54 protein-coding genes, 1 tRNA gene and 1 pseudogene (2 of these 56 running past the window's edge) are annotated in these 57312 nt (G+C 64.7%); 30 read left to right on the forward strand and 26 right to left on the reverse strand.

The features are described 5' to 3' along the window. Positions 1 to 136 carry the start of a thiolase family protein gene (locus ABD683_RS02540; RefSeq protein WP_344767022.1) on the reverse strand. 1046 nt of this gene lie to the left of the window's left edge, so 136 of the gene's 1182 nt are visible here — the first part of the coding sequence; its start codon is at positions 134 to 136; the stop codon falls past the left edge of the window. Positions 137 to 256: 120 nt separating this feature from the next. On the opposite strand from ABD683_RS02540, the gene ABD683_RS02545 reads away from it, so the two are divergent. The 6 genes from ABD683_RS02545 to ABD683_RS02570 all read left to right on the forward strand — a co-directional run bounded on the left by ABD683_RS02545 (position 257) and on the right by ABD683_RS02570 (position 7274). After that, complete coding sequence (locus ABD683_RS02545) at positions 257 to 1216, forward strand: DUF7064 domain-containing protein (protein ID WP_344767023.1); 960 nt, start codon at positions 257 to 259, stop codon at positions 1214 to 1216. Positions 1217 to 1248: 32 nt separating this feature from the next. Further along, complete coding sequence (locus ABD683_RS02550; RefSeq protein WP_344767025.1) at positions 1249 to 1707, forward strand: nuclear transport factor 2 family protein; 459 nt, start codon at positions 1249 to 1251, stop codon at positions 1705 to 1707. A 271-nt stretch (positions 1708 to 1978) separates the two neighbouring features. Beyond that, complete coding sequence (locus ABD683_RS02555) at positions 1979 to 3193, forward strand: ABC transporter substrate-binding protein (protein WP_344767026.1); 1215 nt, start codon at positions 1979 to 1981, stop codon at positions 3191 to 3193. A 33-nt stretch (positions 3194 to 3226) separates the two neighbouring features. Then, on the forward strand, positions 3227 to 5911 hold the full coding sequence (locus ABD683_RS02560; protein ID WP_344767028.1) for an ABC transporter permease subunit: 2685 nt from the start codon (positions 3227 to 3229) through the stop codon (positions 5909 to 5911). Then, entirely contained in the window at positions 5908 to 6588 is a 681-nt protein-coding gene (locus tag ABD683_RS02565; RefSeq protein ID WP_344767029.1) for an ABC transporter ATP-binding protein, read from the forward strand. The genes ABD683_RS02560 and ABD683_RS02565 overlap by 4 nt, the downstream gene beginning before the upstream one ends. Beyond that, positions 6585 to 7274 carry an RraA family protein gene (locus tag ABD683_RS02570; RefSeq protein WP_344767030.1) on the forward strand — a complete coding sequence of 230 codons (690 nt, stop codon included), beginning with the start codon at positions 6585 to 6587 and terminating at the stop codon, positions 7272 to 7274. The genes ABD683_RS02565 and ABD683_RS02570 overlap by 4 nt, the downstream gene beginning before the upstream one ends. On the opposite strand, the gene ABD683_RS02575 is transcribed toward ABD683_RS02570, so the two are convergent. From ABD683_RS02575 to ABD683_RS02590, 4 genes and pseudogenes are all read right to left on the reverse strand, one after another. Next, positions 7275 to 8105 carry an SDR family NAD(P)-dependent oxidoreductase gene (locus tag ABD683_RS02575; protein WP_344767032.1) on the reverse strand — a complete coding sequence of 277 codons (831 nt, stop codon included), beginning with the start codon at positions 8103 to 8105 and terminating at the stop codon, positions 7275 to 7277. A 29-nt stretch (positions 8106 to 8134) separates the two neighbouring features. Further along, positions 8135 to 9832: an acyl-CoA dehydrogenase family protein gene (locus tag ABD683_RS02580; RefSeq protein WP_344767034.1), complete on the reverse strand. Its 1698-nt coding sequence runs from the start codon at positions 9830 to 9832 to the stop codon at positions 8135 to 8137. A gap of 162 nt (positions 9833 to 9994) precedes the next feature. Then, positions 9995 to 10312 (reverse strand): annotated as a pseudogene (locus ABD683_RS18530) (acyl-CoA dehydrogenase family protein); the annotation flags it as partial. Further along, positions 10260 to 11738 carry an AMP-binding protein gene (locus ABD683_RS02590; protein WP_344767037.1) on the reverse strand — a complete coding sequence of 493 codons (1479 nt, stop codon included), beginning with the start codon at positions 11736 to 11738 and terminating at the stop codon, positions 10260 to 10262. The pseudogene ABD683_RS18530 and the gene ABD683_RS02590, both read right to left, overlap by 53 nt. Positions 11739 to 11823: 85 nt before the next feature. Here ABD683_RS02590 and ABD683_RS02595 point away from each other — a divergent pair, with 85 nt between their 5' ends. The 4 genes from ABD683_RS02595 (at position 11824) to ABD683_RS02610 (ending at position 15331) form a co-directional block, all read left to right on the forward strand. Then, entirely contained in the window at positions 11824 to 12741 is a 918-nt protein-coding gene (locus ABD683_RS02595) for a TIGR03560 family F420-dependent LLM class oxidoreductase (protein ID WP_344767039.1), read from the forward strand. A 99-nt stretch (positions 12742 to 12840) separates the two neighbouring features. Further along, positions 12841 to 13818, forward strand: a complete 978-nt coding sequence (locus ABD683_RS02600) for an LLM class flavin-dependent oxidoreductase (protein ID WP_344767041.1) — start codon at positions 12841 to 12843, stop codon at positions 13816 to 13818. Next, positions 13815 to 15002, forward strand: coding sequence for an acyl-CoA dehydrogenase family protein (locus tag ABD683_RS02605; protein ID WP_344767043.1), 1188 nt, complete (start codon positions 13815 to 13817; stop codon positions 15000 to 15002). Before ABD683_RS02600 ends, ABD683_RS02605 begins: the two co-directional genes overlap by 4 nt. A gap of 8 nt (positions 15003 to 15010) precedes the next feature. Further along, entirely contained in the window at positions 15011 to 15331 is a 321-nt protein-coding gene (locus ABD683_RS02610; protein ID WP_344767045.1) for a putative quinol monooxygenase, read from the forward strand. A 3-nt stretch (positions 15332 to 15334) separates the two neighbouring features. On the opposite strand, the gene ABD683_RS02615 is transcribed toward ABD683_RS02610, so the two are convergent. Together ABD683_RS02615 and ABD683_RS02620 are read right to left on the reverse strand one after the other, a co-directional pair. Then, positions 15335 to 16432, reverse strand: coding sequence for an acyl-CoA dehydrogenase family protein (locus tag ABD683_RS02615; protein ID WP_344767047.1), 1098 nt, complete (start codon positions 16430 to 16432; stop codon positions 15335 to 15337). After that, a complete protein-coding gene (locus ABD683_RS02620) occupies positions 16429 to 17196 on the reverse strand; it encodes an enoyl-CoA hydratase/isomerase family protein (RefSeq protein WP_344767049.1) in 768 nt (255 codons plus the stop codon). Before ABD683_RS02620 ends, ABD683_RS02615 begins: the two co-directional genes overlap by 4 nt. A 401-nt stretch (positions 17197 to 17597) precedes the next feature. On the opposite strand from ABD683_RS02620, the gene ABD683_RS02625 reads away from it, so the two are divergent. The 8 genes from ABD683_RS02625 (at position 17598) to ABD683_RS02660 (ending at position 27269) form a co-directional block, all read left to right on the forward strand. Further along, complete coding sequence (locus tag ABD683_RS02625) at positions 17598 to 20075, forward strand: helix-turn-helix transcriptional regulator (RefSeq protein ID WP_344767050.1); 2478 nt, start codon at positions 17598 to 17600, stop codon at positions 20073 to 20075. 71 nt (positions 20076 to 20146) lie between these two features. Next, complete coding sequence (locus ABD683_RS02630; protein ID WP_344767052.1) at positions 20147 to 21301, forward strand: acyl-CoA dehydrogenase family protein; 1155 nt, start codon at positions 20147 to 20149, stop codon at positions 21299 to 21301. Beyond that, positions 21301 to 22248 (forward strand): acyl-CoA dehydrogenase family protein, encoded by a 948-nt coding sequence (locus tag ABD683_RS02635; RefSeq protein WP_344767054.1) that lies wholly within the window; start codon positions 21301 to 21303, stop codon positions 22246 to 22248. The genes ABD683_RS02630 and ABD683_RS02635 overlap by 1 nt, the downstream gene beginning before the upstream one ends. Positions 22249 to 22301: 53 nt before the next feature. After that, positions 22302 to 22829 (forward strand): nuclear transport factor 2 family protein, encoded by a 528-nt coding sequence (locus ABD683_RS02640; RefSeq protein WP_344767056.1) that lies wholly within the window; start codon positions 22302 to 22304, stop codon positions 22827 to 22829. Next, positions 22826 to 24361 (forward strand): class I adenylate-forming enzyme family protein, encoded by a 1536-nt coding sequence (locus tag ABD683_RS02645; RefSeq protein WP_344767057.1) that lies wholly within the window; start codon positions 22826 to 22828, stop codon positions 24359 to 24361. The genes ABD683_RS02640 and ABD683_RS02645 overlap by 4 nt, the downstream gene beginning before the upstream one ends. Beyond that, the gene (locus ABD683_RS02650) at positions 24358 to 25143 is read left to right on the forward strand and encodes an enoyl-CoA hydratase/isomerase family protein (RefSeq protein ID WP_344767059.1); all 786 of its coding nucleotides are present in this window, start codon (positions 24358 to 24360) and stop codon (positions 25141 to 25143) included. Before ABD683_RS02645 ends, ABD683_RS02650 begins: the two co-directional genes overlap by 4 nt. A gap of 24 nt (positions 25144 to 25167) precedes the next feature. Further along, positions 25168 to 26079 carry an amidohydrolase family protein gene (locus ABD683_RS02655; protein ID WP_344767060.1) on the forward strand — a complete coding sequence of 304 codons (912 nt, stop codon included), beginning with the start codon at positions 25168 to 25170 and terminating at the stop codon, positions 26077 to 26079. 5 nt (positions 26080 to 26084) lie between these two features. Then, the gene (locus ABD683_RS02660) at positions 26085 to 27269 is read left to right on the forward strand and encodes an acyl-CoA dehydrogenase family protein (RefSeq protein WP_344767061.1); all 1185 of its coding nucleotides are present in this window, start codon (positions 26085 to 26087) and stop codon (positions 27267 to 27269) included. A 2-nt stretch (positions 27270 to 27271) separates the two neighbouring features. On the opposite strand, the gene ABD683_RS02665 is transcribed toward ABD683_RS02660, so the two are convergent. Further along, a complete protein-coding gene (locus ABD683_RS02665; RefSeq protein WP_344767062.1) occupies positions 27272 to 28192 on the reverse strand; it encodes a cyclase family protein in 921 nt (306 codons plus the stop codon). Positions 28193 to 28276: 84 nt separating this feature from the next. Between ABD683_RS02665 and ABD683_RS02670 the strand changes: the two genes are divergently transcribed. Beyond that, complete coding sequence (locus ABD683_RS02670; protein ID WP_344767064.1) at positions 28277 to 29095, forward strand: enoyl-CoA hydratase-related protein; 819 nt, start codon at positions 28277 to 28279, stop codon at positions 29093 to 29095. Then, positions 29082 to 29978: an enoyl-CoA hydratase gene (locus tag ABD683_RS02675; protein WP_344767065.1), complete on the forward strand. Its 897-nt coding sequence runs from the start codon at positions 29082 to 29084 to the stop codon at positions 29976 to 29978. Before ABD683_RS02670 ends, ABD683_RS02675 begins: the two co-directional genes overlap by 14 nt. A gap of 17 nt (positions 29979 to 29995) precedes the next feature. Here the strand turns inward: ABD683_RS02675 and ABD683_RS02680 are convergent, their stop codons facing one another. After that, positions 29996 to 30451 carry a hypothetical protein gene (locus ABD683_RS02680; RefSeq protein WP_344767067.1) on the reverse strand — a complete coding sequence of 152 codons (456 nt, stop codon included), beginning with the start codon at positions 30449 to 30451 and terminating at the stop codon, positions 29996 to 29998. 133 nt (positions 30452 to 30584) lie between these two features. Here ABD683_RS02680 and ABD683_RS02685 point away from each other — a divergent pair, with 133 nt between their 5' ends. Next, positions 30585 to 32243 carry an FAD-dependent monooxygenase gene (locus ABD683_RS02685; protein ID WP_344767069.1) on the forward strand — a complete coding sequence of 553 codons (1659 nt, stop codon included), beginning with the start codon at positions 30585 to 30587 and terminating at the stop codon, positions 32241 to 32243. After that, a complete protein-coding gene (locus ABD683_RS02690; protein ID WP_344767071.1) occupies positions 32240 to 32896 on the forward strand; it encodes an SDR family oxidoreductase in 657 nt (218 codons plus the stop codon). Before ABD683_RS02685 ends, ABD683_RS02690 begins: the two co-directional genes overlap by 4 nt. 325 nt (positions 32897 to 33221) lie before the next feature. On the opposite strand, the gene ABD683_RS02695 is transcribed toward ABD683_RS02690, so the two are convergent. Next, on the reverse strand, positions 33222 to 34529 hold the full coding sequence (locus ABD683_RS02695) for an acyl-CoA dehydrogenase family protein (RefSeq protein WP_344767072.1): 1308 nt from the start codon (positions 34527 to 34529) through the stop codon (positions 33222 to 33224). 111 nt (positions 34530 to 34640) lie between these two features. Further along, positions 34641 to 35534, reverse strand: coding sequence for an alpha/beta hydrolase fold domain-containing protein (locus ABD683_RS02700; RefSeq protein ID WP_344767074.1), 894 nt, complete (start codon positions 35532 to 35534; stop codon positions 34641 to 34643). Between ABD683_RS02700 and ABD683_RS02705 the strand changes: the two genes are divergently transcribed. Further along, complete coding sequence (locus ABD683_RS02705; RefSeq protein WP_344767076.1) at positions 35533 to 37437, forward strand: CocE/NonD family hydrolase; 1905 nt, start codon at positions 35533 to 35535, stop codon at positions 37435 to 37437. The genes ABD683_RS02700 and ABD683_RS02705 overlap by 2 nt on opposite strands. 4 nt (positions 37438 to 37441) lie before the next feature. Here the strand turns inward: ABD683_RS02705 and ABD683_RS02710 are convergent, their stop codons facing one another. The 3 genes from ABD683_RS02710 to ABD683_RS02720 all read right to left on the reverse strand — a co-directional run bounded on the left by ABD683_RS02710 (position 37442) and on the right by ABD683_RS02720 (position 39594). Then, complete coding sequence (locus tag ABD683_RS02710) at positions 37442 to 37714, reverse strand: cupin domain-containing protein (RefSeq protein ID WP_344767078.1); 273 nt, start codon at positions 37712 to 37714, stop codon at positions 37442 to 37444. Between the two features lie 94 nt (positions 37715 to 37808). Further along, positions 37809 to 38909: a phosphotransferase family protein gene (locus ABD683_RS02715; protein WP_344767079.1), complete on the reverse strand. Its 1101-nt coding sequence runs from the start codon at positions 38907 to 38909 to the stop codon at positions 37809 to 37811. A 10-nt stretch (positions 38910 to 38919) separates the two neighbouring features. After that, the gene (locus ABD683_RS02720; RefSeq protein ID WP_344767081.1) at positions 38920 to 39594 is read right to left on the reverse strand and encodes an NAD(P)-dependent oxidoreductase; all 675 of its coding nucleotides are present in this window, start codon (positions 39592 to 39594) and stop codon (positions 38920 to 38922) included. Positions 39595 to 39710: 116 nt separating this feature from the next. On the opposite strand from ABD683_RS02720, the gene npdG reads away from it, so the two are divergent. Next, positions 39711 to 40373: an NADPH-dependent F420 reductase gene (gene npdG / locus ABD683_RS02725; RefSeq protein WP_344767083.1), complete on the forward strand. Its 663-nt coding sequence runs from the start codon at positions 39711 to 39713 to the stop codon at positions 40371 to 40373. 355 nt (positions 40374 to 40728) lie between these two features. On the opposite strand, the gene ABD683_RS02730 is transcribed toward npdG, so the two are convergent. From ABD683_RS02730 to ABD683_RS02750, 5 genes are all read right to left on the reverse strand, one after another. Further along, positions 40729 to 40805 (reverse strand) — tRNA-Met (locus ABD683_RS02730). Positions 40806 to 40872: 67 nt separating this feature from the next. Further along, positions 40873 to 43773 (reverse strand): UPF0182 family membrane protein, encoded by a 2901-nt coding sequence (locus ABD683_RS02735; RefSeq protein WP_344767084.1) that lies wholly within the window; start codon positions 43771 to 43773, stop codon positions 40873 to 40875. A gap of 30 nt (positions 43774 to 43803) precedes the next feature. Then, on the reverse strand, positions 43804 to 44307 hold the full coding sequence (locus ABD683_RS02740; RefSeq protein ID WP_344771560.1) for a PPA1309 family protein: 504 nt from the start codon (positions 44305 to 44307) through the stop codon (positions 43804 to 43806). Next, on the reverse strand, positions 44307 to 45380 hold the full coding sequence (locus tag ABD683_RS02745; RefSeq protein WP_344767085.1) for a YlbL family protein: 1074 nt from the start codon (positions 45378 to 45380) through the stop codon (positions 44307 to 44309). Before ABD683_RS02745 ends, ABD683_RS02740 begins: the two co-directional genes overlap by 1 nt. Before the next feature lie 27 nt (positions 45381 to 45407). Next, positions 45408 to 45821, reverse strand: coding sequence for a molybdenum cofactor biosynthesis protein MoaE (locus ABD683_RS02750; RefSeq protein WP_344767086.1), 414 nt, complete (start codon positions 45819 to 45821; stop codon positions 45408 to 45410). 117 nt (positions 45822 to 45938) lie between these two features. Between ABD683_RS02750 and ABD683_RS02755 the strand changes: the two genes are divergently transcribed. Further along, complete coding sequence (locus ABD683_RS02755) at positions 45939 to 47225, forward strand: zinc-dependent metalloprotease (protein WP_344767087.1); 1287 nt, start codon at positions 45939 to 45941, stop codon at positions 47223 to 47225. After that, entirely contained in the window at positions 47222 to 47776 is a 555-nt protein-coding gene (locus ABD683_RS02760) for an NUDIX hydrolase (protein WP_344767088.1), read from the forward strand. Before ABD683_RS02755 ends, ABD683_RS02760 begins: the two co-directional genes overlap by 4 nt. Here ABD683_RS02760 and ABD683_RS02765 read toward each other — a convergent pair. Further along, on the reverse strand, positions 47736 to 48227 hold the full coding sequence (locus ABD683_RS02765; RefSeq protein ID WP_344767089.1) for a M48 metallopeptidase family protein: 492 nt from the start codon (positions 48225 to 48227) through the stop codon (positions 47736 to 47738). The two genes, ABD683_RS02760 and ABD683_RS02765, sit on opposite strands and share 41 nt — an antisense overlap. A gap of 454 nt (positions 48228 to 48681) precedes the next feature. Between ABD683_RS02765 and ABD683_RS02770 the strand changes: the two genes are divergently transcribed. The 3 genes from ABD683_RS02770 to ABD683_RS02780 all read left to right on the forward strand — a co-directional run bounded on the left by ABD683_RS02770 (position 48682) and on the right by ABD683_RS02780 (position 51226). Then, positions 48682 to 48840, forward strand: a complete 159-nt coding sequence (locus ABD683_RS02770) for a DUF5679 domain-containing protein (protein WP_309967837.1) — start codon at positions 48682 to 48684, stop codon at positions 48838 to 48840. Positions 48841 to 48960: 120 nt separating this feature from the next. Beyond that, entirely contained in the window at positions 48961 to 49848 is an 888-nt protein-coding gene (locus ABD683_RS02775) for a hypothetical protein (protein WP_344767090.1), read from the forward strand. Positions 49849 to 49891: 43 nt separating this feature from the next. Further along, positions 49892 to 51226 (forward strand): ABC1 kinase family protein, encoded by a 1335-nt coding sequence (locus ABD683_RS02780; RefSeq protein WP_344767092.1) that lies wholly within the window; start codon positions 49892 to 49894, stop codon positions 51224 to 51226. A gap of 126 nt (positions 51227 to 51352) precedes the next feature. Here the strand turns inward: ABD683_RS02780 and ABD683_RS02785 are convergent, their stop codons facing one another. Further along, positions 51353 to 53413 carry an ATP-dependent DNA helicase UvrD2 gene (locus ABD683_RS02785; protein ID WP_344767094.1) on the reverse strand — a complete coding sequence of 687 codons (2061 nt, stop codon included), beginning with the start codon at positions 53411 to 53413 and terminating at the stop codon, positions 51353 to 51355. Between the two features lie 73 nt (positions 53414 to 53486). On the opposite strand from ABD683_RS02785, the gene ABD683_RS02790 reads away from it, so the two are divergent. Beyond that, positions 53487 to 53729 (forward strand): mycoredoxin, encoded by a 243-nt coding sequence (locus ABD683_RS02790; RefSeq protein WP_344767096.1) that lies wholly within the window; start codon positions 53487 to 53489, stop codon positions 53727 to 53729. Between the two features lies 1 nt (position 53730). On the opposite strand, the gene ABD683_RS02795 is transcribed toward ABD683_RS02790, so the two are convergent. The 5 genes in view from ABD683_RS02795 to ABD683_RS02815 are tightly spaced (at most 34 nt apart) and all read right to left on the reverse strand, a layout consistent with a single transcriptional unit that may run on beyond the window. Beyond that, positions 53731 to 54501 (reverse strand): MerR family transcriptional regulator, encoded by a 771-nt coding sequence (locus tag ABD683_RS02795; protein WP_344767098.1) that lies wholly within the window; start codon positions 54499 to 54501, stop codon positions 53731 to 53733. A gap of 4 nt (positions 54502 to 54505) precedes the next feature. Further along, entirely contained in the window at positions 54506 to 55312 is an 807-nt protein-coding gene (locus ABD683_RS02800) for an ABC transporter permease (RefSeq protein WP_344767100.1), read from the reverse strand. Further along, entirely contained in the window at positions 55309 to 56274 is a 966-nt protein-coding gene (locus tag ABD683_RS02805; RefSeq protein WP_344767102.1) for an ATP-binding cassette domain-containing protein, read from the reverse strand. Before ABD683_RS02805 ends, ABD683_RS02800 begins: the two co-directional genes overlap by 4 nt. Before the next feature lie 34 nt (positions 56275 to 56308). Beyond that, entirely contained in the window at positions 56309 to 57178 is an 870-nt protein-coding gene (gene nudC, locus ABD683_RS02810) for an NAD(+) diphosphatase (RefSeq protein WP_344767104.1), read from the reverse strand. A 4-nt stretch (positions 57179 to 57182) separates the two neighbouring features. Then, a protein-coding gene (locus tag ABD683_RS02815) for an ATP-dependent helicase (protein WP_344767106.1) crosses the window boundary here: on the reverse strand, positions 57183 to 57312 show its 3' portion. 3005 nt of this gene lie beyond the right edge of the window; the window shows 130 of its 3135 coding nt (coding positions 3006–3135); its start codon lies beyond the right edge, outside the window; it ends in the stop codon at positions 57183 to 57185.

The following is a 57312-nucleotide window of genomic DNA, read 5'->3' on the forward strand; positions in this document are numbered from 1 at the left end:
CCACCCCCGTTCGCTCCATCAGGGAAGAGATGGCAAGCGCATGGAGATCGACCGGGTGAACACTCGAGAGCGCTCCCCCGACCTTGCCTCGACCCACCGGGGTCCGGACCGCGTCCACAACTACGGCTTCAATCATTTGCTCTCCTTCGTACTGCGCAAATATGACAGTCTCACGCAATTTATAGTCCATGCCTCTTGATATCGAGTGGCGAGGGGCCTAACCTCGTGGCGTAGATCACAGAAGGGATGCGACGATATGCCGGTTCAGCAGGAGGTCGAGACCTACCGCCTCGACGTACATGAGGTGGAGCCAGATGCACCCGGCATGACCTACCAAGAAAACATGTTGTTCAGCTGGTACGACCTGGACAAGGGAGTGGCAGGCAGCGCTAGCGTGCGCGCCGAGCTGAACAACTCGGTCACGATCTGGTCCGGCGTAGCAAGCGAAAACGGTCTTCGATACCGACTCAACCGTGCGGGCGTTCCAAATGAGCCCCACAACCACACCCCCGAGCGACACGGTGGAGGGCCGATCGCGTTCACCGGCGGTGACACCTTCGGCTTCGAGCACCACGACGATGACGTCGACATCGCCTTGAAGCTCCATGAGTTCTACCCACCTCTCGAGCCTTGGGGGGACGACCAGATTGACCAGGTCCAGGCCGCCGCGGGTCACCTTGAGACATCTGGTCGAGTCACCGGCACAGTTCGCGTAGGCGACGAGACGTTCGAGATCGACGGACTGGGCTATCGCGATCACAGCTGGGCTCAGGCCAACATGGCTTTGGTACGAAGCCATGCTTGGGTTGCAGGCACATTCGGACCGGACTTGTCGTTCTCAGGGATCGTCTACCAAGGCATCGGTGGCGCGTACATGCGCGGAGCATCGATCGTTCGCGACGGCGTGAAGATCCTCGCTGACAAGGTCGACATCATCATCCACCAGGAATGTGATGGCATCTCCAACCGCGGTGGAGAAATGACGCTATACCTCCCCAACGACGAGAAGATCACGATCGTCGCCGAAGCTTTTGACGGGTTCGTCTTCGAGATGGGACCCATGGCAATCGCTGAGTCAATGTGCCGTGCGCGCATCAAAGGCACTAATCGTGTCGGCCAATGCAACTTCGAAGGTGGGCCAGCTCATGAGCGAACACGAGCCATCACCGATGCCTTCAACGCTGTCGCAATTGACGGCATCAGCCGTCGACCTTGAAACCCGCCCATTCTGACGAAACGGAGAATGAAATGGCCATCAGCATCGAGGATCGCCTCGCGATCCACGACCTCTACTCAACTTGGTGCGTGACGATCGACGACGGCGATGCCGTGGCGTGGGCGGACACGTTCACCGACGATGCAACTTTCAAGCTGACGACTCACCCCGTCGAGGCCATCGGCCGAGACGCGATCCTCGAGATGGGCAAGTCGGTCTACGAGCATGACCAAGGACTCAACCGCCACCTTTGCTACAACATCCTCCTGACTGAGGATGGTGACGCGATTCGTGGGCGTGCTGACGCCATCGTGCTTGAGCTGCGAACCGGCGGCGACGTTCGGATTATCAAGACCAGCCGGTATGCCGACCGTATCGTCAAGGGACCAAAGGGTTGGGCATTCGCCGAACGCGTGATGACCTGGGACACTCCGCACATCCCGGAGCAGCCCGAGGTTGAAGGCGTCGAGCTGCTCCTTTCCAAGAACTAAGACGACAGCACAACGGCAACCGCCCCGGCCGCGAGACTCCCACCGGGGCGGTTGCCGTCATGCCCATGTGGATTCGGCGATCACAGGCCCGAAATCAACTCCAGCTTCAGAGATTCCTAAGCGAGGGGGCATCCCTACTGCTAGCCCACTCACAAGTGCGATTCCGTGAAGCAATGTTGCCTGCGTCACACCCGCTCGGGGGTGTGACAGGGCGGCCACCCCGGCCGAAACCGTCATGTGGCGGGCGGCACCCCACAGCAAGGAGAACACAGTGAACCGCAGGTGGTTGGTCACCGCGATCTGCACGATCGCAATCGCAGCAAGTGCATGTTCCAGCGACTCCGACGGCAAGGGCAATGCGGAGACAGGTGTTGAGGACTTCAAAGAGTTCTACACCCTGACGACGTTCGGCCCCTTCTCGACGGCCGGAGCCCAAGGCGCCGACGACTACGACCAGATTCGTGTCGGTGCCCTCGCCGCCGCCAAGAAGATCAACGCTGCCGGCGGCGTCAACGGCAAGGGCATCAAGATCGAGGCCTGCGACACCCGCGGAGACTCGAACAAAGCCGTGTCCTGCGCAAAGGAGGCCGTGAAGACCTCCGTCGCGACGGTCGGCACCTTCGAAGGCGCAGGCGAGTACCTCCCGATCCTCGAGGAAGGCAAGATCCCCGCGATCGGCGCCGTCGCACTCGCATCTGAGTACGGCAGCACCGCCGCCTACCCCGTATACAACGGTCTTGAGATCTACCTCGGTCTCTTCGCGTTGATGCAGCAGCAGGGAATCGACGACGTCGCGTTCCCATTCCAAAACGACACGGCTGGTTCGGAGGCCGGGCTCGCACCCATCGTGACGGCCGGAGAAGCACTCGGTCTGACCATCGAAACCATCCCGGTCGAGCCTGACCAAACGGACTACTCGCCGGTTGTGGCTCGAGCCGCCAAGCACGACGCCATCATCATCGGCCTCGTCGACAAGCAGGGCGTTCCGTTCGTCCAGGCACTGCGACAGACCGACTACGACGGTGCCGTTGGAGGCTCCCTGAGCGCCGAGGGCATCGACACACTGGGGGACCTGGCAAACGATTTGTACAGCGTCAACGCCTACCTACCGGCGTCCTACACCAAGAACGCCGCAGTCAAGGAGTACGTCGAGCTGATGGACTCGATCGACGACAAGACGCTCCTCGATGATGCGGCCGCCAATGCGTACAACAGCGTGTTGATCTTTGCCGAGGTCGCCAAAGGCCTCGATGAGGTGACGGGCGAGACACTGGCGAAAGCGCTTGTCGCCAAGCCCATCGACACTGGCCTGCGTCCACCGGTCAACTTCGCGACACCTCCGGCGTCTGCCAAGAAGAGCTTCCCTGACCTCGCCCGCATGTTCGACGTCAACGTCGTCTTCGAGCAGGTCAAGGACGGCGTCCTCACCCCGATCAGCAGCAACTTCTACGACGCCATCACGGCTGAAGAAGTCCCGTTCGGCTGATCGCCACCCACCCCTGAGTACGGAGAAGATCTCGTGACAACACTTCAGTTCGCCATCATCGGGCTCGGCGTAGGCGCAGCGTACGTCCTCGTCGCCCAAGGCATCGTTCTGATCTATCGTGGCTCTGGCCTGCTGAACTTCGCGCAGGGCACGACCGCGTTGCTCACGGCCCAGATCTTCTATCAAACTCGGGAAAACCTGCCCACAGCGGCGGCGATGGTCATAGCCCTCGCCGCCGCTGCGGGCACCGGGCTGGTCATGCAGCTCATCATGCAGTTGCTGCGCCGAGCATCGGCACTCGTACGCCTGATTGCCACGCTGGGCGTCTTCATGTTTGTCCTTGGCCTCGGGCGCATCATCTGGGGTACGTCGACAGAGATCGTCGCCGATGGGCTCCTTCCCACAGTATTCGTGTCAGTCGGCGACATCAGTGTCGGCACCGACAGGCTGATCCTGTTCGGGTTCGCAGTACTACTGACGGCACTCCTCTGGTTCGTGTACAGCCACACGTCGTTCGGCCGTTCCACCGCTGCAGTCGCCGAGAACGAACAGACGGCCCTCACCCTCGGCCTCTCCCCCAACCTTGTTGGAGCCGCCAACTGGATGGCGGGCTCACTCCTCGCAGGCGTCGCAGGCATCGCGATCGCGCCGATCTCCGGCCTGTCGGTGAGCAACATCGCCCTGCTCGTCATCCCCGGCCTCGCCGCAGCCCTCGTCGGAAACTTCTCGTCGTTCTGGTTGACCCTGGTCGGAGGCCTCTTCCTCGGCGTCCTGCAATCCGTAATCACGCTTCACGTCGACACCGCCGGCTGGTCCGTCTCGGCGCCGTTCATCCTCATCGTGCTGCTGGTCATGCTCCGCGGGCGGGCCCTTCCGCTCCGTGGCGACATGCTTGAGCGTCCGATGCGAGCGGGCACCGGGTGGATCAAGGCACGCTACGTCGTCCCAATGGTCCTCGCCGCAGTCGCCCTGGTCGCAATCTCGTCCGACGAATGGTTGTACGCCCTCAGCGGCTCGATCATCATCGCGATGGTCGGCCTCTCAGTGCTGCTCGTCACGGGCTATGCAGGTCAGCTCTCACTTGCCCAACTGACGTTGGCGGGTATCGGCGCGCTCGTCGCCGGTCAGGCCGGCGACGCCGGCTGGCCGTTCGTTCCAGCGCTCGTCGCTGGAGTCCTAGTGAGCACCGCGGTCGGCTTGCTAGTTGGTCTTCCGGCCCTGCGCGTGCGGGGCGTCAACTTGGCCGTCGCCACGATCGGCCTGAGCCTGGCGATTGAGCGACTCGTCCTTGCCAACCCGACCCTTAAGGGAGGAAGCACCGGCCTCGTCTCCGCGCCCCCGAGCATGCTGGGCATCGACCTGGACTTCCTGTCGCATCCAGTCCGGTTCACCCTCTTCCTGCTCGCAATCTTCGTGCTCTGTGCCTATCTCGTGACGAACGTGCGCCGGGGAGCGACTGGACGACGACTTCTCGCGCTACGCAACGACGAGCGCGCGGCTGCAAGTCTCGGCGTCGGCGTTTTGTCGGCCAAGCTGTACGCGTTCGGGTTGGCTTCTGCGCTCGCCGGACTCGCCGGCGCGCTCGCTGCCTACCGGTTCCGGCGAGTCAATCTGGCCGAGTACACGACCCTCGATTCGATCATGCTTGTCGTAAACGGCGTGGTCGGCGGAGTGGGTTACGTCTTCGGTGCCATCAACAGCGGCCTCTCTGCACAAGGTGGTGCAGTTGCCCACGCACTGGGCAAGCTCGATCCGGCCTGGGTCAACGGTGTTGCCGCCATCGGCGGAGCGGCTGTCCTGCTCGTCGTGCTGACGACTCCCGACGGCGTCTTCGGCGCATGGGCTCATTTGGCGCGCAGGCTGCGAACCGAGCCCGCCGCCCCACAGTTTGCCCCGAAAGCCGACAGTGCCATTGCCCACAGGGAGACTCTTGTTGCAAGCGACATCACAGTTCGATTCGGAGCGGTGACTGCGGTCGACAACGTTTCGTTCGAAGTGCGACCTGGCGAGGTTCTCGGGCTCATCGGAGCTAACGGCGCGGGAAAGACCACACTCGTTGATGCCTTGTGCGGTCTCGTGCCGGCCAGCGGCAGCATTTCGCTCGGTGATATCGAGCTGAGCCAGAATTCCGCTCGTGGCCGTGCCGCGGCCGGCTTGGGGCGCACATTCCAGTCGGTGGATCTGTTCGATGACATGACGGTGCTCGACAATCTTCGAACAGCGTCGGAGGCTGGAGAGCGGTGGCACTACGTACGTGACCCATTCCGCCCGAAGCCTGCCGAATTGCCTGCTGAGGTTGGAGAAGCCATCAACCAACTCGGACTGAGCGACGAGCTGAACGCCGCTCCTGACACCCTCCCTTCGGGTCGCCGCCGACTCGTTGGGATGGCACGCACTCTTGCCGCAAGGCCGACCTGCGTCTTCCTTGACGAGCCAGCGGCAGGCTTGTCCGACGACGAGACGGCGGAGCTCGGCCGACTCATTCGCGTGCTCGCCGAGGAATGGAACCTTCCCATCGTGCTGATCGAGCATGACGTGGCGCTGGTGGCATCGGTCAGCGATCGGATCATTGCGCTGTCGCTCGGGCAGGTCATCGCTCAGGGAACACCAGACGAAGTGCTGCGCGACCCCGCAGTCATCACCTCCTACCTCGGGACGCCTCCCGTAGAGCAGGAACAGAAACCCGAGCTCGAGCTCTCCGAACGGAGCACGTCATGACGAACTCCCTCCTCTCCGCTGAAAAGGTGCACGGCGGCTACGGCCGCATCGGCGTTTTGCGCGGTGTCGACATCGCGGTGAACCCCGGTGAAGTGGTCGCATTGTTCGGACCAAACGGCGCAGGCAAGACCACGACTCTCCTCACCCTCGCAGGGCTGCTCCCGACCACATCGGGATCGATCGCGTGGAAGGGCAGCACCAAGTCGACCGCAGCGCACAAGCGGGCTCGCCAAGGGTTGATGCTGGTACCCGAACGATCGGTCTTCCGGCAGATGACTGTCGAGTCGAACCTCCGCCTCGGCAAGGGTGACCCGGAGGCCGCGGTCGAGCACTTTCCGGAGCTCAAACCCCTCATGCGGCGGCGTGCTGGGCTCCTATCGGGTGGTGAGCAACAAATGCTTACCGTCGGCAGGGCACTGTCGACCCAGCCGTCCCTGCTGCTGATAGACGAGCTGTCACTGGGCCTTGCTCCCGTTATTGTCAACCGCTTGCTCGAAGCAGTTCGCGCCGCGGCTGACTCAGGGGTCGGCGTTCTGCTCGTCGAGCAGCAGGTGGAGCGGGCGATGACAATCATCGATCGCGGCTACGTGATGGTGCGTGGCGAGGTTGCCCTCGAAGGTACCCGCGAAGTTCTCCATCAGAACCGCCACCTTGTTCAGAGCTCCTATCTCGCATGATCAAGCGGTTTCCGCCGGATGTAGAGGCGCTGAGGTCGTACGACACTCCGACGCTCGCAAACGGACTCGACGGGTTGACGGATCGCCCGACGAACTCGGGATATACGCGTCCCCCCATCCACGCCATCACGCCAGGTATGCCGCCGATGCTCGGCCGAGCCGTCACAGCGACGATCCGATCCGAGTCGGTCTGGCCGACACGGGAAGAGCGCGATGAGTCCATGATCGGCCTGTTCAACCTGCTTGCCTCGTCGCAGGAGCCGACCGTGCTCGTCGTGCAGGACCTGGATGGGCCAGAGGGGTCCGGATGCCTGTGGGGTGAGGTCAACTGTTCGATCGCTTTGGCCCTGGGTTGCGAGGGGGTCGTAACTGATGGGCTGGTGCGCGACATCCCAGAGGTGTCGGCAACTGGCTTCGGCTACATCGCGCGCGGGGTTGGCATCTCGCACGCCTACGTACGGGTCGAGGCGGTCGGAGACGTCGTTGAGGTTGCTGGCGCGACTGTACGTCCGGGTGAGCTGATCCACGCAGACCGGCACGGTGCACTCGTTATTCCCGAGGAAGCGATCGACCGGCTCGTCGATTCCTCTGAGTCGGTAATTGCCCGCGAGCAGAAACTGATCGGCTGGGCCAGATCCCAAGAGTTCGACCCCCGCGAGCTGCGGCAACGACGGCTCGATCATTGACTAGTCGACGGTGTACTTCTGTACGCGGCTCACCAGCGGAGAGCGTGCAGAAACTCCGCCATCGACGATCAGTGTCTGACCCGTGACGAAACCCGAGTCCTCATCTGTCGCGAAGAAGAGACTGGCTCTTGCGATATCGTCTGGAATACCGAGCCTGGTCAGCTGTACGTCTAGGAACACTTCCGGCGGCCCTGCCATCCCGGGCTGGTGGGTCGCTCGCTCGTCGTCGTGTGGAACGAACCCGATGACAACGCAGTTCGTCCGAATACCGTGCGGCGCATACTCGACAGCGAACGAACGCGTCAGGCTGATGATCGCTCCCTTTGCCGCCGTGTACGTGTCGATGCCAGGGTGACCCAGGTGCGCCGCCACCGATGAGATGTTGATGATCGAGCCATGATCCTGACGCATCATGACCGGCACAACATGCTTCACCACTGCGAGCACGCCGACGAGGTTGACGTCGAGAAGCCGGCGGACGGTGTCGAGGTCGAGGTTGTGCGCGGCACCATCCTGCTTTTGCCGCATCTGATCTATTCCGGCGGCGTTGTTCACCAAGATGTCGATGCGGCCGAACTCCTCCGTCGCACGCTTCACGAGATGGGCAACGGCCGTTTCGTCGGTAACGTCGGCGGGCACGAAGACGGCTCGACCTTCACCCAGGCGCGACACCTCTTCGGCTGCAGAAGCACCAGCGGCCTCGTCCCTGCCGGTGATGACGAGGTCTGCGCCTTCAGCTGCAAAGCGAGCTGCCGTTGCGCGCCCTATGCCGTGCGTGGAGCCCGTGACAAGCGCAACACGACCACGCAGCCGTCCATCGGTCCGTGCCATGGGAAGCCCTTCTTTCGTCGGTTGGTGCGTCACCCTCGTGGCATGTGCAGAATTCGCTCCGCGATCAGGTTGCGGGTGACTTGGGAGGTCCCGCTGGCGATCGTCGCCATGCGCGCATGGAGGAAGCGTTCGTGGAGCATTTCGCCGTCACCAGTTGCAACAAGGGCGTCCCGCCCAAATAGGTCCCATGCAATGTCCGCGCGGCGTTGCACGATTTCACCCCGCAGAAGCTTGGCGACGGTGCCCTCCGATCCTGACTTTCCCCCCTCGACTGCTCGTACGGCTGCGCGCTTCGTCAGCGCAACTAGGGCAAGCTCACGACCCACCAGCTCGCCCACCACCGCTCGCATCTCCGGGCGCTCGTCAGCTCGGTTTCGGTAGACATCGAGAAGGTCAAGCTCGCCGCCGAACGCATGCTGTGTTCCCACCGTGACGCGTTCCTGTCCCAGCGTGGCCCGAGCCACCGTCCAACCGGCATTCACCTCGCCGATCACATCCCGGTCTGGCACGAACACATCGTCGAGGGTGATCTCGTTGAACATGGCGTCGCCGGTGATGTCTCGCAACGGTCGTATGGTCACGCCATCGGCGTGCATGTCAACGACCATCACAGTGATCGTCCGGTGCTTGTCCTCGAGAGGTCCGGTCCGCACCGTCGCGAAACCGAAGTCACAGTCCAACGCACGACTGGTCCAGACCTTCCGACCTCGAACCAGCCACCCCCCCTCGACCCGCCTACCACGCGTTCGAATGGATGCGGCATCTGAACCGGCGTCCGGCTCGCTAAACATCTGGCACCAAGCGAGCTCCCCCGCAAGGGTTGGTCGAAGAAGTCGTTCATGCTGGTCGGAAGTGCCGAACTCCATGAGGGACGGCACGATCCACTCGGCGATCCCGTAGTGAGGATGCGCTAGTCCGGCAAGCTCTTCGGCGATGACGAGCTGCTCTACGGGCCCTGCCCCACGTCCCCAGGGCGACGGCCAGTGCGGCGAGGCATAACCCTCCTCAATCAGTGCTGCGCGCTGCTCTGCGGGCGACAGCTCAAGATGCCGCGCGCGGAACGCCGCAAGATCCGGCCTCATTTCGTCTGCCTCATCGGGCAGGTCGATCGTTGGATCGGGAGCGATGCCGGCGAGCCCGAGGGTCACAACGTCGCGTGCAGAATCGGCAGTGCCAACGAATGCCTTGAGCGTCGCCGCACGTCGAAGATAGAGGTGCGCGTCGTGCTCCCACGTGTAGCCGACTCCGCCGAGTACCTGAATGTGGTCCTGCGCCGCCTTCACCGCGACTGGAAGGCACACCGCAGCCGCAGCCGCAGCTGTTAGATGGAAGGCGTGCACCCCTTGACCTGCTCGCCGGTCCAGGTGTCTTACGGCATCCCAGGCGGATGCGGAAGCAAGCTCGACAGTCCCGAACATGTCGGCACAAAGGTGCTTGACCGCCTGGAACTGACCGATTGGTTGACCAAATTGGGTACGAACTCCGGCGTACTCGACAGCAAGCTCGACACAGGCACGCCCGACGCCCACCGACTGGGCCGCCGCCAGGCTCCGCACCACAGCCCGCCCTGTCGCAGCCCCCGCCGCAACTCGGGCCGCGGGCACAGCGTCGAGACGCACCGTTGTCACTGCAAGGCTGGGATCCATGCTTTCGGCACTTTTCGTGCTGTCGAGCAACACCCCAGCGTTCACCACGAATACGTCCTGATCACCGATCAGGACGAGCACGCCACCAGCGGAACCCCCAAGCACCGTTGCGGAGCCAGCCGACAGCAATCCGTCAGCCCACAGCGCGCCTCCGCCCAGGAACCCCACACCTCCAACGGTCGACCCGTCGCAGAGTCCAGGTAGCCATTCGCGTTGTTGGTCGGCTGGTGCCGTCGCTGCGAGCAGAGCAGACGCGCACGCGGAGACGAACAGCTGACCTGGCGCCAGCGCGTGTCCAATTTCCTCTATCACGGCGAGAAGATCGAGCGCCGACCCTCCGGACCCGCCGACACTCTCGTCGACTGTGAGCCCCAAGAGACCGAGCTCCGCCACGGCCGCGTGCAATGGAGCCGAGGCGTCGTCACCGTCCAGTGACCTCCGCGTGATCTCACGGGCACTGAGATCTGCCAACACCTGTCGGATCAGAGCACGGACATCCGCGCCTTCGTCAATGCGCACGCTGACCACCGTTTGTCGCGATCTCGAGCGTTCGAATCTCACGTTCTCGGATCTCCGCCCTACGCAGCTTCCCTGCGTCGTTTCGCAGAGGTTCGTCGACAACTCGATAGGACCGCGGCACCTTCACGCGGAGAAGCCGAGCGCGCAGGAAGACCTCCAAGTCATCTGTGCTGAAATCGGCTGGTGCCTCCACCACAGCGTGGAGGCGCTGCCCCAGTTCGTCATCTGGCAGACCGACTACAGCGCAGCTTTCGACGCCAGGAAATTCAAGGATTGCGCCTTCCGTTTCTGCCGGATAGACGTTGATCCCCCCGACCAAGATCATGTCCGTCGTTCGGTCGGCAAGGTATAGGAAGCCGTCGGGGTCCAGTCGTCCTCGGTCGCCCATCGTCTGCCAGCCGTCCTCGATGACGTGTGGTTCGGCGCCGACATAGCGATACGTCCGCGGTGCCGTGATGTTGCGCATGAACACCGTGCCCGTGACATCAGCCGCAGCGTCTGCTCCGGTGTCGTCGACAATCTTGATCTCCCCCTGGAATGGACGCCCGACTGAACCCGGTCGTTCGAGCCACTCCTCTCCGCTGATCGAAGTCAGCGCAAGGCCCTCTGTGGTCCCGTAGAGCTCCATCAGCACATCCGCTCCGACCAGCTCGATCCAGCGACGCTTGAGCCACTCGGGGCAGGGGGCGGCCATGTGCCAAACCGTCTCTAGCGATGACAAGTCGAACGCCATGGGATCGGCCTCTATGGTGCGCGCCATTCGGTGCATCATCGTCGGCACGAGGCAAACCCAGCTGATTTGGTGCTTAGCGATCAACTGCAGGGCAAGCGCTGCATCGAAACGCTCCATGACGATCAGGTGCTGACCACTCAACGCACCGAACATCGCCCAGTTGAATGGCGACGCGTGATACAGCGGACCGACGACAAGCTGACGCTGGCCGGCAACCATGCGCAGTGACGACACTGCTCCGATCGTCAGTTCAGACGTTTGGGCGGGAATGATCAGTTTGGGTAGGCCGGTACTCCCCCCTGATGTAGCCATCTTCCAGAAATCCATCGCCGGCGGAACCGGCAAATCCTCGTCACTAACGTGTGTGGAAGCCTGATAGCCGGGAGCGATACGACGTACGCTCTCGCTCTCGCCGCCGCCCTCACCGACGAGCAGCACCGGGTCTATGAGCGCGATCAGTTGATCCTGCTCGATTCGAGTGAGCCGCGGAGACACTGGCACCGGCACTGCCCCCAGCTTCCAAACGGCGTGCACGACGGTGAAGAACTCGATGCCGTTCGGTAAGGCGATCGCCACACGAGACTCATGACCAACGCCCAGCTCTTGGTACTCGCGTGCCAATCGGTTGGCGGCCCGATTGAGCTCCCGCCGGGTCAACGTGATGTCTCCCGCCGTGAGCAACGGCGCGTGAGGATCCTGGGCGGCAAGGGTCGCCAGTGCTGTACCTACGTGCATCCGTACTCTCCTTTTGACATTGACTCTCTATCGTATTTGAGAGTTAATATCAATATCTACTGACATTCACCAAAGGAGACGTCGCATGGTCCAGGCAGCGGAGCGGTGTCAAGCTGCGAACACCTACGGCGCGGGCAACGAGTTCTCAATCGGTATCTCGATCGCCTCAGTGACACACCTGGCGCCCGGGGCCACCGAGTCACTGTTCGAAGCCACGGCGGAGGTCGCAACGGCGATCGATCAGGCTGGCGCCGACTTGCTCGCGGTGCCTGACCACGTCATGCAGATGAAGATCGGCGGCGGAGCCGACGCCCCTATGCTCGAGGCCTACACACTGCTTGGCGCTTTGGCCGCGACGACGTCGCGCACCCGTCTCGGTGCATTCGTAACACCCGCGTCAATGCGCAACCCTGCATTGCTCGCCAAATCCGTCACTACTGTCGACGTGGTGTCCGCCGGCCGCGCTGTGCTCGGAATCGGCGCCGGTGTCAACGCCGAGGAACATCTCGCCTACGGAATCGAGTTTCCGGCGATCGGAACCCGTATGGCTCGCCTAGAGGAGACGCTTGCGATTTGCTCGAAGATGTTCTCTCAGCGAATGACAACCTTCCAGGGCGAGCACTTCGGCGTCACCGATGCCCGAAACATCCCCACCCCGGTGCAGGTCCGACTGCCGATCCTCATCGGAGGCGGAGGCGAAAAATTCACACTGCCGCTGGTCGCCCGATTCGCTGACGTGTCGAACCTGCCACCAGCAGCCGATGACGCCGAGCTGCGGGCCAAGCTTGAAACGATTGACGCCCTGTGCGAGAAGAACGATCGTGATCCGCGCGAGATCCACCGCACGGCATTCCTGATGCAGCCCGAAAGCGTCGACGCCCTACGCAAGAGGGCTGCCGAGCTGATGGCCCTGGGATTTCAGGGAGTCATCATTGCCGCGGCAACAGCGACACCCGACCTCGTCACGTCTTGGATCGAGGCGATTCGGAGCGACTTCGGATGAGGAACCCAGCAAGTCAGAGGGGCATCCCCACTGAAGACACACGCTGCGTCTGCCTACGGTGACGAGCAACCGAATCTTCTGGCGTACCAGGAAGGCGAGATGGTGAAGCTAGGACTTGTTTTCGACCTGCGCAACCCACAGGCGTGGGCACGTCCGATGGCTCAGGTCTACGCCTCGGCGCTTGACGTCGCGGAGGAAGCCGATCGGCTAGGCATCGGCGGGCTGTGGTTCTCCGAGCATCACCGCTTCGTAGACGGCTATCTGCCTCAACCACTCACCTTCGCTGCTGCGGTAGCTGCGCGCACACGGCAGGCACGGCTGGGTACCTGCGTCATGCAACCTGCCCTCAGGATTCCCGCGCAGCTCGCGGAAGAGGCAGCAGTTGTCGACATTCTCAGCTCGGGCCGCCTAGAGCTCGGTGTTGGAGCTGGATACCGCGTCCCCGAGTTTGAGTTGTTCGGGGTGGAGGGAAATCAGCGCTACGAACGAACAGAAGCCGCAATCACAGAGATCCGCCGAATGTGGGCGGACGGCTCAGTCACTCCCCCACCCGTCCAAGGTTCACTCCCGGTGTGGGGAGGCTTTTATGGCCCGCGTGGCGCTCGGCTCGCCGGGCGTCTCGGGATGGGCCTGCTCTACATGTCAAGGGCGCGGTTCGCCGACTATTCCGCAGCCCTGGTGGCTGCCGGCCACCCCGCCGAGAGCGCCCGGGTGTCGGGACTCATGCCGATCATCCTCGCCGACGACCCGGACAGAACTCTGCACGAGATTGCGCCGCACCTCGCACACCAGCAGGACACATATGCGTTCCACGAGGCCGAAGGTACTGGCAAAGAACCTCGACCCCCCGTAGACCCGTACGAGCTGACCCGCCCCGGGCCCGACGGAGCCCCGGCAAGCTTTCAGGTCCTCACACCGCAGGACGCCGCAATCTACCTCCGCGAGCGATCCCGAGACCTACCCGTGGAACACCTCATCTTGTGGGCGAGTATCGCCGCGATGCCCGAGCACGTGGTCAATCGCCACGTCGAGCTGGTGTGTCACGACCTCACACGCGAGCTCGGTATCGCGCCATGACGCGGGGAGACAAGATCATCGGGGACGTCGAAAGCCTCATTGCAGGTCGCACTCCGCAGGCTGACGGAGCCGACAGGGACCTGTGGGCTGCCCAGTTCGACGCGGGCTTGGCCTGGGTGCATTTTCCGAATGGGCGGGGGGGACGTGGCATGCCTCGATCGACCCAACAACTGATTGACACCCGACTCGCGGAGGCGGGCTTTGCCAGTCCTTCGATTCACAACCAGATCGGAGTCGGCCTCGTCGCCGGCACATTGATCACACACGGAACGGAGGAGCAGATCGATAGGCACCTACGTCCCACCTTCACCACTGACGAGATCTGGTGCCAGCTTTTCAGTGAGCCCGGTGCCGGCTCCGACCTTGCCAACCTGTCGACGTCCGCTCGCCGCAACGGCGACAGCTGGACGGTGACGGGCGAGAAGATGTGGACCAGCTTTGCGCGTTCGGCTCGTTGGGGACTCTTGCTGGCGCGGACAGACCCGCAGGCACGGAAGCACGCTGGCATCACCTGCTTCATTGTCGACATGCATGACCCGGCGGTGACCGTCAGGCCCATACGCCAGATCAACGGCTACTCACGGGTGAGCGAAGTACACCTGGATGCAGTCCAGCTTGCCGACACGGCACGGGTTGGGGCCGTAGGCGAGGGTTGGTCCGTTGCACTGACGGCGTTGTCCAACGAACGAGTGATGCTGGGTGCGAAGACCAAGGTCGATCGACCAGAGGATCGCCACATCGACACGGCCGTAAGAGCGTGGCGCGATCACGGCCGCGATCCTGCGATTGTCGACGAACTCACTCAGGTGTGGATCCGCGCAGAACTGGTTCGACTGACGGCCGTTCGTGCCGCCGAAGCCCAGAAAGCCGGGACGGCAGGCCCAGAGGCAGCGATCGGCAAGCTGGCTGCGGCCGAGCTCGAGCAGGACATCTTCGATCTGACGATGGAGGCGCTAGGCGACGAGGCTCTTCTTTACCCGGGCTACGACGACCTCGAGGACGCGCCCTACCTCGAGCTTGAATACGCAGATCCACGCTCCGCCTACCTGTCGTCCCGCCGAACCACGATCGCCGGCGGAACCTCTGAGATCATGCGCAACGTTCTGGGCGAACGCGTCCTCGGCCTGCCCGCCGAGCCTCGGGTCGACAAGGACGTCCCCTGGATCCTGACCAAGCGAAGCTAGGAGAACCCATGCCAATCATCGTCTCCACCATCAAGGCGCTCGACCAGAAAGGCGACACCGTCGAGAAACTCATCGCCGACGCGATTCCCGAGATCCAGAAACTCTCGGGATGCGAAAAATACGCCCTGCACCGCCTGAAGGGCAGGTCACGTCGTGGGGAGTTCCGACTCATCGAGAAATGGACCACAGATGCGGACCTCGCCAACTACGGCTTGGCACCCGTGTTGATCAAGCTTCACGATGATCTCGAGTCCCTGATCCACGCCCTCGATGACTATGTCGTCGTGGAAGCCGTTGTCTACGGCGATCCTGCCGTAGGCGCCATCTGATCCTCAGTCCTTGGAGGTCCAACCAAGCTCGGCCGCGATGCGGCGACGGTGAGCCCTTGGAGTGCCGAGGACATGCTGTCCCGACATCGCTCGCTTGAGATACAGATGAGCTGGGTGCTCCCAGGTGAACCCGACCCCACCGTGGACCTGGATCGCTCCAGTCGCACATCTGTAGAAGGCCTCCGCACAGAAAGATGCCGCAGTCGCTGCGACGACTGCGGTCTCGCGATCGTCGGCGGCTATCGCGACGGCATAGCGTGCCGCGGTCCGAGCCAGCTCCACGTCAACGAGCATGTCCGCGCAGCGATGCTTGACGGCTTGGAACGACCCGATCGGTCGGCCGAACTGCATGCGGGAGGTTGCGTGTGCCACTGACATGTCGAGGACAGCCTGCGCTCCGCCAACTTGCTCAGATGCCAGTAGAATCGCTCCGGCGTCTCGCGCCTGTGCGACCGCGGACGACGCGTGAGGTGGACCGGCAACCAGCTCCGCGGACGCGCCCCTGAACTCAAGGTCGGCGAGCTTGCGGGTCTGGTCAAGCGTCCCCAGCGGTTTCGCACTCACCGACTCGTTGGCGTCTACCGCAAGAAGTATTGATCCGTCTGGGCCCTCAGCCAGTATCAGGATGGTGTCCGCCAAAGCGCCATCGAGCACGCTCTTTGCCATTCCCGAAACATTCCAGCCACCGTCAACACCCGGGGTCACTCTGCACGAGACGGACGTCGCCAGGGTCACGATTCGGCGACCTTGCGCCAGGTCTCCAAGAATTGTGCTCGCCCGGCCCGGAAACGACTCTTCGACTTCAAGCAGTGCGACAGTAGCGAGCGAGGAGGATAGGAGCGGCACGCACGCGAGAGCCTTCCCTGCTTCCTCCATCACGACGGCGAGCTCATTCATTGAGGCACCGCTGCCACCGAGACGCTGAGGCACGGTCATTCCGGTGAGGCCCAGGTCGGCCATGGTGCGCCAGAGTGCCAGGTCGAGACCGCGATCGGTTGCCATCCAGTGCCGCACATCGGTCTCGCTGGATCTCTTCGCGAAGAGGCTGACGACCATCCGTCTGAGCGCGTCGAGCTCCTCACTCTCCATGTCGGCCGTCACTGACTGACCCGGGCACGGATCCCCTCGCGAAAAGCCTCGGAAGAGAACGTCTCCGACTCTGCCGAGAATGCGAAGTCGAGCACCGGGTTGACAGCACGCGAGAGGTGGATGTTTATGGCGCGCTTGGTGTCACGCAACGCCCGCTGCGGCTGGTCCGCAAGCCTTCGGGCCATCTCGAGCGCTTGTGGCATGAGATCGTCTGGCGCCACGACCCGGTTGGCCATGCCCAGCTGCTCAGCGTGCTCGGCCGTGATCTTGTCGCCTGTGTAGAGAAACTCCTTGGCGTGGATCAGGCTGGTCAGCAACGGCCAGCACAGCGCGCCGCCATCGGCGGCGACCAGCCCGATAGACACGTGTGGGTCCGCAAAGAATGCCCGCTCGGAGGCAAAGACCAAATCGCTGAGGAACGCGACACTGCAGCCGAGCCCCACCGCCGGGCCGTTCACTGCGGCGATCACCGGGAGGGGAAACGCCATCATCTCTGTGACAATCCGGCGTGCGTGATACATGCTGTCGTACCGGTATTCCTCGTCCTCGGCGGTCTTCAGAATGAGCTCCATGTCACCGCCGGCAGAGAAGGCCTTTCCGGCGCCCGTCAACACCACGACCCGAGCATCTGCATCGCTGGCAATCTCAGACCAGACCTGGGCGAGGGCGAGGTGAAGCTCCTCGTTCACAGCATTGCGCTGATCCGGTCGGTTCATCGTCACGATCCGGACAGGACCGTCCTTCTCGACCAACAATGCACCACTCGTCCTGGACATGATGTCTCCTTCATTGGGGTGGCTCACACGCTAGGAAGCCCCTGCCGCCGCGGCGAGTGGAGACTGCCCTACGAATTGAGGTTTCCACAATTCATCTTCTTTTGACATTCACACATATACAAGAGTTACACTGAAATGGTAGTAAGACCCAGTTCGAGGTGAGAGGGGCGGCCATGAGCATTACTGCCAATCGCGAGTCCGCTCCCGCAGCCATACCCATAGCGAACGCGAGAACCGTCACGCTCGTGAGAGGTGCACGGGGCTCGGGCCGCGCGGCTCAAGTCGCCCAACGGGGGGAATCTCTTCGTGATTCCGGATTCACCTGGGTCGAGGTCCTGACTCGCAGTCGCACCGACACCGACACGACACCCGCACTCCTTGAGGCGTTGTGGCGCTCCGGCTTGGCCAAGCGACCAGCACTTGTTGACCTAGAGAGCTATCTCGGAGGCCTTCCGGGCGGAGACTGTTCCAACGAGCAGCGTGCGATCGCTCATCAGCTGGACATGTTGCGATCCGACCGATCGATCGTCGTCACGATCGACGATGCATCGCGACTCGACTCCGTGAGTCTCGAGCTGATCCCCGCCCTGTTCGGAGCGGTCGGCGGGTCGGTGCACGTGATCGCTGCGACGGAGATCGACACGACATGGGACCGGGAGTGGGCCATCTGTCTCGATCGTCTCGGCCGCCGCGCCTCGATCGTCACGACCCGCATCGCCCCAATGTCCCCGACGGCGGTACGCGAGCACGTACGGGCAAGATTCGGACGCACGTTGGAAACCGACGAAGCGGCCGTCCTCACGACCTACGTCGGCGGGAACCCCTGGCTCCTGGACCACGTGCTCTCAGCGTGCCCGGACCACGACGAGCCTCTCATCAGTCGCCTCAAGTCACGTCGAGCCTTGTTCACCCCCGCAGCGGCCGATCACACTGTCCGACATCTTGTTGGTCCCAATGACACTCATGCTGCGGTAGCGGCAGCGGTCGCGTTCATCGGCACCGCCACCACCACCCGTTTGGGTCTGGTTTCTGAGCTCGTCAACCTGCGCGAAGACGACCTCGCAGAGATCCTTGACGAACTGACGTGTCGGCAAATTCTCTCGCCTGCGCCATGGACGGTGACCTCGAGCGCCTTGGCAAGAGCGCTCGATGAGGCCTGCGGCGCCGGCCGTCGGGCGCTGTGGCACACCATCTCTGCGCGGTGGCTCAGCGCCCTCCCCTCGTCTGATCAAGCGACCTGCGAACTCGCGGCCCACCTCATCCACACAGCTGAGCCGGGCGACGAGGCCGCCACAAGATCGTTGTTGTCCGCCGCCGACATCCTGTCGTCAACATCGCCTGGCGACTCCGCAACGTACTACGCAGCTGCCTCGGCACTGCTTGGCCCCGCTGACCCCCAACGCGGAAGTGTCCAGCTGCGCCTGGCTCGCGCGCTGCTGTTCGACGGCCGGGTGAAAGAGGCTCAGGACGTCGCCGCGGCGGTAATGCCGACTCTGGTCGAGGACACCGACCGGGCCAGGGCGATGCACATCGTCAACGAGGCCTCCGGAACGCTAGGCGAAAGTGGCGTCGATCAGTCGGTCCAGGCCTGCTCCACCTCGTCACCGTCTGGCCACATTCCAGCCCTGAGGGCGCATCTGTCCGCCCGCGCAGGCGATCTTCCGGCTGCGCAGGTCGCCATCGGCGAGGTCAGGAAGTCGCTTCGAGGTGAACCCGCCCGCGGTCGGATCATCCCCGCGATTCATCTGGCGCATGCGCAAGGACTGGTCGCCGGCTACGACGACATGATCGATACGATCGACGCCATTGTCGCGGCTCTCCCCGACGAACCGGTTCCCACACAGATCGCAGCCCTGACCAACGTCGCGTTTCTGCTCGGAATGCAAGGCGACGTGCGCACGGCAGAACACATCGCCGCAGCTCACGATCTTCTTGACGGATCAGGTCTAGGCCTCATGCGTATCGAGCTTGAGACGGCCAATATCGTGCACGAGTTCCACACCGGCCAGTGGGACAGCGCCCTGACACGGATCGAAAGACTTCGCCCACAGGTCACCGAGGCAGGCTCGATCAACGGCCTGGTTCTCGCACAATCGATCGAGTGTGGGATCCAGGTGCACCGCGGGCAGTGGGCAAAAGCCCGTGGGGTCGAGCTCGATCTCCACGATGACGCAGGAGCACGCGCGCTGGCGGCGTGGAACCAGTCCGCGATCGACCTTCAGAGCGGCGAGGCCGAGACTGCTCTCAAAGTTCTCGAAGCAGCCCTGCGCGCCCCAGCCCCACCACGGTTCCGCCACCTACTTGCCGTGCGGGCCGGTGAGGCTGAGCTTGTCCTCGGCCGCCCCGCCCAGGCCGCCGCTTGTGCCCGACTCGTGCTCGATGACCGACCCGGAGCCCGCCACGTCTCGCTCACACATCTCGACGCTCAACGTCTGTTGGCTCTGGCCATCGGAGACGTCGACCTCGCCACGGCGGCGCGGGAGGCAAGTCTCGGCCGGGACGCGGCCTTCCTTCAGGCAACCACCACGTTTGCACTTGGCACATTGCGCCCGGATGGTGAGAACCTGCTGCGCGAAGCGTATGAGCGGTTCCATGCTCTCGGCGCCGATCCGTCTCGTCGCAAATGCGCAACCGAGCTGCGCAGGCGCGGCCAAAAGGTTCCACGGCATCGCGAGCCGCGGCCGACGACACTCACCGACGTCGAACTCCAGGTCGGCCGGCTGGTCCAGCTGGGGCGTCAAAATCGCGAAATCGCAGTTTCAATGTCCCTGAGCGTCAAGACCGTCGAGGCCTACCTGACTCGCATCTACGCAAAAACGGGTTGCGCCTCGCGCCTTGAGCTAGCGCGCCAGCTCGACGAGCACCCCCCGACGACCTAGCGGAAGCGACACCGTAAACATAGGGGCATTCCCAATGCGCGTTCAGATCAACCGAACGCACGATGAATCCTGTGGCAAGCACAGACACATCGGTCAGGTCGGTTTCCGACCACCGCAGGGATCTCCGGGCGTGGCTCCGAGAGCATCCCGAGCTGCCTGCGCGTCTCGAGCACGAACCCGTTGAGATCGAGCCAGCACTGGCAGAGGAACAACTGCTTCAGCGCGAACTGTGGGACGCCGGATTCGGTCGACGTGGTTGGCCGGTCGAGCAAGGCGGTCTGGGCGGCTCGGCGGTGCTGCGCGCCGTCACCTACGAGGAGCTCGTCCTTGCTGGCCATCGTGTCCCGCAGCCGAGCTACACGCTCGAGACTCTGTGTCCGGCCCTGATCAGATTTGCGCCTGACCTTGCCTCCGAAGTCCTCCCCCCTGCCCTGCGAGGCGACGAGATCTGGTGCCAAGGCTTCTCGGAAGCCGAGGCAGGAAGCGACCTGGCGTCGCTAGCCTGCCGGGCAACGCCGGTCGGCGATGACTGGGCACTGACCGGGCACAAACTGTGGTCGAGCTTCGGACACGTCTCGCAGCGTTCTGCTGTTCTTGCACGAACCGGGGAGCCCGGCCACCGCGGCATCTCGATGTTCTTGGTCGACCTCGAGGGGGCATCTGTCGAGACCCCGGCCATCAGGGCAAGTGGTGGTCGCAACGAGTTCTCAGAGATTGTGTTCGACCACCATCTCGTTGCCGGCTCCCGCCTGGTCGGCGAGCCCGGCCAGGGCTGGGCGATCGCGATGTACCTGCTGCAGTGGGAGCGGGGAATGTACGCCTGGCAGCGCCAAGCAACCCTTCGCGCCCGGCTCGCCGCCGCCTCGGAGCGAGTTACCGGGTCCGCATCGTCGCGAGCAACCAACGACCGCGTCGCACGCGCGTGGACGTTGCTATCCGCCCTGCGTCGTCGCTCGGTAAGGACAGTCCGGCTGCTCGCCGACGGTGAGAGTCCGGGTCCCGAGGTGTCGATCGACAAGATCCTGCTGTCCCAGTCCGAGCAGGCCGTGATGGACGTCGTTCGCCTCTCGCACGGAGCAGCGTTCATTGATTCGGATGATCCTGAGGATGAGCTGGTACGGAACGAGTGGTTCTACAGTCGGGCCGCAAGCATCTACGGCGGCGCCGTCGACATCCAGAAGTCGATCGTCGCCGAGCACGTCCTCGGACTTCCGAGGAGCCGATGATGACCGGGTCGAGCTGGGACTCCGAACTCGTCGCGGATGCGCGTGCATCCGCCGCACGAATGTTCGCGGCAAATGAGTTTGTAGGTGTCGAGGCATTCGCCGCCATGGGGTGGGAAGAGCTTGTCCTGGCACACCCGGCTCTCGCAATCACAGTTCTGTCGCAGGAGGCCGGTCGTCAGCTCAGCGGGTCACGAGTACTCGAACTCGCACTGCGCCATGGCTTGTCGACCGTCGACGCACCACCAGTTGAGTCCTCAGCTGTGGTCCTCCCGCATAGCCTCGCCCCGTTCCACGACGAACCCACGGTGACCGGCCTTGCCTGGGTCGACGGCCCAGATCCTATCGACTGGATCGTGCCCGTGCGCCGAGACGACGTGGTGGTCCTGCTCCACGTTGCTGGCCACCAAGGTTCGCCTCAACCGGTCGTCGGCCTGGATCCCGAGCGTGGTCTCTCACGAGTCACGATCGATCTCGCCGGCGCAACACCCCTGCCCTGCAACTGGACTGTCGGGGTGAATCATGCGCTGATGTCGCTGGCCGCAGAGCTCGTCGGGCTGGCAAGCGCAATGATCGAGGTAGCCCGCGAGCATGTCGTGACGAGGCACCAGTTCGGCGTTCCACTGGGGGCGTTTCAGGTTGTCCAGCACCGCCTCGCCGACACCCACGTCGCGGTAGAGGCAGCTCAGTCGCTACTGGAATGGGACACCGTCGACCACACCTCCACGGCGTCGGCGACCGCCGCGCTAGCCGCACACCACGCGTTTGATCTCGCCACGTCCCAGTGCAGTCAGGTTTTGGGCGCGATGGGATCGACGTGGGAGCACTCGATGCACCGATATGTGAGGCGTGGCCACGCCGTTGCGTCCTGGATCGACTTGAACGTCCTGGCCGAGATCGTCCGTGCAGGACTAGGGGCCGCTGCCGTAGAGCTGGAGGAAGTCTGGTGACAACCTCCGCATCCTGGTCGTCGACTCCCGAACCACGCCCCGAGTCAGACGCTGTGCGCACCCTGTGGGACCGACAGCAGATCAACGACGCTCTCCTTCGCTACTGCCGCGGTATCGATCGATGTGACGAAGAACTGATCCTCTCGGCTTATCACCCTGATGCTCGCGACGATCACGGAGTCTTCGTGGGTACGGCCGCAGAGTTCTCCGCCTGGGCTGTGGCCGGCCTTCTCCGAGTTGTGCAGTCGACAACCCACGAGCTGTCGAACGTAATGATCGAGGTGAACGGCGACACAGCGCGTGCCGAGTCGCTATTTGTTGGCTCACACGTCCAGGACACCGACGAGGGCATAACCGTCAATCAGTTCCACGGCCGCTATCTCGACGTTCTGACTTTCCGGAACGATCGCTGGGCCATCGAGGAGCGTCGCACGGTCTACGACTGGACCGAGTCACGCTCGACTCAGCGAACCCATCCGGCAGACGACCCGCGATTCGCACACGGCTCGCGTTCGCGCACGGATCCCGTCTACGTCGGATGGGAGCGCTGGAGCGGCGCATCGAACGGAGTAGGCCGATGACGTCAACGCTTCACGACCGACTTCGGACAGCAGCTGAACAGCGCGGAGATTCGGTAGCACTTCGATTCCTCGATGAAGAACTGACGTTTGCCCAGCTCGATCGCCGAGTCGATGGGCTGGCTCGGGCCCTGATCGACCTCGGCATCGGTCCGTCTGATCGGGTGCTGATCGCGGCGAGTCTTCGGCCGGACGTCATCGTCGCCCAATACGCAGTGTCCAGCGTGGGCGCTGCATTCGTGATGACCAACCCTGCCTGGCAGGACGACGAAGTGGCTCACGCCCTGAGGCTGACTGAGCCCTCCGCAGTCCTGGCCGACCTGCCCACGGCAGCATCGGGCAATTTCGCTTCCATCAAGCACCGAGTGTGTCTCGACGATGCCGCCCCCGGTGGTTGGCATGCAAGCGCGGACCTCGTATCGTGCGCGGCGGGGTCACCTCCCTACGAGTCGGCATCCGATCCCATGCGTGATGTCGCCCTCGTGTTCAGCTCGGGAACGACCGGCATGCCGAAGGCGGTCCGTCACTCCCACGTCTCACTTCTGGCCAACGTCGACGCCTGGACAGCAGCAGCCGCCATCGACGAGTCCGACAGATTGCAGCTGTTCCTCCCGCTCTTCCACACCTACGGGATCGTGACAGTTGCCACAGCCATTAGCGCCAGGAGCTCTCTCCGACTCATTCCGGCGTTCGACCTCGACACCGTGCTCGACAACATCGTCGATGAGCGAATCACGATCATCTTCGGCGCGACACCGGTTTTCGCCGGATTGGCCAGCCGCGTCGACCTCGGCTCCTTCGATCTGTCCAGCCTGCGCTATGCCGTTTGGGGGGCGACGCCCATCGTCGCCGCGACAGCCGCCGCTCTCTCGCAACGAACAGGGATGCGCTGGCTCGCTGCCTACGGTGCCAGCGAAGCGCCGGTGCTGTGCAGCACACCGGTTCTCTCAGGTGACGATCCGCACCTGGGTACGGCCGGGAGAGCCGTCTCCGGTGTCGAGCTGCGAATCGTGGATCTCGATACGGGCGAACTCGTCCCTCCAGGAGCATCGGGGGAAATCCAGGCTCGCGGCTCACAGGTCATGCTCGGCTACCTTCCACAGGGGGCAAACCTCGAGGCCTTTGACGACACTTGGTTGCGGACCGGAGACATCGGTTGGCAGGACGACGATGGCTGGCTCCACATCACCGATCGAGTCAAGGAGATGCTCAAGGTCAGCGCCTTCCAGGTCGCCCCGGTCGAGCTCGAGCGGGTGTTGTTCCGCCACCCCGCCGTCGCTGACTGCGCGGTCTACGGACTGCCCGATGATCGACTCGGTGAGCTGCCGAAAGCCGCCGTCGTCCTCGCCGCGGGCGCCTCACTGACCGAGGACGAAGTGATTTCGTGGTTCGAGCCCCAGCTCGCCCGTTACAAGCGACTCCGTGCCGTGGCATTCGTCGATCACATCCCACGCACTGCCTCCGGCAAGGTCCTTCGTCGCGTCCTTCGCGACGCAGACCTCGCCGCACTCGACTCCCAGACGACCACCACATGACAGCGCAGACTCCCTCACGCAAGCCCGGTGTCATCGCCCAACAGGACGGCGACACCGTGACGCTCTTCCTCAACCGGCCCGAACGTCACAACGCACTAGCCCGCTACGTGCATCACGATCTCGGTACGGCGATCGATGCGCTCCGGGACGAGCAAGGCGTGTGCTTCGTCGTGCTCCGTGGCAGCGGTGACACGTTCTCGAGCGGAGGTGATCTCGACGAGCTCAGGTCGGGCCTTCCCATTGACTACCTGCAGGACTACTGGGCACGAATGGAGGCCTCCGTGTTGGCGCTCCGTCGCCTTCCACACGTCGTCATCTCAGCGGTATCAGGCGCAGCTGTCGGTGCGGGAGCAGCACTTGCACTGGCCGCCGACATAGTCATCGCGGAGACCGATGCGCGGTGGCGCTTCAGCTTCGGCCATGTGGGATTCGTGCCTGATGCCGGCAGCACCCTATCGATCGCGCGTTCGGGTGGCGGAGCACTGGCCCGCGATCTCCTTTTGACCGGGCGCTGGATGAGCTCGGAGGAGGCACACCGTTCTGGCCTGATTGCACGCCTCGCCCTGCCTGGCGAGCTGGACCGCACGGTCGCGCAACTGCTTGACGAACTTCGCCAGTCGCCTGCGATCTCCTTGGCGATGACCAAAGACCTGATCGAGAACCTGACCAACCCGGACTTCGCTGCCAGCGTTCGTACCGAAGGTGTCTACCAGTCCTCGATCGGAACAAACGCCCACCATCGGGCACACCTGACTCAGCGCTTCGGGCGACTGGACGACTGACTCAACCCCCAACAGGAGGACATCATGTACGACGGACCCGTGATCGACGCTTTCTTCCATCCCGGATGGGCCGCGACGACACCCGACACCTTCGGAGACCGCGACTCGTGGCTTTCCGACCCCATGCGTAGTCGCGTCATGCGGACCTTCCAGCAGGGCGGCGACGAACCCAAGACTGCCGAGGCCAGCCTCGCCGACACGATCGGCGAGATGGATCGCGCGGGCGTGGAACTCGCGGTCTTCCAGGCATCGCTCTACTACTCGACCGATCGTCAAGGTCTTGAGAACCGCGTCGAGGAGCACGTCGACGCGATCAAGCAGTACCCGGACCGCTTCCGCCACGCTGGCACGATTCTGCCGCCGCGGCAGGGACCGGGCACCTACTGGGACGTGATGGAGAACCCGCGCATCCTTGAGGAGCACAAGGAGAAGTACGGCATCGAGGGAATCCACATCCTTCCCAGCCCGTGGGGCACCCCACCGAACGACAAGTGGTTCTGGCCGCTCTTCGCAAAGTGTGTGGAGCTCGACCTCTGGGTCTTTTCATATGTCGGGATGCCCGGTCCGTTGTGGCCGACGTACCCCAACTATCCGCTTCATCTCGACGACGTGTGCATCGCCTTCCCCGAACTGAAGATCGCCGCGCACCACATCGGCGATCCGTGGGTTTCGATGATGACTCATCTTGCCGCGAAGCACCCGAACCTCTACATCTGTACGTCGGCGTGGTCACCGAAGCGTTACCCCAAGGAGCTTTTGGAGTTCATGGGCGGCAAGTGGCACGGCCAAGCGGGAGCCGACAAGGTCATCTTCGGCACCGACTATCCCCTGCTGAACCTCGAGAAGTCCGTCGCTGACGCTCGCGCGCTCGACTTGCCGGACGAAGTTCTCGAGAAGTTCCTGTACGGCAACATGAAGCGCCTCCTGGAGGGCTGAACCACATGACGATCGACGCGACGCAGCCAACCGACCCTTCTCACGCGAACGACCTGCGGGACATGGTCGCATTGCTGCGTCGCGTCGGAGTCGAACGGATCGAGGATCTCGCGACCACAGTCGACCGCACGCAGGAGTTCTCCCCCGAGCTGTGGGCGCTGTTGTCCGATCTCGGCGTGCCGGCACTGGCGTTTCCCGAATCCCAAGGCGGCGTCGGCGGGTCCTATCTCACGTACGTCACCGGGATGGAGGAGATCGCACGCGCTGGCGCCTGTGCAGCGCTCTATGTCGGTCCGACTGTGCAAGTCGCCATGGCAATCGCCCGATATGGATCACCCGCGCAGTGGCGCGACTTCGGCGCAGAACTCGTACAGGGACGTGCATTGGGAGCGTGGGCCTTCACTGAACCCGGCACCGGCTCTGATCCACGGCAGATCCGTACGCGTGCGACACGAGATGGATCGGACTGGCTCCTTGAGGGCGGGAAGATGTTCATCTCGTTTGCCGACGCCGCTGACGTGGCACTCGTCTTCGCCAAGACTGGCGACGACAGCCTGAGCGCTTTTCTCGTCGACACCGACAACGACGGGTGGCAACCCCGGACTCCCATCAAGATGCTCGCGTTCGGCGGTATGGGCACCGCACCGGTCGCCATAGATGGACTGCGACTGCCAGGCGATGCGCTCCTGGGCGAGGAGGGTGCTGGTTTCGAGATCCTCATCGACACCGAGGCAGAGGCCAAGATCCGTGCAGCGGCGATCTGCGTGGGAATCGGTCGACGCGCACTTGAGGAGGCCGTGCGCTATGCAAGCCAGCGAGAGCATCGCGGACGTACGATCGGCGACCGATTCCCAACGATCCAGGCGTTGATCGGTGAGATGTCAGCGCGGGTCGACGCGGCTCGCGCTCTGGTGCATCATGCCGCCACCGCCGTTGATCAGGGGTCACCAGATGTGAAGCGCTTGGCCGCCAGCACCCGCATCGTTGCGTCACGCATGACGCGCGAGGTGTCCAGCGACGCGATGCAGATCTGCGGCGCCTACGGCTTTTCTCAGGAGATGGTGCTCGAACGCCTCTACCGCGAGGGCAAGTTCTATGAGGTCGGCCAAGGCGTGATCGAGCTGCAACGGATCATTGTGGGCAAGCACAGGCTGAGCGAGTTCTCCCGGTCGGGGTCGCTCGGCACCTGATGCTACTTGACTGCGATCGGGGTGATCGGTGAGCCGACGCTTCGTTCGACTTTCAGAGGCGTCGCGACGAAGAGAAACTCCCACACCCCGTCGCGATGGCAGTCATCCGCGAGCTGGTCTAGCACCGCCATCTCGCCGAGCGTCATCCCCATGTCCCGTATCAGCACGCAGTGCAGCGGCCACGACGTCCCGTGCCCGGGATCCGTCGGGATGTGTTCCACCCCGGTGTTGTCCATCAGGACCGCTGCGACGTCGCGATCATGCAGCCAACGCGCGCAGTCGAGCGACAAGCCCGGCTGGCCGTCCCACAGCTCGCGCACGTCGTGATCGCGCGTCCAGCGCTCGATCCACCCTGTGCGGATCAGGAGAATGTCACCAGCGCCAACCGTGACGCCCTGGGCCGCGCAGGCTGCGTCGAGGTCCTCCGGGGAGATGCGATCCCCCTGGCCGAGTGGACCATCGGCAAGATGGGCCACATCGAGTAGAACTCCTCGACCGACAACCCCTTTTGCGGCAATTTCGTGCACCGAGTGGATGGTGGAGCCCTTGCTTGTCACCGACGACGCGGGCACTCCGTTGTAGAACTGCCCGTCATAGCCGTTGTGGCCGAGACCATCCCACTGGGTCACTGCCTGCAACGGCAGCACGATCATGTCGTCCGCACCGATCATCCCCCCGGGCCAGACCTCGTCAGGCGATCGAAGCATGAGATGGACCGGATCGAATCGCGGGCTTTCTGCCCTTTGCGGCGGCGATCCCGCCCCGATCGGCAGACCGAGGTCGAAGATTCTTCCTGTCCGGACCAGTCGAGCAGCATCGCGTACGTGACTCTCTGTGATCAGGTTCAGTGTGCCGAGGCGGTCGTCGAGTCCCCACCGACCCCAGTTGCTCAGCTCCGCGCCAAGCTTCTTGAACTTCTCCACCTCAGACACCCTTGATCAAATTAAGAGTTACTATCTATTGCTAGCAACTAGCATACGCCATCAAGGGGAGAGGAGGCGGCCAGAATGGACCCAGTCGATGGACGACCGATGGTGCGCGTCGCCCTCGCACGCGGAATTGCGACTCTGACGCTCGACCGGCCTGCACAGGCAAATGCCTATTCGTATGAACTTGAACGCGCGCTGCACGACGAGTTGATTCGCGCCGACGTGTCGCCTGAAGTGGCCTGCATCGTCCTCACCGCGGCCGGCGACACGTTTTGCCCTGGCTTCGACCCGACATCTATGACTCAAGCGCTCGCCGACGGAGTCGACACCCACGCTCGCTCCCCCCATCCCTTTCACCTGGCACTGTCTCTGGCCACACCAGTGATCGGAGCAGTCAACGGAGCATGCGCAGGTGTCGGGTTGGCGCTGAGCCTCACCTGTGACATCCGGGTCTCCGCGACAGAAGCCCGCTTCTCAACGGCGTTCGCACCCCTCGGCCTTCCGGCGGAGCGTGGGACTTCTTGGTTTTTACCCAAGATCGTCGGACATGGCCGCGCCATGGAGCTCCTGATGTCAGGCCGGTCGTTCAGTGCTGCCGAGGCATTGGCGATGGGACTGGTCACATCGGTTGCGCCGCGAGACGGCCTCGTCGACCACGCTCTTGAGGTAGCCGGGCGCCTTGTCCAACGTAGTTCACCCGACTCACTCGCGACGATCAAGCGACAGGTCTATCGAGATTGGACCGTGGCCCTGCGCGAAAGCACGCGGCAAGCCGACGTCGAGCTAGAGCGTCTCGTGGGCAGCCCCGACTTCCGCCGCGCCATGCGCGACCGAAGCAACGGCATTCATACCGACTTCACACCACCTCATCTACAGGAGAGACATGACCACGTATGAGTACCTGACCTACACGCTGACTGACGACGGCCGCATAGCCCAGATCGAGATGAACAGGCCAGAGGCGCGGAACGCGCAGAATCGTGGCCTACTGGTCGAGCTTGACCACGCGTTTTTGGCTGCCGAGCGCGATGACGACGTGCGGGTCGTGATCCTCTCTGGTGCTGGCAAGCTCTTCTCCGCTGGGCATGACCTAGGTTCCAAGATCGCGCTAACTGAGAGAGACCCCGGGCCGGACCAGCACCAGTCCTGGATGGAGAACGGCGGGAGCAGGTCAGGCACCGAGAAGAGGATGCTTCAGGAATGGCATCACTTCTTCCAGAACACTCTGCGCTGGCGGAACCTGCGCAAGATCACGGTTGCGCAGGTGCATGGCCCGGTCTACGCGGCTGGGCTCATGCTCGCCTGGGCCTGTGACCTGATCGTGGCGTCCGACGACACGACGTTCGCGGACGTTGTCGGCACCCGCCTCGGGATGTGCGGGGTTGAGTACTTCGCCCACCCGTGGGAGCTGGGTGCACGCAAAGCCAAAGAGCTCCTCCTGACAGGCGACTCCATCGACGCCGAGGAGGCTCACCGCCTCGGCATGGTCAGTAAGGTGTTCTCGCGAGAAACCCTCGGCGAGGACACTTTGACGTTTGCGCGACGCCTGGCGCAGAACCCGACGATCACATCCCTGCTGATCAAAGAATCGGTCAATCAGACCATGGACAACATGGGGTTCATCAACGCCCTGAATGCCTGCTTCTCACTCCACCAAATCAACCATGCACACTGGTCGGAGGTCACAGGTGGTGCCATGGCTTCAGGGTCACCCGAGTTCGGACTCCCCGATCGCTGGTCGATGCCTCCCGTTCAGCCGGCGCGGGCTGACATTCCGTAGACGATTGACGTGCGCCACTAGGCGGAGGTGTTCAGCTCCTCCGCCTGTGGGCGACCTCGCTGCGCGAGCGAATTCCAGTGGATCTTCTCCCCGTCGGCACCCTCGTAGATGAGGTTGTACGCGCCACGAACCGTCGAGAAGAACTCGACCGTGGTGCACCCGTCGGGCCCCACGACACCCCGCCCGCAGGGCTCACCGGCTTCGAGCATCATGATGTCGCCCGGCCCGTACTCGACGCCCTCGACCTCGATGGATCCGGCCACCACGACCTCGAAGACAGTCGACTCATGTGCGTGGGAGTTGATCACATGGCCGGGCTGCATCTTCATGACGAGCGCCGACTGACCCTGCTCGGTCTCCACGTCACCCAGCACGAAGTAGGTGTGCTTCATGGAGGGGATGACGCAGTCAAGCTCAGAGAACTTTCCCGGCGACTCCCAGTACGCGGGGTCGGACATCTTGTAATGGGTCATGGCTCTCTCCAGTCACAATTACGATAGTTACTGCATGATCATTCTTAGTATCAGTTGACAGTCACTTTCAGGTTAACTAACGTCTTCTGTACGCGCAAGTAGCGCCGCGAGCATCGCAAAGCGGAATTCGATCATGAGAGACGAGAGTGACTTGACGCCTCCATCCACCGCGACAGCGGCCACCCGAACCTCCGTTGCGATTGTCGGGGGTGGCCCCGTCGGCTTGTCACTCGCACTGGTCCTGGCCCGGTTCGACATTGCATGCATCGTCCTCGAACGCGACTCATCGACCACCCAGCACCCGAAGGCTCGGGGCTGCAACCCACGCACCATGGAGCTGTTCAGGCAGTGGGGGGTCGAGGATGCGATCCGACGGAGAGGGCTCCCCGAGAACGTCGAGCCGGCGATCGTCGTCGAGTCGGTCGCTGGGCCCGAGCTCGGTCGGGTGGTCCCCGAACCCCGCAACCGCGAGGCGACGCCGTCGTGGACATGCCATGTCACGCAAGACATCGTCGAGGAGGAACTCGCTTCTGCCGTGCAGTCACTTGATCTGGTGGATCTGCGCTTCGGGCATCGCGTCACGGCTCTGAGCCAGGATGACAGAATCGTCACGCTCACGATTGCCGGTCCTGACGGCTCTGAAGCGGCCGTCGAGGCCGACTACGTCGTCGCTGCCGATGGTGCCGGGAGCGACGTACGAAAGTGGCTGGGCATCGAGATGGTCGGTCCGTCCACGCTGGGGGTGTGGGCCAACGACTTCTGGGAAGGCGACCTGAGCGACATACTCGATGGTCGCTCCACCGTGTCGTTTGTGGTTGTCCCACCTGAGACGGACTCCCCCACCTCGATGCTCTTCCCCTCCGGCAGCGACCGATACCTGACGTGGACCCAGCTGGGACCGGAAGAGGCCGAGGATCCGTCCCTGTGGACGTCCGAACGAGTGACTGCGGCCATCCGAAAGCAGATCGGCTCACACGACCCAGACATCAAGTTGCTGGGCCAAGCCGTTTGGCGAATGAGCAGCCAGATCGCACAGTCTTTCCGCAGCGGACGCGTTCTGCTAGCCGGCGACGCGGCGCATCGATTTCCGCCCACTGGTGGCCTGGGCATGAATACGGGCGTACAGGACGCACACAACCTGGCGTGGAAGCTCGCTTTCGTGCTCAACGGGATTGCTCCGGACGCTCTCCTAGACACCTACCAGGTAGAGCGCCACGCCATTGCCCAGGACAACGCGGACTGGAGCGTCGGGAACGCGACGCGCATCAACGAGCTCGTCGCAGGTGTTCGTTCGCGTGACGAGGATCGCATCGCGTTCTGGCTGCGTGACATGGAGCACCACATCCACCAAAGCGGCCGAGCACTCGGGTTCGAGTACCACGAGGGAGCTCTCGTGGGGGATGGGTCCTCCGTGACACCGCTCAACTCGCGGACTTACCAGCCTTCAGACCGACCCGGAGCACGCTTTCCCCACCTCTGGCTCGACCTTTCCCGACAGCAGTCCACGCTCGACTGGTTCGACACCGACCTCACGCTGGTTGCCGGACCCGACGGGCACGAGTGGGAGAACGCCGCGAGCAAGGCCTCAGCCAACCTCAGCATCCCAATCACCTACCGCCGGGCACCGTGGTCGGCGCCGGCCAGCCCTCTGGGCATGGGCCCGCGAGGGGCGACGCTGGTTCGCCCAGATGGCCACGTCGCATGGCGAACGAGCTGGATGGGTGACGATCCCGTCGCCATGCTGACAACCGCAGTGGAGGAAGTCCTCGGGCTCGCAAGGGGTGCTTCATGAAGCGAGTCGCTGTGATCGGTGCAACCGGCGATGTCGGACGTGGTGTTGTCCGCGAGGCGGTGTCACGAGGCTGGGAGGTGGTCGCGGTCTCGCGAGACGCTTCACGAGCGAGGGATCTGGCTTCCCTGGGTGTCCGAATCGTGACGGCAGACCTCACTGACGAGTCCGCGGCAACCGCCCTCGCCACCGAGTTGGACGCCGCCCACCTCGACGCGGTTGTGGTCGCGACGAACGTTCCCAGCAGTCGTACGTTCGTCCTCAACCACCAAAGCCGCGATCTGGTCGACTCCGTGGCAAGGACCCTGCTGTCCCACCACGTCACGATGCGGGCATTTCTCCCGCTCATGGACGCTGGCTCAGTCTTCCTCGGGGTCGGCGGTGGCATGGCCGACTTCGTCGTCAAGGGCTACGCACACGCCAGCGTGGCTCAAGCTGCTCAGCGCATGCTCTACCGAACTGTGGCGGCGGAGTGGCTCACCCACCCTGTCGTGCTTGAACTGCTCGTACAGTCGATGGTGGCTGGAGACAGCAACCGCGAGAGTGCTCCCGCTACCTGGCTCACAGACGCTCAGATCGGAGCCCGAATCTGCGACATCCTCGACGACCCGGGTTCCCACGAGGGACCGATCCTCACGATGGCTCCACCGGTATGACTGCGCTGGACCACAGGGCAACGGCCGAGCCGCAGGCAATCGAGTTCCCCACCCCCGAGGAGTGGCGCGACGCGATCCTGAGTCAGTTTGAGGACAACGACTCTCGCGTCACGTGATGGCCATAGCGCTGGCGATCTGACCCGCGGCAAGACTCACAGTGGGCGAGCCGCAGGTTCACCAACTGCCGTAGACGCACCGCTCGTTCTGAATCCGGTCTAAGTCGTGGTGCAAGTAACGCCTGCCCGCTGCGACGGTCATGTGCCGGCCAATGAGTGAGAATTGTCGGGCGGTGCGAACGCAACGGACAACCTGACGCGTCGGGAGGTCATTGACTGGCGACTTGGTGCTCGAGCAGTTCTGCATACTTTTCGCGCGCGGCCTCCCGACGAGTCGGAATGTGCGCGGTTGGCCATGGACCCTCGACCGGTGTGTAGTTCTTCAGCAGCTCACGAGCAAGCAGGATCTTGTGCACCTCGGTCGGACCATCCACGATTCCCATGACCTCTGCAATATGTGCCATCGAAGCCAGTGGGAGCTCGTCCGAGACGCCGAGCGCCCCGTGGAGGTGCATCGCACGCTGGGCGACATTGTGCAGCACAGCCGGCATAGCGACCTTCACGGCGGAGATGTCCTTGCGAACCATCTTGTAGTCCTGGTGGCGATCGATCAGCCATGCGGTACGCAGCACGAGCAGTCGGAACTGCTCGATCTCGATCCAGCTGTCGGCAATCTTCTCCTGGGTCATCTGCATCCCGCTCAACCGGCCTTGTCGAACGTCCCGTGACACGGCTCGCTCGCAGAGCATGTCGAACGCCTGTCGTGCGCGACCAATGGCTCGCATGGCGTGGTGGATCCGACCCCCACCGAGCCGTGTCTGGGCGATGGCGAATGCTCCGCCACGTTCCCCCAGCAGGTTGGCCGCCGGTACTCGAACGTCGGTGAACTTCAGGTAGCTGTGGCTGGTCCGTGCAGACCCCTCTCCTGCGACCTCCAGGTGTCGGACGAACTCGACGCCCGGAGTCTCGGCGGGGACGATGACGAGCGACATCCGCCTGTAAGGATCTTCGACGTCCGGCTCAGTCACCGCCATGACAATGAAGAAGTCCGCGTACTGCGCATTGGTCTGAAACCATTTCTCACCGTTGACGACCCATTCAGCGCCGTCGAGTATCGCCGTCGTTTTCTGCAGTGTCGGGTCGGATCCGGAGACCTGGGGCTCCGTCATGGAGTAGCACGACGAGATCTCACCGTCGAGCAGCGGTTGAAGATAGGTCGCCTTCTGCTCGTCCGTACCGAAATGCGCAAGAATCTCAGCGTTGCCAGAGTCTGGCGCTTGCGAGCCGAACACGTACGGCGCCCACTGCGAGCGACCGACGATTTCATTCATCAGGGCGAGCTTGACCTGACCGTAGCCCTGCCCACCCAGCTCTGGACCCAGATGGCAGGCCCACAGGCCCTGTGCCTTGACCTGATCCTGCAGACCGCGAATGAGGGTCGTTGTCGCCGAGCTCGACTTGTCCGCTGGGTGGAACTCACCCAACAGCTCGAGGGGTTCAATCTCGTCCCGGACGAACGCGTCGATCCAGTCGAGCTTTGCCTGGAACTCCGGCTCTGTCTCAAAATCCCAGCTCACAACTACCTCCGGTTCAGGGCGGGCGACTGAGTACACAGCCGTGACACTCAAGCCAACCGAGCGCACGCATGCCGAGGCAGTGGGGATGCCCCTGCCGGTAGTGGGTTCGCCCTACCGCACGAGGTGTTCATCCAGATGGGCGGCGAAGCGCCTAATCGCGCCGACGCTCTCAGGCAGGTCGGCAGCGTACTGCGCGAAGTTGTGAATGGCACCTTCAGAAACATGTAAAGACGCATCCACGCCGCAGGCCGTTGCCCGCTCGACAAGGAGCTGCGCATCGTCGACAAGTCGATCGGCGGATGCTGCCTCCACGTGCAGAGGAGGTAATCCCGACAGATCAGCCCTGGCAGGCGAGGCCCAAGGGTGCAGCGGATCCCCAGTTCCGAGGTACAACGCCACTGCACGCTGCACGATGTCTCGCGAGTCGATCGGCTCAGGAGAGTCGTCGGCGGTGGCGGCATCGCTACTGAGCGTGAGGTCGGCGAACGGGCAAAGCAGGATCGACGCCGCGGGCGGAGGTAGCCCGGCGTCACGTATCGCTAGAAGTGCTCCTGCAGCAACCCCGCCGCCAGCAGATGCTCCCCCGACGGCAATTTGGTCGTGGGAGATGCCTTGATTCACGAGCCAGGTGTATGCCCGCACCAGGTCATCAATTGCGGCCGGAAACTGGTGCTCGGGCGCGAGGCGGTAGTCGAGCGAAAGGACACTGACGTCGGCAAGGTTCGAGAGCTGGTGCCCGATGACGCGCAAACTTGCCGGCGTTCCCGCGATGAATGCGCCGTGGTGGGCCATCAGCAGCACCCGGTCCCGTGACGCCCCGGTCGCGCGAATCCACTCGCCGGGCACACCGCCAGCGTCTAGAGGTTCGACCTCGACGTCGCTTTCGGCAACTGAGAGGGACTCCCCGCGGAGCACCCGCTCCCGGTGGACCTCCACGCTGAACTCCTGCAAGGGCACTGCTGTCCGCATGCGTTCAACGAGCTCTCGCATCTGTTGGCTTGCCATGACGCTCCTACGGCCATTTCATAGTCTATTGCTATTGAGAGTTACTACCACTAATCTCTCCCCCACGCGAGTCCATGAGGAGGAAGAGATGAAGTGCGAGACCGAGTACGTCGTCACCAAGGACGGCACGAAGCTCGCGACGGATGTCTACATTCCCGAGGGGGCAGGTCCGTGGCCGACGATCCTCGTGCGGACCGGATACGGACGTGACTCCGAGTTCATTCATCCGAACCTGCCGCTTGTCGATCAGTATTCCTATGTCGTGGTCTCCCAGGACGTGCGCGGACTAGGGGGGTCGTCCGGACGCCACGAGCTGTTCCACCACGACGCCGCAGATGCTTCCGACACCCTGGACTGGATCACGTCCCAGCAGTGGTCCAATGGACGGGTCGGGATGATCGGTGCGTCCTACCTCGGTGCCACACAATGGCTCGCGGCGGGAACCGGCCATTCGGCCCTAGAAGTCATTGCTCCAACGATTGTTGCCGGCGTTTTCGATGGGTACGGATACCACTCACCGGGGGTGGTTCAGCTCGACATGTTGATCGCGTGGGTCATCGGCTGTGTCCTTGAGTCCGAGGCCGATCGCGCCTCGACAACCATCACAGTGCCTCAGATACGGACGGCGGCCCGGGCAGCCGCCGATGCGACAGACGCCACCTCAGAGCTGCTGAAGATCCTGCGCGAGCAGCGCATGGACGACCTCCCCGCCGCCATGCAAGGCGTTGGCGCTGCAACTGTCGCCCGCAACGACGCGTTCGAGGAGCTCTGGAAACTGCCGCTCGCCAAGATTGCCACCGAGGTTTCACGCATCGTCCCGTGGGTCGCGGAATGGATCAAACACCCAGACCCCGCAGACGGCTACTGGGATACCCGCGACCACACTCGGACGGTGCAGAGAGTCACGATTCCAGCCATTCACGTCGGCGGCTGGAACGACGTGTTCATCCGAGGAACTCTTCGGCAGTACCGCACTCTTACGGCCCGATCCGAGGACCATTCGCACCGACTTGTCATACATCCGTTTGGCCACACCGGGCCGGGTCAGATCGGTCAGGTTCCGCTCGAGGTGGCAAAGCACGCCGACCCCTACGCCTTCGGCGGATCGATCGTCACCCCGGCCGATGGACTGCTCGGTGACTTCATCGATGCCCAGCTCCGGGGTACTGGCCACAGTTCGACTGGAGCACCCGTGTCGATCTTCGTCATGGGACGAAACGAGTGGCGTGACGAGCAGGAATGGCCCCTTGCGCGCGAGATCTGGACAAAGCTACATCTGCGCAGCGATGGCGAAGCCGCCGCGAACTCCGAGTCCGGGGCGCTCTCTCCCACCGAACCAGCCGAGGAGCACAGCGACACATTTGAGTACGACCCTCGCGACCCCGTGCCGTCCCAAGGGGGGACTCACATGGGGTTCGGTCGCCAGCCCGGCTTCTTCGATCAGTCGGAGGTCGAGAGTCGAGGAGACGTGCTGACCTACACCTCCGCACCTTTGAAGTTCGACCTCGAGGTGACCGGACACCCCTATGTCGAGCTGTGGGCGGCGACGTCATGCGTCGATACCGATTTCACAGCACGGATCGTGGACGTGGATCCGGACGGATCAACCCTCGGGATTTGCGACGGCGTCACCAGACTCCGATTCCGTCCAGACCACCCTGGCCTCGTCGAGCCCGGATCGGTTCAACAGATCAGGATCGAGATCACGCCGACCAGCTATGTGTTCGCGGCTGGACATCGGATTCGACTACAGATCAGCTCGAGCAACTTCCCCCTGTTCGACCCCAACCCCAACACCGGAGGAAGCCTGCTTGTCGACGGGTCAACCGAGGTCGCTCATCAGATCGTGTATCACGACGCGGAGCGGCCTTCGGCCCTTCACCTGCCGGTGATTCCCGGCTAGCTGGTCATCTGGGCACGTACGCGAACACCGCCAGCTCGACAGGATCGCTCCCGACGCGCCAGCCGTGATCGACTCTGGGTGCCACCCGGAGGAAGTCTCCCGACTTGAGGGCAATCTCGTCGTCCTTGCCGAGGAATGCGACTGCCCCTCGCAGCACGACGATGAGCTGATCGAGCTGATCGTCTGCATGGAAAGGCACGTGGACGCCTGCGTCGTACCTGACAACAGCCCAGATCGGACCACCATCGCTCGGCTCCACGAGCTGAGCAACGCTCACGCCGGGTCCTATTGCCTTCAGGTCCGCCCAAGTGGGAGTGGACCGTCGAACCTCTCCGGACGAGTCGACCTCAACCACCGTTATTGCGTTCGGTTCAGCCATCGTGGTTGAGCCCTGCCTCGATCAATGCCCGACGGGCTGTCTCGGTCGCTCCACGCGCCTTGAAGAGCATCGTCTCCTGCCCCGCGGTCTCGCCGCCCCCGGCTCCTTGGTGATAGCGAGCAGCGACGCCGTGCAGCACGCACGCCATCCGCCACCAGGCGAACGCGTAGTAGAACGGAAGATCTGAGACGTCGCGCCCGGTCGCATTCTCATAGAGGTCGACGATGCCTGACCGATCGGCAAATCCTTCTGCGGAGGTGGGGGTGATGCGGTCTGCGGCAAGGCCGAGCAGGTCGTCATCGTCAGCCTCCGTCCAGCCAACGAGGAGGATCGCGAGATCGGCGAGCGGCTGGCCCAGCGTGCATGTCTCCCAGTCAAGGACCGCGCGAATGTCACCGTCGGTGCTGATCAAGCAATTTCCGAGCCTGAAGTCACCGTGCACGAGTGTCGCCGATGCCTCCTCCGGAATTGCCGCAGCCAACCAGCTGTGCGCACGCTCGAGGTAAGCGACGTCATCACCTACTTCTCGGTCATCCGAATCAGTGGATTTGTGGAGCTGGCCGAGCCAACGCTTGAGCTGCCGGGCGACGTAGTTGTCCCGACGGCCCAGGTCGCCCAACCCAACGGCTTCGGGATCCACCGAATGAATGCTGGCGAGCGCCTCGACCAGTGCAGTCGAGACCGCCGTCCGGGCCGGCATGTCGAGTACCGAGTCGACATCATCGAGGGTTCTGATGACGTGACCCTCGACATGACCCATCAAATAGAACGGGGCTCCTGTCACCTGCACGTCATCGCAGAGGGCTATCGGCGTCGGAACCGGGACCGGCGTGCCCGACAATGCTGAGATCACCCGATATTCACGTCCCATGTCGTGCGCGGTCGGCAGCACGGGACCCAGAGGTGGCCGACGAAGGACGAATGCGTCGCTGTTGGAGTCGCGTACGACGTACGTCAGATTCGACCGACCGTTCGCAACGATCTCGAAATTGTACGGCGGCTGGAGCCCGACCGTAATCTCAATCCAACGCGAAACGCGCTCATGGTCTATTGGCTGTGCGGCGTCCCCCACAACGACTTCTGGGCTGCTCATCCCGTCGTGGTCAGTCGAACACAGAGAGTCGGGCACGGTGGTTCCGGGGTGTCTCGATCTCGTCCACAATCGCGACCGCGAGGTCCTTGTACGACAGAGTGCCCGGCACGTCCTGGTGCTGCGGCGCCAGGGTCTCGCCCCCGAGCTGGTATCTGCCTGTACGCGGGCGCTCGGCCTGCAGGTCGCCCGGCGGAGCAAGCATGACCCAGTCGATCTCTTTCGGCGATGCGCGAAAGGCCTCAAGTCCTGCTGTGTGCGACTGGGAGAACCCACGAAGGAAGTCTGGGAACTTGTCCGGGTGGTCAGCCACCGGCGAGCCGTCGTCCGTCAGGATGTTCGAGAAGTGACCGACGAGCACCACTCGAGGGACATCGTGCTCAGTCATTGCAGCTATGAGGTTGTTGGCGGTCGTCACAAAGAACTGAGGATCCAGCAGATGGATCTGGTCAGGACCCTTGAGCGGTGTCACTGCGTGTACGACGGCGTCGTGGCCATAGACCAAGCGGGAAACGTCCGTCGCCACGGAAATGTCGCCGGACTCGACCGTGACCCCAGGGCCGGCTAGATCCGGAAAGCGTGAGGGGTCGCGAACAACTGCTGTGACGGTGTGTCCTCGATCGACGGCCTCGGCGACCACAGGATTGCCCGCTCGCCCCCCAGCACCGAACACGACGATGTTGCCCATCTTCACCACTCCATTCGTCACACCGCTACCGCGGTATATTGACATTCAGCCTCATTTGGTAGTGACTATACATAAGTAGGCCAGTGCCTAACAGCCCTTCAAGGAGAAATTCGCTCATGACCCACACCATCGCCGTCATCGGCGGGACCGGCCCGCAGGGGCGAGGGCTGGCATACCGTTTCGCACTGGCTGGCCACGACGTCACGGTTGGATCCCGAGATGTGGCCCGTGCCCGAGCGGCAGCAGACGAGATCAATGCGAAGCTCGACAGTGAACGCGTTCATGGCACTGAAAACGCGGATGCAGCCGCTGTTGCAGAACTGGTCGTACTAGCTGTTCCTTGGAAGGGCCACACCGAACTCGTCAGCCTGCTGCGCGAACAGCTTGCCGGCAAAGTCGTGATCTCCTGCGTCAATCCGTTGGGGTTCGACGAGGATGGTCCGTTCGGGCTCGTTCTGGATGAGTCCGCTGCGCAGGAGACTCAGAGACTGATTCCCACTGCCCGAGTCGTCGGGGCGTTCCATCACGTCGCTGCTCAGTCCCTCTGGGTCACACCCGAGCTGTTGCAACACGAGGACGTGTTGGTCTGCAGCGACGACGCTGAGGCGAAGGATGTCGTTTCACAGCTCGCAATCGCGGTGACTGGCAAACCCGGCGTCGACGCGGGCGGACTACGCCTTGCGCGCCAGCTAGAGCCACTGACCGCGGTGTTGATCAGCGTGAACAAGCGCTACAAGACGCGCTCGGGTGTCGCCGTCACCGGCGTCGTGCCCAGCTGACCGTGCGCAACATGATGGATTGCACATGCTCCGTGCACGGAGATGGGCACGGGTCGATGGCGTCGATGCACGATGACTGAGCGGTGGACCGTGCTTCTTCCGGTCAAGCGTGTGTATCGCCTCAGTCGACTGGTCAAACCAGAGCGAGACAGGCTGCGCTTGAGGGCCTCCGTCCGGTCCAAGAGTCACGAAGCGAGCCAATGATTGCTGGCTCAAATACTCGCGCTCCGGCTCGGTGAAGATCATCAACCACAATGCAACCTAAACCTGCCTTGAGGTCAACCCGCACGAAGGCAACGCCTCCCACACCAATCGGACATGACGAAGGCCCGGACCTGTTGGTCCGGGCCTTCCTTGGTAGCGGGGACAGGATTTGAACCTGTGACCTCTGGGTTATGAGCCCAGCGAGCTACCGAGCTGCTCCACCCCGCGTCGCTCTCGCTACTTTACGGGGCGGCGACCCGCGGATCAAATCCGGGGTCGCCGCACACCGCGAGTCCTACTTCGCCGGAGCGTCGATCGCCTTCTTCGCAGCCTCCAACGAGTCGGCCATCTGGTTGATCCGCTTCTGGTACGTCGCGAGGTCACCCTTCTTGAGGGCGTCCTGCGCCTGCTCGTAGTACGTCGACGCGTCCGCGAGCAACTGCGACGCCGACTTCGCGGTGCCGGGCGTCGTCGGGGTGGTCGGCGACTCCGTGTCGTCCGGCGTCGAGCCCTCCTCGAGACCGAGCGCGACCCGCAGCGCCTCGTCGAGCGTCGTACCGAAGCCGACGTCGCCACCGAATGACGCGATGACGAACTGCAGGACCGGGTAGGAGCCCTCGACTGCACTGCGCCGGATGTAGACCGGTTGCACGTAGAGCAGCCCATTGCCGACCGGCAGCGTGAGCAGGTTGCCATACAGGATCGATGCCGTCTTGGACTGCTGGTACTGCAGCAGCGCCTGCGAGACACCCTTGTCGGTCTGGAACGCGTTGGCGATCTGGCTCGGACCCTGGATCTGCGTCTCGCTCGGCAGCTGGAGGATCTTCATCTTGCCGAAGTTCTCGGTGTCAGTCGCCTCGGAGTTGACCGACACGAACGCCGCGAGGTTCTGCCGGCTGTTGGGCAGGTAGACGCTCGTGACCGAGAACTTCGGGGTGTCCTCACCGGGCACTGCGGTCGACAGGTAGTAGGGCGGCTGCAGGGCAGTCGAGGTGCCCGGGGCTGCCGGGTCCTCGGGCACCTTCCAACGCTCACCGTCCTCGTAGAACGTCTGCTCCTCGGTCACGTGGTAGCGCTGCAGCACGTCGCGCTGAACCTTGAACAGGTCGACCGGGTAACGCAGGTGCTCCAGCAGGTCCTGGCTGATCGCGGTCTTGGGCTCCACGACGTCCGGGAAGACCTTCATCCAGGTCTTGAGGACCGGGTCCTTGGTGTCCCACTGGTAGAGCTTGACGGTGCCGTCGTACGCGTCGACGACCGCCTTGACCGAGTTGCGCATGTAGTTGACCTCGTCGGTCGGCAGCGCGGCCTGAGACTCGCCCTCGGTGAGGGTGTCGGCCGTCGCCTCCTTGAGGGAGCGGTGCTCGGAGTTGGGGTAGGAGTTGCTGGTCGTGTATCCGTCGACGATCCAGACCACCCGGCCGTTGACGACTGCGGGATAGGAGTCGCCGTCGACCGTCAGCCACGGCGCGACCTTCTCGACGCGCTTGCGGGGCTCGCGGTCGTACAGGATCTTGGAGTTGGAGTTGACCCGGCTCGACAGCACGATCTTGGGCTCGGCGAACTTGAACGCATAGAGCGCCTTGTTGAAGATGCCGCCGATCGGCACGCCACCCTTGCCGTCGTACGTGTTCTGGGTCGCGTTGGCCTTGTCGTCGCCACCCGAGGCCCCACCGCGCGGGATGTCGACCTCGATCGGCTTGGCGCCCTTGGGGCCACCGACGATCGAGTAGGTCGGCGACTGCTCACCGAAGTAGATGCGCGGCGGCGTCGTGGTCTTGAGCTCGCCGACCGGCGGGATGTCACGCTCGACGAACACCGGCTCGCCGTTGGGGCCACGCTGGTTGCCTCGCGCCGCGATGACGCCGTAGCCGTGCGTGTAGACCGTGTGGTCGTTGGCCCAGTTGCGCTGCGAGCTCTGCAGACCCGACAGGTCGAGCTCGCGGGCCGCGATGATGATGTCCTGCGGCTGCGCGTCGTCGCCGAGCTTGTAGCGGTCGACGTCGAGCGTCGTCGGGACGGCGTAGTAGCCGCGTACCTGCTGCAGCTGCTCGAACGCCGGCGAGATCAACGTCGGGTCGAGGAGCCGGGTGCTGACGCGCGACTCGGCCGAGGCGGCGAGCTGTGCGGGCGTGAGCGTGGTGTTGGCCGAATAGGACTCGACCTCCACATCTGCGACGTCGTACGCCTCTCTCGTCGCCGTGATGTTGCGGGCGATGTACTTGCCCTCCTTGTCGGGCTCCGACGGGTTGACCTGGAATCCCTGCATGACAGCCGGCCAGATCGCACCGATCAGGATCGACGCAATGCCGAGCAGGCCGAGGCTCATCGCCGGCAGCGCCCAGGAGCGAACGAAGATCGAGGCGAAGAACAAGATGGCGCACAGGATCGCGACGTAGATCAGGATGTTCTTGCTGGGGATGCGCGCATTGGCGTCGGTGTAGGTGATGCCGTCGATCAGCTTGCCCGAGCCGATCGCGAGTCCGAACCGGTCGAGGTAGTAGGAGACGGCGCGCAGCAGCACGCCCAGGCCGACGAGCACCGAGAGGTGCACCTGCGCCGCACGGGTCAGCTTGGGGCCACGGCCCGAGATGCGGATGCCGCCGTAGACGTAGTTGACGAACACGACCGCAAGCACCGTGATGACGATCATCGCGAACGAGAACGACGTGACGAACCGGAACCACGGGTAGTCGAAGACGTAGAAGCTGACGTCCTTGTGGAACTGCGGGTCCTTGACACCGAACGACGTGCTGTTGCGCCACATCTTGTAGGTGTCCCAGTGGCTCGCCGCGACCGAACCGGCGAAAGCCGTCAGGATGATGCCGACGACGATCAGCACGGGCCGCAGGATCGGCGTCAGCGCGAGCCGGTAGCGGTAGGCGGGGTCGTCACGGCGTACGGGCACCGAGTCGGGACGGGTGCGATAGGCGATGTAGAGATTGGCGACGACGAACAGGCCGAAGATCAGGCCCATCACGAGGAACAGCAGGATGCGGGTCGTCAGCACGCTCTGGAACACGCCGCTGTAGCCGACGGACTTGAACCACAGGCGGTCGGTCCACACGCTGGTGAAGATCGAGCCTAGGAACAGCAGCACGGCCAACGTGACCAGGGTCGGCACCAGCACACGGCGGCGGCCGTCCGGCGGTCGCGGCGCCGATCGGGGTCGGGGTGTTCCGAAGATGTCGCTCACGTCGCTCCTGCGGTCGGGGTGGGAAAGACTCTATGCCAGCGTCTGGCGGAGCTGCTCGACAAGCCCGGGTACGAGGTCGGGCCCCTCCAGGAGCTCGGCGTCGTCGGGCGTACGGGCTCGTACGGCACTGTGCGCTCCGCCGTCACGGGTGACGGCGGCGACGAGGCGTACCTCCTGGCGATCGGGATGCGCGGCAGCCGCCATCATCATCTCGTCGGGATCGTCGGGCAGGCCCGCCTCGGCCTCCGGCGGAAGCATGATGCGCTCGAGCACGGCCGCGCACCCGAGAACCGAGTCGGGCCAGGCGATCTCGGTGAGCAGGTCCTCGAGGGGGCGATCGGCTGGTACGCCGTCCTGCTCGATGAGGGTCAGCTCACCCGCGTCGTCGCCCAGCTCCTCGGCCAGGCCGGGCTGCTGCGAGACGAGGTCGGCCGTCGGCACCAGCGCAAACAGCCGCGGCGCCTGGTCCCAGCCGTCGGCCCCGACGTACGCCTCCATCTCGAGGGCTGCCCGGCGAAGCGGCGAGTCCGGCATCAGCTGCACGTCGGCACCTTCGCCTGGGGGTCCTTGGCCAGCGCCTCAAGGGAGTCGATCGCGTCGTCGAGCTTGGTGATCTTGACCAGGGTCAGTCCGAAGTCGTCGCCGTCTGCGGCCTCGGCACAGTTGGCGGCAGGGACGAGGAAGATCTTGGCGTCGTGGTGCGCGGCACCGGCCATCTTCTGCCGGACCCCGCCGATCGCGCCTACCGTGCCGTCGGGCGCCATCTCACCTGTGCCGGCGATCTTCTCGCCGCCGGTCAGTGACCCGGGCGTCAGCTTGTCGTAGATCGCCAGGGCGAACATCGTGCCGGCGCTGGGGCCGCCGATCGAACGACCCACGTTGTTGTTGATCGTGAACGGGTAGGTGTACTTGGTCCCGAGCGTCACACCGATGCGGGGCACCTTGGCGTTGTCCGGCGCGGCCTTGGTCGTGATGTCGACGTCCTGGGCGGCACCCTTGCGGATGATCGACACCGTCACGACGTCACCCGGCTGGTGAGTGCTGACCGCCTTGACGAGCGCCTCGGCCGAGTCGACCTTCGTGCCGTCGATGCCCGTCACCAGGTCGCCTGACTTGAGCTTGCCCGCAGCGGCGCCGTCCTTGGCGACATTGACGATCTTGGGCGTGCCGGTCACGGTGAACCCCGCGGCCCGCAAGGCGGCGACTCGTGAGGAATCCTTGGAGCTGTCGAGCTGGGCCGCGCCCTGCTGCGTCGACTGCTCGGCGGTCTCCGCATCGGGGTAGATCAGCGACTTCGGCACCACGGCGTTGTCGGAGCCGAAGTAGGCCTTGATCGCGTCACCGAGCGAGACGTTGCGATCGGCACGGGTCACCGAGACCGTCGTGAAGTCGAGATTGCCGTCCGTCGGGTAGACCTTGACGCCCTTGTCGAACGTGAACATCGGCTTGCCCTCGAAGTCGCCGAGGGTGTCGTAGGCGGGACCGGGCCGCATCATGACGTACGGCACGGGCACGAGCAGCGCGACGCAGGTGAGGGCGATGAGCGAGAGCGCCGCAACGAGCATCGTCGTATAGCGGCGACTCAGCGTTGGCGATGCGTCGGACACACCGCGAGCCTAGTCAGTAACGGCAACTCACACCCATGCGGAGTCTCCGGACTCGAACGTCTGGTGCTTCCAGACCGCGACGTCGGTCTTGAGCTCGTCGATCAGCCGGCGGCAGGCGTCGAACGCCTGGGCGCGGTGGACCGCCGACGCCGCGACGATCACCGCGATGTCACCGATGGCGAGATCGCCGACCCGGTGAACGGCAGCGAGGGCGACGACATCGGCCTGCGACGCGATGCGCTCGGCGACCGTGCGGAGCCCGTCGAGCGCCGTCGGGTGCGACGAATAGCTCAGTGCCGTCACGGCGGCACCCTCGTCGCGGTCGCGCACCGTACCGATGAAGAAGCAGATTCCTCCGGCCGCCGGATCGGTCACGGCCGAGTAGACCTCGTCGAGGCTCAGCGCCGCATCGCGGATGTCGAGCAGGCGTACGGCAGTCACCGATTCATCCTAGGCGAGTGACTCCGCAAGAGGCGGCTGACCGGCGCCACGAAGCCATTCGCCCAGGGCGAACACCGATTGTGTGGAGTACGACGCTTCGGTGGCTACTGTTGACGTATGCCCGAGGACGACAACGACGACGCCAACGAGCCCCAGAACCCGTTCGCGGGTACGCCCATGGAGCAGATCTTCGGCGCTTTCGCCGGAGGCCAGGTCGACATGAACCAGATCATGGGGCAGATGCAGAAGATGTTCGCCCCGCACGAGGGCAGCGTCAACTTCGATCTCGCCAAGGACGTCGCCCGGCACGCCGCCGCGGCCGCCGGCCCCGACCCGGCTCCCAACGCCGCCCAGCAGGGCGCCGTGGATGATGCCGTACGCCTCGCCGAGTCGTGGCTCGACTCCGCCACGAGCATCCCGGCCGGTGCCACGACGTCGACCGCGTGGAGCCGCGCCGAGTGGATCGAGGCGACCTCCGGCACGTGGCAGACGCTGGTCGAGCCGATCGCCGACCACGTCGTCAAGGCCATGGCCGACGCACTCCCCGAGGAGGCCAAGGCGATGGCGGGCCCCCTGATGGGCATGCTGTCGCAGGCCGGCGGCGCGATGTTCGGCCAGCAGGTCGGCCAGGCGCTCGGTGGACTCGCCGTCGAGGTGATGTCATCGACCGACATCGGCCTGCCACTCGGACCCGAGAAGGTCGCCGCCGTGCTGCCCGAGGGCATCAACGCGTTCGGTGAGGGCCTCGAGCACCCGGCGTCCGACGTGCTCCTGTACGTCGTGCTCCGCGAGTGCGCCCACCACCGTCTCTTCCAGCACGCCACGTGGCTGCGCCCGGCGCTGGTCGGCGCCATCGAGGAGTTCGGCCGTGGCACCCGCATCGACGTGTCGGCGATCGAGGCCCAGATCCGTGACATCGACCCCTCGCGGCCCGAGGCGATCCAGGAGGCGATGAGCGGCGGACTGTTCGAGCCCGAGAACACCCCTGAGCAGCTCAAGGCCCTCGAGCGCCTCGAGACGTTGCTCGCGCTGATCGAGGGCTGGGTCGACGAGGTCGTGGCCCAGGCGACCAAGGACCGTATGCCCGCCGCCGCGCCTCTCGCCGAGGCCATGCGCCGACGCCGCGGTGCCGGTGGTCCTGCCGAGCAGACGTTCGCCTCGCTGGTCGGCCTCGAGCTGCGTCCGCGCAAGCTCCGTGAGGCGGCGACGTTGTGGGCCGCGTTGCGCGACCGCAAGGGCGCGGACCAACGCGACGCGCCGTGGAGCCACCCCGACCTCATGCCGACCTCCGCTGACCTCGACGACCCGCTCGGCTTCGCCCAGGGCGAGACTGACGCGGCCACCGACGACGCCTGGGACGCAGCGCTCGGCGAGCTGCTCGACGGCGACACCGGCGACGAGTGACGTTGCACGCCGATGCCCGGAACGTGCTCGCGCACTGGGCGGCACCCGACGACGAGCAGGAACACCTCCGGGTCACCTACCTCGCCCATCTCGACGCACACACCGATGCCTTGAGTCGTGAGTGCCACCCAGACCACCTGACGGCGAGCGCACTGATCTTCTCGGCCGACCACGCGCAGGTGCTCCTCACGTTGCACCACGTCATCAAGCGTTGGCTGCAGACCGGCGGGCACTGCGACCCCGAGGACGAGAGCATGTCGGCAGCAGCACTGCGCGAGGCACACGAGGAGAGCGGCATCCCCGGGCTGACGATCGACCCCGTCCCGGTGCTGCTGTCACGCCACGAGGTGCCGCGCTGCGGCCCGATCCGGCCGTCGCACCATCTCGACGTGCAGTACGTCGCGGTCGCACCGGCCGGGGCGACGCACGTGATCAGCGAGGAGTCGGACGCCCTGGAGTGGTTTGCCGTCGACGAGCTGCCCGACGGCACGGATCACTCCGTACGGGCGCTCATCGCTGCGTCCAAGACACGCCTTCGAGGAACCCCTTAGCCTTCGTCGCCTCGGGGTACTGGTCGACCAGAGCCCAGAACCGCTTGCTGTGATTGGGCTCGATCAGGTGGGCCAGCTCGTGCAGCAGGACGTAGTCGACGACGTAGGACGGCATCCCCTTGAGCCGGTCGGACAGCCGGATGCTGCGGTCGGCGCTGCTGCACGACCCCCATCGCGCGTTCTGGTTGGACACCCAGCGCACGGTCAACGGCTCGGCCGAGCCACCGAGCCAGGTGCGGGACAGCTGTGCGGCACGCGCCATCAGCTCGTCGTCGCTGGGGCGTGCACGCTTGTCCCGACGGTCGAGGCGCTGGACCAGCGAGCGTACGGCCTCGGCCTCCTGTGCCGCCGTGAGGTGTGCCGGCACGAGCACGATCGTCTTGTCACCTTCGCGATGCGCGCTGACGGTCCGCTTGCGGCGCCGGCTGCGACGGATCTCCACCTCGCCCATGCGGAGAATCTATCGGGAGGACTCGACATTTTTTCTGTCCACACGGCTCGCCACGCGTTTTTGCAGGTCATCACGGCCTCGCGACTCGATGCCGCGACGGCTGCGCACAGGTTGTGCACCGACGCCCCCAGGCATGTCCACATGGTCCCCCGGCGATCCCCACAACTTGTCCCCATCGTTATCCACAGGCGTGGACAACAGTGTCCCGATTTTGCTTGACCGCGGGCTTCCTCCAGACCTAGCGTCATCGCCAATCGAGGCTCTCGGCAGGGTGCGCAGGGGAAGGCACACTCCGCCGAGGGCCTCTTTTCGTGTTCGGAGGCGGATCACGGGTCGTTGGGGCCGTTTTTGCCCCGTGCAACTCGCCGGGGCGTTTTACGCTCAGCTGAGCGTGAATCACGCCTGTCACGCGTACGCTCAGGGTGACTAGCAACACAACGGCAAGGAGGCCGCAATGTCAGAAACATGGAGTGGCGATTTCTACTGCGTCAAGTGCAAGGAAAAGCGCGAGACGTCAGGCGAGGTCCACGTCAGTGACAAGGGCACTCGTATGGCCAAGGGCATCTGCCCGGTCTGTGGCACGAAGCTCAACCGGATTCTCGGCAAGGCCTGAGTCCCACACCTTCCCCGAACTTCAATAAAGGCGACCCGCACCGCGGGTCGCCTTTATTGGGTCCCACCCGTTGTGGATGCTCCGCTGGTCGCCTCGGCCGTCGGGCGTCACGCTGACGGCATGAGCTTTCGGCCAGCACTCCGACCCGGCGCACCGCTGCTGCGTCGCGACGCCACGAGCCTGCAGGTCGGCACCTCCCCCGGCGTCGTGCTGGCTGACCGGCCCGGTCTGATGGCACTGCTGAGGCTGCTCGACGGCACGCGCGACGTCGAGCGGCTCCAGGCACACGCCCGCGACACCATCCCCGAGCTCGACTGCGACGTGCCTGCGCTGATGCGTGAGCTCCTCGCCATCGGCGTCGTCTTCGACTCCACGCGCTGGAGCGCGCCTCGCCGCCGCGGGCTGGACGCCGAAGCGCGGCACGCCGATCTCAGCGCCGGCGACCCCGCTCGGCTCGTACGACGGTCCGATCTCCGCGTCGCGTTCCACGCCGGTGCCGCGGCGCTGCCCGTCGTCGACACCGCCCGTGAGGTGCTCTCCGCGTCCGGCGTGCGCGATCTCGATGCCACCGATCCCCACCTGCTCGTCATCGCGACGTGCGGCGAGCCGTCGCGCACCGTGTTCGAGCGCCCCACCAGCACCGGACTCGACCACCTGGTGGTCGTGATCGACGAGGACCGCGTACGCCTCGGACCGCTCGTACGCCCTGGGCTGACACCGTGCGTCGGCTGCCACGACCTCCACCGCACCGACTGGGATCCGGCATGGCCCGCCCTCCTTCCGCAGCTCGGGCGGCACACGGGAGTCCTGACCCCACCCGCCCTCGACGCCGTGACGGTGCACGCTGCGGCGCTCGAGCTGGCCGTCGAGGTGCTGGCCTACTGCGACGGCACGGCCGGCAGGACCACGGGCCAGCTCCTCGCCATCGGCCCGCGCCACGACGAGCGGAGCGCCTGGCCGCTCGCGTTCCACCACGCGTGCGCCTGTGACCTGCTCAGCGCCGCGTGACAATCCGCAGGGCAGTTCACGCCCTCCCGACTATCCTGACCCGGTGGCAGACGACGAGAAGCCTGAGGGGCGGCCGCTGAGCGGCAGCGCGTTCGCACGCACGGCCCGGCTCGCGTCGCTGCCGATCGGTTTCGCGGGTCGTACGACACTCGGCGTCGGCAAGCGGATCGTCGGCGCACCCGCGCAGGGCGTGCTCGACGAGGTGCAGCGGCGTACGGCCGACCAGATCTTCACGGTGCTGGGCCAGCTCAAGGGTGGCGCCATGAAGTTCGGCCAGGCCATGAGCATCTTCGAGGCGGCACTGCCCGACGAGCTGATCGGCCCCTATCGCGAGACCCTGACCAAGCTCCAGGACTCCGCGCCGCCGATGCCTCCCGGCGTCGTGCACCGGGTCATGGCCGAGGAGTTCGGCGAGGACTGGCGCGAGCAGTTCCCGACGTTCGGCGACTCCCCCGCGGCCTCCGCCTCGATCGGCCAGGTGCACCGTGCCACCTGGCACGACGGGACCCAGGTGGCGGTCAAGCTGCAGTACCCCGGTGCCGCCAAGGCGCTGACGGCCGACCTGCGCCAGATCGGTCGCATGGCTCGCCTGTTCGGCATCCTCGCCCCGGCGCTCGACGTGAAGCCGCTGATCGCCGAGCTGCAGGAACGTGTCGCCGAAGAGCTCGACTACTCGCTCGAGGCCGGAGCGCAGAGCGTCTTCGCTGGCGCGTTCGCCGACGATCCCGAGGTCGTCATCCCCGAGCCGATCGCCCACACTGAGCACGCCCTGGTCTCGGCCTGGCTCGAGAGCGACTCGTCGCTGGCGCAGATCATCACGAAGGGCACGCAGGAGGAGCGCGATCGCTACGGCGAGGCGTACGTACGTTTCCTGTTCGCCGGTCCCGAGCGTGCGGGCATGCTGCACGCCGACCCGCACCCCGGTAACTTCCGCATCATGGCCGACGGCCGTCTCGGCGTCGTCGACTTCGGTGCCGTCGCCCGCCTCCCCGAAGGTCTGCCGTTGTCGATGGGCCGCCTGCTGCGGTTCGCGGTGGACGGCGACTACGAGAGCGTCGCCGACGGACTCCGCGAGGAGGGCTTCCTCAAGAAGGGCGTCAACCTCGACGCCGACACGATCGCGCGCTACATCGGCCCGTTCACCGAACCAGCCCGTACGGAGACCTTCTCGTTCAACCGCGACTGGATGCGAGCCCAGATGCAGCGCGTCAGCGCCCCTACCGCCGAGGGCATGGGCACGGCGATGAAGATCAACCTGCCGCCGCAGTACCTGCTGATCCACCGGGTGTGGTTCGGCGGCATCGGCGTGCTCAGCCAGCTCGGGGCAACCGCGCCGTTCCGGGCAATACTCGAAGAATCGCTACCGGGATTTGCCTGAGCCAAGCGAGCCCTGCAGGCGCGTGCGAAGGCAGGGTGAGCGTGTCGCGCCGAAGGTGCCAGGAAGGTCGTCCTTCGCTCGCAGAGCTGCTCCCGGTCAGCCGCAGGCGGCCTCCCTCGGAACCGACTATTCCTGGACCAGGGCCAATACGGACTCGGCGTACTTCTCCAGCTTGGCGGGACCGATGCCGGGGACCGCGGCGAGGTCATGCTCGTTGGTCGGCTTGGCCTCGGCGATCGACTGCAGCGTCGCGTCGGTGAAGATCACGTAGGCGGGCTTGGCCTGCTGCGTCGCCTCTGTGGTGCGCCAGGCACGCAGTCGCTCGTAGAGCTCCTCGTCGTAGGTCGGCGGGCAGTCGGCGCAGCGGCCGAGCTTGCGGTCGGCCACCGCGAGCACGGTGTTGCACACCCGGCACTTCTTGACCTTGCGGTCACGCGGCTGGTCGGCGGTCTGCCGCGCCTCGTGGCTCGCCGGCAGCAACGGGTCGAGGAACCGCGTCGGGCCGCGGTTGCCGCGACCACCACGCCGGCGGGTCGTGGCCCACGAGATCATCAGGTCGTTGCGGGCACGGGTCAGGCCGACGTAGAAGAGCCGGCGCTCCTCCTCGATCGCTGCAGGCGTGTCGGCGTGGACGCTCGGCATCATCCCCTCGTGCATGCCGACACAGAACACGGCGTCCCACTCCAGACCCTTGGCCGAGTGCAACGTCGCCAGGGTGACTCCGTCGGCGGCAGGCGCGTCGGCGTGCTCGGCCCGGCGATCGAGGTCGGCCACCAGAACCGTCATGTCGGCGTTGGCGTCAGTGTCGGCCAGGTCGCCGGCCATCGAGACGATGCGGTGCAGCGACTCCCAGCGATCGCGCACGGCACCAGGTGCATGTGGCGGCTGGTCGGTGTGGCCCATGCTCGACAGCACGGCGCGCACCTCACTGACCAAGTCAGTGTCGTCGAGCCGGCCACCGCCCTCGCCGCCACGGGCGGCCCCGCGCAGCAGGGTGATGGCCTGGCGCACCTCGGCGCGGTGGAAGAAGCCCTCGACACCGCGCAACGTGTAGGGCACGCCATGCTCGCCGAGCGCCTCCTCGAACGTCTCCGACTGCGCGTTGATGCGAAACAGGATCGCCATCTCCTTGTAGGGCACCCCGCGCCGGTGCAGCAGCGCGATCTCGCCGGCGACCGCCGCGGCCTCGGCCTGCTCGTCGGGATAGCCGACATAGGACACGGGGTTGCCGGGCTCCTGCTGCGACTGCAGGCGTACGCCGGCGTCGGCGCTGCCTGCCTTGGAGAACACGGCGTTGGCGGCCGAGACGATCTGCGGCGTCGAGCGGTAGTTGCGAACGAGCTCGTAGCGCTCAGCGCCCTCGTGCCGGCGTGCGAAGGACGCGAGGATCTGCGGTGAGGCACCGGCGAACGAGTAGATCGTCTGGCGGGGATCACCGACGACGCAGATGTCGTTGCGCCCGCCGAGCCAGAGATCGAGCAGCGTCGACTGGAGCGGGTTGACGTCCTGGAACTCGTCGACGACGAACCAGCGGTACTGGCTGCGCACCTGCGCCGCGATGCGCTCGTCGTCGGCCAGGATCGCAGCCGTCACGAGGAGGATGTCTTCCATGTCGATGCGGCCGCGCTCACGCTTGGCCTCCTCGTAGGCCGACAGGATGTTGGCGACCTCCTCGTGGTCGAGGTCGGCCACCTCGCGGCGGGCAGCTCCCGCCTTGGCGGCGTAGGCCGACGGGGAGATGTTGCTGACCTTGGCCCACTCGATCTCCGACGACAGGTCGCGCAGCAGCGGGGTGTCGCCGCGACGGCCGAGGCGGCGAAGCGCGTCGGCGACGAGCGGGAACTTGGACTTCACGATCTCGGGGAACGGGCCGCCGTAGACGTGCGGCCAGAAGTATTGCGCCTGTCGCAGCGCCGCCGAGTGGAACGTCCGGGCCTGGACCCCCTCGGCACCCAGGGCGCGCAGGCGTGTACGCATCTCTCCCGCGGCTCGCGTCGTGAACGTCACGGCGAGGACCTCGGTCGGCTTGTAGACACCCGTGGCCACGCCGTAGGCCATGCGATGCGTGATCGCCCTGGTCTTGCCGGTGCCGGCACCCGCGATCACGCTGACCGGGCCACGCAGGGCACGGGCCACATCGCGCTGCTCGGGGTCGAGGCCGGTGAGCAGGTCGTCGGCGTCAGGCAAGGCTCTCCTCGGGAATGCGGTGAATGACCTCAGTGTTGAGACAATGAAGACTAGTCGCCCGAGGAGACACAACATGTCGAGCACGTTCACGCTCTATTCCACGCCGTGGTGTGGCTACTGCCATCGCCTCAAGGGCCAGCTCCAGCGTGAGGGAATCGAGTTCGACGAGGTCGACATCGAGGCCGTACCCGATGCCGCGTTCATCGTGGAGCAGGCCAACAACGGCAACCAGACGGTCCCGACGCTGGTCTTCACCGACGGCACCGCGCTGACCAACCCGTCCGTGGCGCAGGTCAAAGCCCAATTGGCCTCCTAGTTCACGAATCGGTGCGCTCGAGCTTGGTCCAGCCGGTCCAGCCCCGTTCGCGCATCAGCTCCAGCAATCGCTCGCCCTGCGGAGCGGATTCGACGACGAGCCCATCGAGCAGATCGATGAACGGCTGGTCGTCGAAGGCCTCGTCCTGGTTGTCCAGATCGCCGCGTGCAGCCGCCTGCTCGGCCAGCTCGACCATGATGTCGGCGGCTTCCTCCAGGATCGGGTCGTCCAAGCTCGCCTCGATGGCGTCTCCAAGGACCCGATAGAGCCGGACTATCACCGGGTTCTCAAGCTCGGCGAACTTCTCGGGCATCCATTCGGCGATCCGGTCGGGCCAGCGAGCCGCAACGAGGATCCACCCGTCGCGTTCGCCGTCGATCATCCGCTCCGACACCCCAAGCTCTCGCAGCCGGTCGAGGTAAGCGACGACCTCGGGTGGTACGACGAGGCTGTCGCCTGCCGCGAGCTGGGCGATCTGCTTGCGGTTGGCCTGCAGCCGCTGAATCTCTGCCCGGAGCGTCTTGTCGATCTCCTTGACCGCCTCGCGGAACGTCTCCTCGTCGGCCCCGAGCAGCTCGGCGATCCTCGACAGAGGTACGCCTGCTTCGGCGAGGGTGCGGATCTTGGTCAGCTCGACCACGGCCAACGACCCGTATCGCCGATAGCCGGAGTGGTCGCGCTCGGGCTCGGGCAGCAGCCCCACCTGGTGGTAGTGGCGCACTGCCCGAACCGTGACGCCGGCGTATGACGCCAGCTCGCCGATCGTCAACATGGACTCAGTTTGCCCGCACCTTGGTGAACAGCGAGCGCGCCCACAGGTAGCAGGCGACGCCGATCAGGAGGCACCAGCCGATCGCCAGCCAGGCGTCGTTGCCGGCATCGGCACCCGACAACCACGCGCGGAGCGTGTCGATCATGGGCGTGAACGGCTGGTACTCGGCGAACCAACGCAGCCCCGCGGGCATCGAGTCGGTCGGCACGAAGCCGCTCGACAGGAAGGGCAGGAACATCAGCGGCATCGGGGTGTTGCTGGCCGTCTCGGCATTCGGTGCCGACAGTCCGAGCGCCACCGTGGCCCAGGTGAGTGCCAGCGTCATCAGACCGACGAGGCCGATCACGCCGAGCCAGCTCGCTGGCGTCCCGTCGGGTCGGTAGCCGAGCAGCACGGCGACGGCGAGGACCACGACGAACGCGATGGCGGTGAAGACCATCGCCCCGAGCACGCGGCCGGTGAGGACCGCCGACTTCGAGATCGCCATGGTCCGGAACCTGTCGACGATGCCCTTCTCCATGTCGAGTGCGATCGTGTACGCCGTGCTCAGCGAGACCGACACCACGGTCATGACCACGATCGCGGGCATGATGTAGACGAGGTAGTCGCCGCGGTTGTCGCCGCCCGGGAGACCGGCGCCCATCGTGCCGCCGAAGACGTACACGAACAGCAGCAGGAAGATCAGCGGCTGCGCGATCAGCATCAGGGTCAGCGACTTGTAGCGAACCATCTGGAGCAGGTTGCGCTTGAGCATGGTCATGCTGTCGCGCACGGCGTTGGGGCCGGAGTTGGTGTACGTGGCGGTGCTCATCGTGCTTCTCCTTCGTTGTCTGCGGTGTCTGCCGGCTCGGCGCTGTGGCCGGTCAGCGCCAGGAAGACGTCGTCAAGGTCCGGCGTGTGGACCTCCAAGCCGGTCACGGCGACCTTGTCGAGCCGGCCGACCAGCTGCTGGAGCGAGTCGAGTGAGCCGTCGTGCGGGACGCTCAAGGTGAGCGCATCGAGGTCCGCCGTGGCGCCCTCGATCTCGGCAGCAGCCTTGGTCAGTGCGACCGGATCGGCGTACGAGACCTCGACCAGACCGCCCGGGACCTGACGCTTGAGCTCGGCCGGTGTGCCCTCGGCGACCAGCGTGCCGCCGTCGAGGACGCCCACCGTGTGGGCCAGCTGGTCGGCCTCCTCGAGGTACTGCGTCGTGAGGAAGATGGTCGTGCCCTCGTCGATGAGCTCGCGGATGATCTGCCACAGCTCGCGACGACTTCGCGGGTCGAGACCCGTGCTCGGCTCGTCGAGGAAGATCAGGTCCGGAGAGGACACCAAGGTCATGGCGAGGTCGAGGCGGCGCTTCATGCCGCCCGAGTACGTCGCCGAGCTGCGATCCGCCGCGCCGACCAGGTCGAAGCGCTCGAGCAGCTCCTGCGCGCGTGCTCGGCCCCGGCTTCGCGGAAGGTGGTTGAGGTCGGCCATCAGCTGGAGGTTCTCGCGTCCCGTGAGCAGCTCGTCGATCGCTGAGAACTGGCCGGTGACGCCGATCCTGAGGCGGACCGCCTCGGGATCGGCGCCGACATCGTGGCCGAGGACCGTCGCGGTTCCATCGTCGCCACTGATCAGTGTCGTGAGGATGCGTACGGCCGTGGTCTTGCCGGCACCGTTGGGTCCCAGCAAGGCGTAGACCGTGCCCACAGGAACCGTCAGGCTGAGTCCCTGGAGCACGGCGTGGTCACCGAATGACTTGTGGAGGTCGGCGACGTGGATCGCCGGTGCAGAAGTGGTCATGGATCCACTCTGCAAGGTTGACGCTACGTCAGGGTCAAGCCCATTTTCCGTGAATGGTGCCTCCGTGCCATTCCTGGAGCAGCCACCGGGAGATCGACACGTTCGGCGGCAGCAGGAGATCTGCCGCAGCGGTCATCTCGGTGACCTCCTCGCGGGTGAACCAGCGCGCCTCGGCGATCTCGTTCTGGTCGACCGTGATGTCGGTGCTGAGCGCCTTGCCGAAGAATCCGAGCATCAGGCTCGACGGGAACGGCCAGGGCTGGCTGCCGGCGTACGTGACCTCGCCGACCTCGATGCCGACCTCCTCCATGACCTCGCGGCGCACGGCATCGTCGAGGGTCTCCCCCGGCTCGACGAACCCGGCAAGCGTGGAGAACCGGCCCTCGGGCCACACCGGCTGACGGCCGAGCAGCGCTCGGTCGTCCTCGTCGGTGATGAGCATGATGACGGCCGGATCCGTGCGGGGGAAATGGTGTGCGCCGCAGGCCGGGCAGACCCGGGTGTGGCCGGACTCGGCCGGCTCGGTCGGCTGCCCGCACTTGGCGCAGAACGTGTGTGTCTCGTGCCACCGGGAGATACCGATGGCGTGTACGGCGAGCGACGCCTCGTCGGGTGCGATCGTCGGTCCGAGGACGCGCAGGCTGACGGGCTCGAGCTCCTTGGGTACGCGTCCGTCGACAACGACGGCTGCATGGTGCACACCATCCTTGGTGCCGAGGTAGATCCAGTCGCCCTCGGGCGCGTCATCGAAGGTGATCCATCTGATGCCCTGCCCGCCTTCGGTGGCGACGTGCTCGCCGCCGATCACCATCACCCGGATCGGCTCCTCGACCTTGCGCCAGGCGTCATCCTTGCGAAGATGGGCGGTGCGGTCGTGCTGGGTGTGATCGAAGGCGTAGTCCACGACGTCAGGCTAGTCCGAGCAGTTCTTCGAGCTCGTCACGCCCGGGCAGGTCGTCGTAGCGCTTCACCTCACCAAGCCGGGCGTAGTAGAACGACCCCGTGACGGCCGATGGGTCGACGCCCATCAGCTCGGCC

It is taken from the genome of Aeromicrobium panaciterrae (genome assembly GCF_039537165.1).
Lineage (GTDB): Bacteria > Actinomycetota > Actinomycetes > Propionibacteriales > Nocardioidaceae > Aeromicrobium > Aeromicrobium panaciterrae.

What these genes read in the sequence shown, in the direction of transcription:
- ABD683_RS02545 (WP_344767023.1), top strand. Translation starts at nt 257, where the DNA reads ATGCCGGTTCAGCAGGAGGTCGAGACCTACCGCCTCGACGTACATGAG.
- ABD683_RS02550 (WP_344767025.1), top strand. Translation starts at nt 1,249, where the DNA reads ATGGCCATCAGCATCGAGGATCGCCTCGCGATCCACGACCTCTACTCA.
- ABD683_RS02565 (WP_344767029.1), top strand. Translation starts at nt 5,908, where the DNA reads ATGACGAACTCCCTCCTCTCCGCTGAAAAGGTGCACGGCGGCTACGGC.
- ABD683_RS02570 (WP_344767030.1), top strand. Translation starts at nt 6,585, where the DNA reads ATGATCAAGCGGTTTCCGCCGGATGTAGAGGCGCTGAGGTCGTACGAC.
- ABD683_RS02575 (WP_344767032.1), bottom strand. Translation starts at nt 8,105, where the DNA reads ATGGCACGGACCGATGGACGGCTGCGTGGTCGTGTTGCGCTTGTCACG.
- ABD683_RS02590 (WP_344767037.1), bottom strand. Translation starts at nt 11,738, where the DNA reads ATGCACGTAGGTACAGCACTGGCGACCCTTGCCGCCCAGGATCCTCAC.
- ABD683_RS02595 (WP_344767039.1), top strand. Translation starts at nt 11,824, where the DNA reads ATGGTCCAGGCAGCGGAGCGGTGTCAAGCTGCGAACACCTACGGCGCG.
- ABD683_RS02600 (WP_344767041.1), top strand. Translation starts at nt 12,841, where the DNA reads ATGGTGAAGCTAGGACTTGTTTTCGACCTGCGCAACCCACAGGCGTGG.
- ABD683_RS02605 (WP_344767043.1), top strand. Translation starts at nt 13,815, where the DNA reads ATGACGCGGGGAGACAAGATCATCGGGGACGTCGAAAGCCTCATTGCA.
- ABD683_RS02610 (WP_344767045.1), top strand. Translation starts at nt 15,011, where the DNA reads ATGCCAATCATCGTCTCCACCATCAAGGCGCTCGACCAGAAAGGCGAC.
- ABD683_RS02620 (WP_344767049.1), bottom strand. Translation starts at nt 17,196, where the DNA reads ATGTCCAGGACGAGTGGTGCATTGTTGGTCGAGAAGGACGGTCCTGTC.
- ABD683_RS02635 (WP_344767054.1), top strand. Translation starts at nt 21,301, where the DNA reads ATGACCGGGTCGAGCTGGGACTCCGAACTCGTCGCGGATGCGCGTGCA.
- ABD683_RS02645 (WP_344767057.1), top strand. Translation starts at nt 22,826, where the DNA reads ATGACGTCAACGCTTCACGACCGACTTCGGACAGCAGCTGAACAGCGC.
- ABD683_RS02650 (WP_344767059.1), top strand. Translation starts at nt 24,358, where the DNA reads ATGACAGCGCAGACTCCCTCACGCAAGCCCGGTGTCATCGCCCAACAG.
- ABD683_RS02655 (WP_344767060.1), top strand. Translation starts at nt 25,168, where the DNA reads ATGTACGACGGACCCGTGATCGACGCTTTCTTCCATCCCGGATGGGCC.
- ABD683_RS02660 (WP_344767061.1), top strand. Translation starts at nt 26,085, where the DNA reads ATGACGATCGACGCGACGCAGCCAACCGACCCTTCTCACGCGAACGAC.
- ABD683_RS02670 (WP_344767064.1), top strand. Translation starts at nt 28,277, where the DNA reads ATGGACCCAGTCGATGGACGACCGATGGTGCGCGTCGCCCTCGCACGC.
- ABD683_RS02675 (WP_344767065.1), top strand. Translation starts at nt 29,082, where the DNA reads ATGACCACGTATGAGTACCTGACCTACACGCTGACTGACGACGGCCGC.
- ABD683_RS02680 (WP_344767067.1), bottom strand. Translation starts at nt 30,451, where the DNA reads ATGACCCATTACAAGATGTCCGACCCCGCGTACTGGGAGTCGCCGGGA.
- ABD683_RS02685 (WP_344767069.1), top strand. Translation starts at nt 30,585, where the DNA reads ATGAGAGACGAGAGTGACTTGACGCCTCCATCCACCGCGACAGCGGCC.
- ABD683_RS02690 (WP_344767071.1), top strand. Translation starts at nt 32,240, where the DNA reads ATGAAGCGAGTCGCTGTGATCGGTGCAACCGGCGATGTCGGACGTGGT.
- ABD683_RS02705 (WP_344767076.1), top strand. Translation starts at nt 35,533, where the DNA reads ATGACGCTCCTACGGCCATTTCATAGTCTATTGCTATTGAGAGTTACT.
- ABD683_RS02700 (WP_344767074.1), bottom strand. Translation starts at nt 35,534, where the DNA reads ATGGCAAGCCAACAGATGCGAGAGCTCGTTGAACGCATGCGGACAGCA.
- ABD683_RS02715 (WP_344767079.1), bottom strand. Translation starts at nt 38,909, where the DNA reads ATGAGCAGCCCAGAAGTCGTTGTGGGGGACGCCGCACAGCCAATAGAC.
- ABD683_RS02720 (WP_344767081.1), bottom strand. Translation starts at nt 39,594, where the DNA reads ATGGGCAACATCGTCGTGTTCGGTGCTGGGGGGCGAGCGGGCAATCCT.
- npdG (WP_344767083.1), top strand. Translation starts at nt 39,711, where the DNA reads ATGACCCACACCATCGCCGTCATCGGCGGGACCGGCCCGCAGGGGCGA.
- ABD683_RS02740 (WP_344771560.1), bottom strand. Translation starts at nt 44,307, where the DNA reads ATGCCGGACTCGCCGCTTCGCCGGGCAGCCCTCGAGATGGAGGCGTAC.
- ABD683_RS02755 (WP_344767087.1), top strand. Translation starts at nt 45,939, where the DNA reads ATGCCCGAGGACGACAACGACGACGCCAACGAGCCCCAGAACCCGTTC.
- ABD683_RS02765 (WP_344767089.1), bottom strand. Translation starts at nt 48,227, where the DNA reads ATGGGCGAGGTGGAGATCCGTCGCAGCCGGCGCCGCAAGCGGACCGTC.
- ABD683_RS02770 (WP_309967837.1), top strand. Translation starts at nt 48,682, where the DNA reads ATGTCAGAAACATGGAGTGGCGATTTCTACTGCGTCAAGTGCAAGGAA.
- ABD683_RS02775 (WP_344767090.1), top strand. Translation starts at nt 48,961, where the DNA reads ATGAGCTTTCGGCCAGCACTCCGACCCGGCGCACCGCTGCTGCGTCGC.
- ABD683_RS02790 (WP_344767096.1), top strand. Translation starts at nt 53,487, where the DNA reads ATGTCGAGCACGTTCACGCTCTATTCCACGCCGTGGTGTGGCTACTGC.
- ABD683_RS02795 (WP_344767098.1), bottom strand. Translation starts at nt 54,501, where the DNA reads ATGTTGACGATCGGCGAGCTGGCGTCATACGCCGGCGTCACGGTTCGG.
- ABD683_RS02800 (WP_344767100.1), bottom strand. Translation starts at nt 55,312, where the DNA reads ATGAGCACCGCCACGTACACCAACTCCGGCCCCAACGCCGTGCGCGAC.
- ABD683_RS02805 (WP_344767102.1), bottom strand. Translation starts at nt 56,274, where the DNA reads ATGACCACTTCTGCACCGGCGATCCACGTCGCCGACCTCCACAAGTCA.